This is a genomic window from Stenotrophomonas maltophilia, assembly GCF_039555535.1.
Lineage (GTDB): Bacteria > Pseudomonadota > Gammaproteobacteria > Xanthomonadales > Xanthomonadaceae > Stenotrophomonas > Stenotrophomonas maltophilia_Q.
In genome coordinates, this window is the sequence record NZ_CP154630.1 from 284,622 (window position 1) to 338,886 (window position 54,265).

Annotated in this window: 59 protein-coding genes, 1 tRNA gene and 1 pseudogene (2 of these 61 only partly in view); 31 read left to right on the forward strand and 30 right to left on the reverse strand. The window is 66.9% G+C overall.

The annotated features are described in order from the left end of the window. A protein-coding gene (locus tag AASM09_RS01175) for a helix-turn-helix domain-containing protein (RefSeq protein WP_049431349.1) crosses the window boundary here: on the reverse strand, window positions 1–44 show its beginning. Its footprint begins 1,324 nt before the window's first position; the window shows 44 of its 1,368 coding nt (coding positions 1–44); its start codon is at window positions 42–44; its stop codon lies beyond the left edge, outside the window. Window positions 45–158: 114 nt separating this feature from the next. Here AASM09_RS01175 and AASM09_RS01180 point away from each other — a divergent pair, with 114 nt between their 5' ends. The 5 genes from AASM09_RS01180 to mmsB are packed head-to-tail and all read left to right on the forward strand — an operon-like array spanning window position 159 to window position 5,698. Continuing rightward, window positions 159–1,664: a CoA-acylating methylmalonate-semialdehyde dehydrogenase gene (locus AASM09_RS01180; protein WP_049431353.1), complete on the forward strand. Its 1,506-nt coding sequence runs from the start codon at window positions 159–161 to the stop codon at window positions 1,662–1,664. A 14-nt stretch (window positions 1,665–1,678) separates the two neighbouring features. Beyond that, on the forward strand, window positions 1,679–2,845 hold the full coding sequence (locus tag AASM09_RS01185) for an acyl-CoA dehydrogenase family protein (protein ID WP_049431356.1): 1,167 nt from the start codon (window positions 1,679–1,681) through the stop codon (window positions 2,843–2,845). Further along, window positions 2,842–3,639, forward strand: coding sequence for an enoyl-CoA hydratase (locus AASM09_RS01190; RefSeq protein ID WP_049431358.1), 798 nt, complete (start codon window positions 2,842–2,844; stop codon window positions 3,637–3,639). Before AASM09_RS01185 ends, AASM09_RS01190 begins: the two co-directional genes overlap by 4 nt. Continuing rightward, window positions 3,636–4,811 (forward strand): enoyl-CoA hydratase/isomerase family protein, encoded by a 1,176-nt coding sequence (locus AASM09_RS01195; RefSeq protein WP_049431361.1) that lies wholly within the window; start codon window positions 3,636–3,638, stop codon window positions 4,809–4,811. Before AASM09_RS01190 ends, AASM09_RS01195 begins: the two co-directional genes overlap by 4 nt. After that, window positions 4,808–5,698, forward strand: coding sequence for a 3-hydroxyisobutyrate dehydrogenase (gene mmsB, locus AASM09_RS01200; RefSeq protein ID WP_004136647.1), 891 nt, complete (start codon window positions 4,808–4,810; stop codon window positions 5,696–5,698). Before AASM09_RS01195 ends, mmsB begins: the two co-directional genes overlap by 4 nt. Window positions 5,699–6,038: 340 nt before the next feature. Here the strand turns inward: mmsB and AASM09_RS01205 are convergent, their stop codons facing one another. Together AASM09_RS01205 and AASM09_RS01210 are read right to left on the reverse strand one after the other, a co-directional pair. Continuing rightward, complete coding sequence (locus AASM09_RS01205) at window positions 6,039–6,464, reverse strand: organic hydroperoxide resistance protein (protein ID WP_004153735.1); 426 nt, start codon at window positions 6,462–6,464, stop codon at window positions 6,039–6,041. Window positions 6,465–6,575: 111 nt separating this feature from the next. Further along, window positions 6,576–7,556, reverse strand: coding sequence for a cation diffusion facilitator family transporter (locus AASM09_RS01210; protein ID WP_049431365.1), 981 nt, complete (start codon window positions 7,554–7,556; stop codon window positions 6,576–6,578). On the opposite strand from AASM09_RS01210, the gene AASM09_RS01215 reads away from it, so the two are divergent. Both AASM09_RS01215 and AASM09_RS01220 read left to right on the forward strand, forming a co-directional pair. Further along, entirely contained in the window at window positions 7,555–7,767 is a 213-nt protein-coding gene (locus AASM09_RS01215; RefSeq protein ID WP_049431367.1) for a hypothetical protein, read from the forward strand. The genes AASM09_RS01210 and AASM09_RS01215 overlap by 2 nt on opposite strands. Further along, window positions 7,731–7,898, forward strand: a pseudogene (locus AASM09_RS01220) (sodium-independent anion transporter); the annotation flags it as partial. The gene AASM09_RS01215 and the pseudogene AASM09_RS01220, both read left to right, overlap by 37 nt. Window positions 7,899–7,955: 57 nt before the next feature. Here the strand turns inward: AASM09_RS01220 and AASM09_RS01225 are convergent. The 4 genes from AASM09_RS01225 to AASM09_RS01240 form a co-directional block, all read right to left on the reverse strand. Further along, the gene (locus AASM09_RS01225) at window positions 7,956–8,249 is read right to left on the reverse strand and encodes an addiction module antidote protein (protein ID WP_049431370.1); all 294 of its coding nucleotides are present in this window, start codon (window positions 8,247–8,249) and stop codon (window positions 7,956–7,958) included. Between the two features lie 38 nt (window positions 8,250–8,287). Then, window positions 8,288–8,578 carry a type II toxin-antitoxin system RelE/ParE family toxin gene (locus tag AASM09_RS01230; protein ID WP_049431373.1) on the reverse strand — a complete coding sequence of 97 codons (291 nt, stop codon included), beginning with the start codon at window positions 8,576–8,578 and terminating at the stop codon, window positions 8,288–8,290. Between the two features lie 144 nt (window positions 8,579–8,722). Further along, window positions 8,723–10,504: a peptidoglycan-binding domain-containing protein gene (locus tag AASM09_RS01235; protein WP_049431376.1), complete on the reverse strand. Its 1,782-nt coding sequence runs from the start codon at window positions 10,502–10,504 to the stop codon at window positions 8,723–8,725. A gap of 42 nt (window positions 10,505–10,546) precedes the next feature. Further along, the gene (locus AASM09_RS01240; protein WP_219632166.1) at window positions 10,547–10,966 is read right to left on the reverse strand and encodes a lysozyme inhibitor LprI family protein; all 420 of its coding nucleotides are present in this window, start codon (window positions 10,964–10,966) and stop codon (window positions 10,547–10,549) included. Window positions 10,967–11,186: 220 nt separating this feature from the next. Between AASM09_RS01240 and dusA the strand changes: the two genes are divergently transcribed. From dusA to AASM09_RS01260, 4 genes are all read left to right on the forward strand, one after another. Next, the gene (gene dusA, locus AASM09_RS01245) at window positions 11,187–12,218 is read left to right on the forward strand and encodes a tRNA dihydrouridine(20/20a) synthase DusA (RefSeq protein ID WP_049431382.1); all 1,032 of its coding nucleotides are present in this window, start codon (window positions 11,187–11,189) and stop codon (window positions 12,216–12,218) included. A gap of 213 nt (window positions 12,219–12,431) precedes the next feature. Then, window positions 12,432–12,806 (forward strand): hypothetical protein, encoded by a 375-nt coding sequence (locus AASM09_RS01250; protein WP_049431386.1) that lies wholly within the window; start codon window positions 12,432–12,434, stop codon window positions 12,804–12,806. Window positions 12,807–12,879: 73 nt separating this feature from the next. Then, the gene (locus tag AASM09_RS01255; protein ID WP_004136763.1) at window positions 12,880–13,563 is read left to right on the forward strand and encodes a response regulator transcription factor; all 684 of its coding nucleotides are present in this window, start codon (window positions 12,880–12,882) and stop codon (window positions 13,561–13,563) included. A gap of 25 nt (window positions 13,564–13,588) precedes the next feature. Continuing rightward, complete coding sequence (locus AASM09_RS01260) at window positions 13,589–15,013, forward strand: ATP-binding protein (protein ID WP_032953760.1); 1,425 nt, start codon at window positions 13,589–13,591, stop codon at window positions 15,011–15,013. A 36-nt stretch (window positions 15,014–15,049) separates the two neighbouring features. Here the strand turns inward: AASM09_RS01260 and AASM09_RS01265 are convergent, their stop codons facing one another. Beyond that, window positions 15,050–15,838 carry a zinc-dependent peptidase gene (locus AASM09_RS01265; protein ID WP_180849127.1) on the reverse strand — a complete coding sequence of 263 codons (789 nt, stop codon included), beginning with the start codon at window positions 15,836–15,838 and terminating at the stop codon, window positions 15,050–15,052. Beyond that, a complete protein-coding gene (locus AASM09_RS01270) occupies window positions 15,805–16,080 on the reverse strand; it encodes a hypothetical protein (protein ID WP_049431392.1) in 276 nt (91 codons plus the stop codon). Before AASM09_RS01270 ends, AASM09_RS01265 begins: the two co-directional genes overlap by 34 nt. Window positions 16,081–16,224: 144 nt before the next feature. On the opposite strand from AASM09_RS01270, the gene birA reads away from it, so the two are divergent. From birA to AASM09_RS01290, 4 genes are all read left to right on the forward strand, one after another. Then, window positions 16,225–17,193 carry a bifunctional biotin--[acetyl-CoA-carboxylase] ligase/biotin operon repressor BirA gene (gene birA, locus AASM09_RS01275; protein ID WP_049431395.1) on the forward strand — a complete coding sequence of 323 codons (969 nt, stop codon included), beginning with the start codon at window positions 16,225–16,227 and terminating at the stop codon, window positions 17,191–17,193. Then, window positions 17,190–17,921 (forward strand): type III pantothenate kinase, encoded by a 732-nt coding sequence (locus tag AASM09_RS01280; protein WP_049431400.1) that lies wholly within the window; start codon window positions 17,190–17,192, stop codon window positions 17,919–17,921. Before birA ends, AASM09_RS01280 begins: the two co-directional genes overlap by 4 nt. 9 nt (window positions 17,922–17,930) lie before the next feature. After that, window positions 17,931–18,767 (forward strand): SPOR domain-containing protein, encoded by an 837-nt coding sequence (locus tag AASM09_RS01285; protein WP_049431404.1) that lies wholly within the window; start codon window positions 17,931–17,933, stop codon window positions 18,765–18,767. A 40-nt stretch (window positions 18,768–18,807) separates the two neighbouring features. Further along, window positions 18,808–18,883 (forward strand) — tRNA-Thr (locus AASM09_RS01290). Between the two features lie 85 nt (window positions 18,884–18,968). Here AASM09_RS01290 and AASM09_RS01295 read toward each other — a convergent pair. From AASM09_RS01295 to AASM09_RS01305, 3 genes are all read right to left on the reverse strand, one after another. After that, entirely contained in the window at window positions 18,969–19,406 is a 438-nt protein-coding gene (locus AASM09_RS01295) for an XVIPCD domain-containing protein (protein ID WP_152906600.1), read from the reverse strand. 87 nt (window positions 19,407–19,493) lie between these two features. After that, window positions 19,494–20,093, reverse strand: a complete 600-nt coding sequence (locus tag AASM09_RS01300; RefSeq protein WP_152906601.1) for a hypothetical protein — start codon at window positions 20,091–20,093, stop codon at window positions 19,494–19,496. A gap of 27 nt (window positions 20,094–20,120) precedes the next feature. Then, a complete protein-coding gene (locus AASM09_RS01305; protein ID WP_152906602.1) occupies window positions 20,121–20,720 on the reverse strand; it encodes a hypothetical protein in 600 nt (199 codons plus the stop codon). 233 nt (window positions 20,721–20,953) lie between these two features. On the opposite strand from AASM09_RS01305, the gene AASM09_RS01310 reads away from it, so the two are divergent. Continuing rightward, on the forward strand, window positions 20,954–21,241 hold the full coding sequence (locus AASM09_RS01310; protein WP_049431461.1) for a type II toxin-antitoxin system RelE/ParE family toxin: 288 nt from the start codon (window positions 20,954–20,956) through the stop codon (window positions 21,239–21,241). Between the two features lie 58 nt (window positions 21,242–21,299). Continuing rightward, entirely contained in the window at window positions 21,300–21,602 is a 303-nt protein-coding gene (locus AASM09_RS01315) for an addiction module antidote protein (RefSeq protein ID WP_049431463.1), read from the forward strand. An 80-nt stretch (window positions 21,603–21,682) separates the two neighbouring features. On the opposite strand, the gene AASM09_RS01320 is transcribed toward AASM09_RS01315, so the two are convergent. Next, window positions 21,683–21,991 carry a hypothetical protein gene (locus tag AASM09_RS01320; protein ID WP_238378671.1) on the reverse strand — a complete coding sequence of 103 codons (309 nt, stop codon included), beginning with the start codon at window positions 21,989–21,991 and terminating at the stop codon, window positions 21,683–21,685. Window positions 21,992–22,071: 80 nt separating this feature from the next. Further along, window positions 22,072–22,479, reverse strand: a complete 408-nt coding sequence (locus AASM09_RS01325; RefSeq protein WP_049431464.1) for a hypothetical protein — start codon at window positions 22,477–22,479, stop codon at window positions 22,072–22,074. A gap of 583 nt (window positions 22,480–23,062) precedes the next feature. Between AASM09_RS01325 and AASM09_RS01330 the strand changes: the two genes are divergently transcribed. From AASM09_RS01330 to AASM09_RS01345, 4 genes are all read left to right on the forward strand, one after another. Continuing rightward, window positions 23,063–23,827 carry a DUF3011 domain-containing protein gene (locus tag AASM09_RS01330; RefSeq protein ID WP_049431466.1) on the forward strand — a complete coding sequence of 255 codons (765 nt, stop codon included), beginning with the start codon at window positions 23,063–23,065 and terminating at the stop codon, window positions 23,825–23,827. 134 nt (window positions 23,828–23,961) lie between these two features. Then, window positions 23,962–24,882, forward strand: a complete 921-nt coding sequence (gene rocF, locus AASM09_RS01335) for an arginase (protein ID WP_049431469.1) — start codon at window positions 23,962–23,964, stop codon at window positions 24,880–24,882. 160 nt (window positions 24,883–25,042) lie between these two features. Then, window positions 25,043–25,180 carry an entericidin A/B family lipoprotein gene (locus tag AASM09_RS01340; protein WP_005407710.1) on the forward strand — a complete coding sequence of 46 codons (138 nt, stop codon included), beginning with the start codon at window positions 25,043–25,045 and terminating at the stop codon, window positions 25,178–25,180. A 204-nt stretch (window positions 25,181–25,384) separates the two neighbouring features. Beyond that, window positions 25,385–25,606, forward strand: a complete 222-nt coding sequence (locus AASM09_RS01345) for a CsbD family protein (protein WP_004137109.1) — start codon at window positions 25,385–25,387, stop codon at window positions 25,604–25,606. 73 nt (window positions 25,607–25,679) lie between these two features. Here the strand turns inward: AASM09_RS01345 and AASM09_RS01350 are convergent, their stop codons facing one another. After that, complete coding sequence (locus AASM09_RS01350; protein ID WP_049431474.1) at window positions 25,680–26,480, reverse strand: hypothetical protein; 801 nt, start codon at window positions 26,478–26,480, stop codon at window positions 25,680–25,682. Between the two features lie 108 nt (window positions 26,481–26,588). Here AASM09_RS01350 and AASM09_RS01355 point away from each other — a divergent pair, with 108 nt between their 5' ends. From AASM09_RS01355 to AASM09_RS01370, 4 genes are all read left to right on the forward strand, one after another. Continuing rightward, a complete protein-coding gene (locus AASM09_RS01355; protein WP_049431477.1) occupies window positions 26,589–27,884 on the forward strand; it encodes a tryptophan--tRNA ligase in 1,296 nt (431 codons plus the stop codon). Between the two features lie 134 nt (window positions 27,885–28,018). Next, window positions 28,019–28,315 (forward strand): hypothetical protein, encoded by a 297-nt coding sequence (locus AASM09_RS01360; protein ID WP_049431481.1) that lies wholly within the window; start codon window positions 28,019–28,021, stop codon window positions 28,313–28,315. Between the two features lie 168 nt (window positions 28,316–28,483). Further along, a complete protein-coding gene (locus AASM09_RS01365) occupies window positions 28,484–29,416 on the forward strand; it encodes an MBL fold metallo-hydrolase (protein ID WP_049431484.1) in 933 nt (310 codons plus the stop codon). Between the two features lie 105 nt (window positions 29,417–29,521). Beyond that, window positions 29,522–31,174, forward strand: coding sequence for a M28 family metallopeptidase (locus tag AASM09_RS01370; RefSeq protein ID WP_049431486.1), 1,653 nt, complete (start codon window positions 29,522–29,524; stop codon window positions 31,172–31,174). A 191-nt stretch (window positions 31,175–31,365) separates the two neighbouring features. On the opposite strand, the gene AASM09_RS01375 is transcribed toward AASM09_RS01370, so the two are convergent. After that, complete coding sequence (locus AASM09_RS01375) at window positions 31,366–32,700, reverse strand: MFS transporter (RefSeq protein ID WP_049431487.1); 1,335 nt, start codon at window positions 32,698–32,700, stop codon at window positions 31,366–31,368. A gap of 223 nt (window positions 32,701–32,923) precedes the next feature. Here AASM09_RS01375 and yedA point away from each other — a divergent pair, with 223 nt between their 5' ends. Beyond that, window positions 32,924–33,829, forward strand: coding sequence for a drug/metabolite exporter YedA (gene yedA / locus AASM09_RS01380; RefSeq protein WP_049431490.1), 906 nt, complete (start codon window positions 32,924–32,926; stop codon window positions 33,827–33,829). Next, window positions 33,826–34,719 (forward strand): EamA family transporter RarD, encoded by an 894-nt coding sequence (rarD, locus tag AASM09_RS01385; protein ID WP_049431492.1) that lies wholly within the window; start codon window positions 33,826–33,828, stop codon window positions 34,717–34,719. Before yedA ends, rarD begins: the two co-directional genes overlap by 4 nt. 200 nt (window positions 34,720–34,919) lie before the next feature. Here the strand turns inward: rarD and AASM09_RS01390 are convergent, their stop codons facing one another. The 5 genes from AASM09_RS01390 to AASM09_RS01410 all read right to left on the reverse strand — a co-directional run bounded on the left by AASM09_RS01390 (window position 34,920) and on the right by AASM09_RS01410 (window position 42,704). Next, window positions 34,920–37,745, reverse strand: coding sequence for a TonB-dependent receptor plug domain-containing protein (locus AASM09_RS01390; RefSeq protein WP_049431496.1), 2,826 nt, complete (start codon window positions 37,743–37,745; stop codon window positions 34,920–34,922). Between the two features lie 411 nt (window positions 37,746–38,156). Continuing rightward, window positions 38,157–39,479: an ABC transporter permease gene (locus AASM09_RS01395; RefSeq protein WP_049431500.1), complete on the reverse strand. Its 1,323-nt coding sequence runs from the start codon at window positions 39,477–39,479 to the stop codon at window positions 38,157–38,159. A gap of 13 nt (window positions 39,480–39,492) precedes the next feature. Then, on the reverse strand, window positions 39,493–40,650 hold the full coding sequence (locus tag AASM09_RS01400; protein WP_005407727.1) for an ABC transporter permease: 1,158 nt from the start codon (window positions 40,648–40,650) through the stop codon (window positions 39,493–39,495). A gap of 14 nt (window positions 40,651–40,664) precedes the next feature. Then, window positions 40,665–41,354, reverse strand: a complete 690-nt coding sequence (locus AASM09_RS01405) for an ABC transporter ATP-binding protein (protein WP_004137569.1) — start codon at window positions 41,352–41,354, stop codon at window positions 40,665–40,667. Window positions 41,355–41,456: 102 nt separating this feature from the next. Beyond that, a complete protein-coding gene (locus AASM09_RS01410) occupies window positions 41,457–42,704 on the reverse strand; it encodes an efflux RND transporter periplasmic adaptor subunit (protein ID WP_049431503.1) in 1,248 nt (415 codons plus the stop codon). 202 nt (window positions 42,705–42,906) lie between these two features. Between AASM09_RS01410 and AASM09_RS01415 the strand changes: the two genes are divergently transcribed. The 4 genes from AASM09_RS01415 to AASM09_RS01430 are packed head-to-tail and all read left to right on the forward strand — an operon-like array spanning window position 42,907 to window position 46,411. Continuing rightward, window positions 42,907–43,803 carry an ABC transporter ATP-binding protein gene (locus tag AASM09_RS01415; protein WP_100443745.1) on the forward strand — a complete coding sequence of 299 codons (897 nt, stop codon included), beginning with the start codon at window positions 42,907–42,909 and terminating at the stop codon, window positions 43,801–43,803. Continuing rightward, a complete protein-coding gene (locus AASM09_RS01420) occupies window positions 43,800–44,582 on the forward strand; it encodes an ABC transporter permease (RefSeq protein WP_049431506.1) in 783 nt (260 codons plus the stop codon). Before AASM09_RS01415 ends, AASM09_RS01420 begins: the two co-directional genes overlap by 4 nt. A gap of 6 nt (window positions 44,583–44,588) precedes the next feature. Then, a complete protein-coding gene (locus AASM09_RS01425; protein WP_049431509.1) occupies window positions 44,589–45,812 on the forward strand; it encodes a sensor histidine kinase in 1,224 nt (407 codons plus the stop codon). Continuing rightward, window positions 45,809–46,411, forward strand: a complete 603-nt coding sequence (locus AASM09_RS01430; RefSeq protein WP_025878350.1) for a response regulator transcription factor — start codon at window positions 45,809–45,811, stop codon at window positions 46,409–46,411. The genes AASM09_RS01425 and AASM09_RS01430 overlap by 4 nt, the downstream gene beginning before the upstream one ends. Before the next feature lie 555 nt (window positions 46,412–46,966). Here the strand turns inward: AASM09_RS01430 and AASM09_RS01435 are convergent. The 9 genes from AASM09_RS01435 to AASM09_RS01475 form a co-directional block, all read right to left on the reverse strand. Further along, window positions 46,967–47,503: a cytochrome b gene (locus AASM09_RS01435; RefSeq protein ID WP_049429635.1), complete on the reverse strand. Its 537-nt coding sequence runs from the start codon at window positions 47,501–47,503 to the stop codon at window positions 46,967–46,969. After that, window positions 47,500–48,603, reverse strand: coding sequence for a catalase family peroxidase (locus AASM09_RS01440; RefSeq protein ID WP_049429636.1), 1,104 nt, complete (start codon window positions 48,601–48,603; stop codon window positions 47,500–47,502). Before AASM09_RS01440 ends, AASM09_RS01435 begins: the two co-directional genes overlap by 4 nt. Before the next feature lie 322 nt (window positions 48,604–48,925). Next, the gene (locus AASM09_RS01445) at window positions 48,926–50,293 is read right to left on the reverse strand and encodes a leucyl aminopeptidase family protein (protein WP_049429637.1); all 1,368 of its coding nucleotides are present in this window, start codon (window positions 50,291–50,293) and stop codon (window positions 48,926–48,928) included. A gap of 3 nt (window positions 50,294–50,296) precedes the next feature. Further along, window positions 50,297–51,016 (reverse strand): HAD family hydrolase, encoded by a 720-nt coding sequence (locus AASM09_RS01450; RefSeq protein ID WP_049429638.1) that lies wholly within the window; start codon window positions 51,014–51,016, stop codon window positions 50,297–50,299. 138 nt (window positions 51,017–51,154) lie between these two features. Further along, window positions 51,155–52,264, reverse strand: coding sequence for an AI-2E family transporter (locus AASM09_RS01455; protein WP_049429639.1), 1,110 nt, complete (start codon window positions 52,262–52,264; stop codon window positions 51,155–51,157). A 67-nt stretch (window positions 52,265–52,331) separates the two neighbouring features. Then, entirely contained in the window at window positions 52,332–52,787 is a 456-nt protein-coding gene (locus tag AASM09_RS01460; RefSeq protein ID WP_049429640.1) for a hypothetical protein, read from the reverse strand. Beyond that, window positions 52,784–53,254 (reverse strand): phage holin family protein, encoded by a 471-nt coding sequence (locus AASM09_RS01465; RefSeq protein WP_049429641.1) that lies wholly within the window; start codon window positions 53,252–53,254, stop codon window positions 52,784–52,786. Before AASM09_RS01465 ends, AASM09_RS01460 begins: the two co-directional genes overlap by 4 nt. Before the next feature lie 8 nt (window positions 53,255–53,262). Then, window positions 53,263–53,628: a hypothetical protein gene (locus tag AASM09_RS01470; protein ID WP_004153835.1), complete on the reverse strand. Its 366-nt coding sequence runs from the start codon at window positions 53,626–53,628 to the stop codon at window positions 53,263–53,265. Window positions 53,629–53,728: 100 nt separating this feature from the next. After that, window positions 53,729–54,265: the final stretch of a Do family serine endopeptidase gene (locus AASM09_RS01475; RefSeq protein WP_049429642.1), read on the reverse strand. The gene runs 897 nt beyond the window's last position; the window shows 537 of its 1,434 coding nt (coding positions 898–1,434); its start codon lies off the right edge, out of view; the stop codon is at window positions 53,729–53,731.

The following is a 54,265-nucleotide window of genomic DNA, read 5'->3' on the forward strand; positions in this document are numbered from 1 at the left end:
AGCAGGCGCAGGCCAAGTTGTCGTTGGGTGGCTGAATAATTCACAGAATTAACATGAATCGTCTGGCGTGTTGGCCAGATTAAGCGGATTCAGCCCGGAAATCGAGGTGGGTGCTGTGAATAATGCCAAGCATCTTTCGAGCCCGTGGGATTGTCGTCATGACTGTTGCAGCGCCCCGTATCCGCATGCTGATCGATGGCCAGTTCATCGAATCGGCCACCTCCCACTGGCAGGACGTGATCAATCCGGCCACCCAGGACGTGCTGGCCAAGGTGCCGTTCGCCACCACCGGCGAAGTGGACGCCGCCGTCGCCGCCGCCAAGGAAGCCTTCAAGACCTGGCGCAAGACCCCGATCGGCACCCGCGCGCGCATCTTCCTGAAGTACCAGCAGCTGATCCGCGAGAACATGAGCGAGCTGGCCCACATCCTCACCGCCGAGCAGGGCAAGACCCTGCCGGACGCCGAAGGCGATGTGTTCCGCGGCCTGGAAGTGGTCGAGCATGCCGCTGCCATCGGCAACCTGCAGCTGGGCGAGCTGGCCAACAACGTGGCCAATGGCGTGGATACCTACACGATCATGCAGCCGCTGGGCGTGTGCGCCGGCATCACCCCGTTCAACTTCCCGGCGATGATCCCGCTGTGGATGTTCCCGATGGCGATCGCCACCGGCAACACCTTCATCCTCAAGCCGTCCGAACAGGATCCGATGGTCACCATGCGCCTGGTTGAACTGGCGCTGGAAGCCGGCATTCCGAAGGGCGTGCTGAACGTCGTCCACGGTGGCGAGGAAGTGGTCAACGCGATCTGCGATCACCCGGACATCAAGGCCGTGTCGTTCGTCGGTTCCACCCGCGTCGGCACCCACGTCTACAACCGCGCCTCGCTGGCCGGCAAGCGCGTGCAGTGCATGATGGGCGCCAAGAACCACGCCGTGGTGCTGCCGGACGCCAACAAGGAACAGACCCTCAACGCGATGGTCGGCGCCGCATTCGGTGCCGCTGGCCAGCGTTGCATGGCCGCCTCCACCCTGGTGCTGGTCGGTGAAGCACGCAACTGGGTGCAGGACCTGGTGGCCAAGGCCAAGACCCTGAAGGTCAGCGGCGGCACCGTCGCCGGTACCGATGTCGGCCCGGTCATTTCCTGCAGCGCCCGCGAGCGCGTGGAAGGCCTGATCGCCTCGGGCGTGGAGCAGGGCGCCCAGCTGGTGCTCGATGGCCGCAAGCCGCAGGTCGATGGCTTCGAGAAGGGCAACTTCGTCGGCCCGACCATCTTTGCCGGTGTCACCACCGACATGCGCATCTACCAGGAAGAAATCTTCGGGCCGGTGCTGGTCATCCTCGAAGCAGAGACGCTGGAAGACGCCATCGCGATGGTCAACAGCAACCCGAACGGCAACGGCACCGCGCTGTTCACCCAGTCCGGCGCGGCCGCCCGCAAGTTCCAGGAAGACATCGACGTCGGCCAGGTCGGCATCAACGTGCCCATCCCGGTGCCGGTGCCGCTGTTCTCGTTCACCGGTTCGCGCGCCTCCAAGCTGGGCGACCTGGGCCCGTACGGCAAGCAGGTGGTGCTGTTCTACACCCAGACCAAGACGGTCACCGCGCGCTGGTTCGATGACGAGACGCTCAGCCACGGCGTCAACACCACGATCAGCCTGAAGTAACGGCAGGAGCAGCCATGAGCCACTCGATGACGACGGAACTGGAAGAAGCGCAGCAGGCGTACCGCGAGGCCGCGCGCGACTTCGCACAGGCCGAACTGGCACCGCACGCCGCGCGATGGGATGCGGAGGGCATCTTTCCGCGCGAGGCGATCGCCAAGGCCGGTGAACTGGGCTTCTGCGGTCTGTACATGGACCCGGAAGTGGGCGGCAGCGGCCTGAGCCGACTGGACGCCGCCGTCGTCATCGAGGAGCTCGCCAACGTCGATCCGTCGACCGCGGCCTACATCAGCATCCACAACATGGCCTCGTGGATGGTGTCCAAGTGGGGCCAGCCGGCACTGCGCGATGCGTGGGGCACCGACCTGTCCTCGGGCATCAAGCTGGCCTCGTACTGCCTGACCGAGCCGGGTGCCGGTTCCGATGCGGCCTCGCTGAAGACCACGGCGGTGCGCGATGGTGATCACTTCGTGCTGAACGGCTCCAAGGCCTTCATTTCCGGCGCTGGTGCCACCGAGCTGCTGGTGGTGATGGCGCGTACCGGCGGTGTCGGTGCAGGTGGCGTCAGCGCCATTGCAGTGCCGTCGGACCTGCCGGGCATCAGCTTCGGCCGCAAGGAAGAGAAGATGGGCTGGAACAGCCAGCCCACCCGTGGCATCACCTTCGAAAACGTCCGCGTGCCGGTCAGCCACCTTCTGGGAGAGGAAGGTGGCGGCTTCAAGCTGGCGATGAAGGGGCTGGACGGCGGCCGCATCAACATCGCCGCCTGCTCGCTGGGTGCCGCGCAGGGCGCGCTGGATGCCGCACGCCGCTATATGGGCGAGCGCCGCCAGTTCGGCAAGGCGCTGGCCGAGTTCCAGGCGCTGCAGTTCAAGCTGGCCGACATGGTCACCCAGCTGGTGGCCGCCCGGCAGATGGTGCACACCGCCGCGCGCAAGCTCGATGCCGGTGCCAGCGATGCCAATGTCTGGTGCGCGATGGCCAAGCGCTTCGCCACCGATGCCGGTTTCAACGTCTGCAACGAAGCGCTGCAGATCCATGGTGGCTACGGCTACATCCGCGAATACCCGATCGAGCGCCTGCTGCGTGACTGTCGCGTGCACCAGATCCTGGAAGGCACCAACGAGATCATGCGGGTGATCGTTGCCCGTCACCTGCTCAACACCGAAGAGGAACTGCGATGAAGGATTGGCGTACCCAGGAGCACGTGGGCCTGAAGGTCGAGGCCGACGGCCACACCGCCGTGGTCACCCTGCACAACCCGCCGGCGCACACCTGGACCGTGCACAGCCTGTCAGCGCTGCGCGACCTGGTCGGCGCGCTCAACGCAGACCGCGACATCTACGCGCTGGTGATCACCGGCGACGGTGAGAAATTCTTCTCCGCCGGTGCCGACCTCAACCAGTTCGCCTCCGGTGACAAGGCCGCTGCACGTGAAGCCGCGCGCCGTTTCGGTGAAGCCTTCGAAGCGCTGTCCGGTTTCCGTGGTGTGTCGATCGCCGCGATCAACGGCTACGCCATGGGCGGTGGCCTGGAATGCGCGCTGGCCTGCGACCTGCGCATCATCGAAGACCACGCCCAGGTCGCGCTGCCGGAGGCCACCGTCGGCCTGTTGCCGTGCGCCGGTGGCACCCAGAACCTGCCGCGCCTGGTGGGCGAGGGATGGGCCAAGCGCATGATCCTGCTGGGCGAGCGCATCAACGCCGAGACCGCACTGCGCATTGGCTTGGCCGAAGAAAAGGTTGGCAAGGGCGAATCCAAGGCACTGGCGCTGGAATGGGCGAAGAAGGCCGGCAAGCAGAGCCCGACCAGCATCGCCGCCTGCAAGACCCTGGTGCAGTCCACCCGCACCGGCACCCACGCCTCGGCGCTGGTGGCCGAGCGCGAAGCCTTCGTCGACCTGTTCGACACCGCCGACCAGGTCGAGGGCGTGACTGCCTTCCTGGAAAAGCGCACCGCGCAGTGGAAGAACGCATGAGCACCGACACCGCTGCCGACGACGCACCGGTGCTGTTCGAAGAGCGCGTGGCCGGCAACGGCACCCGCATCGGCATCGCCACGCTCAACGCGCCGCGTACGCTCAATGGTTTCTCGCTGCCGATGGCGCACCTGCTGCTGAAGCAGTTGAACGCCTGGGCCGACGACGGCGGCATCGCCATGGTGGTGCTGCAGGGTGCTGGCGAAAAGGCGTTCTGCGCCGGCGGCGACCTGCACAGCCTGTACCAGAGCATGGTCGCCTTCCGCGAGGCCGGCCGCAGCGACATCCGCGAGAACGACTACGCGGCCGAGTTCTTCGACGTCGAATACCGCGTCGATTACCTCATCCACACCTACGCCAAGCCGATCCTGTGCTGGGGCCACGGCATCGTGATGGGCGGCGGCATCGGCCTGATGTCCGGCGCCAGCCATCGCGTGGTCAGCGAGCGCTCCAAGCTGGCCTTCCCGGAAATCACCGTCGGCCTGTTCCCCGATGTCGGTGGCAGCTGGCTGCTGCCGCGCGTGCCCGGCAAGGGCGGCCTGTTCCTGGCCCTGACCGGCGCCCTGCTCAACCCGGGTGATGCCATCTATGCCGGCCTGGCCGATGTGCACGTGGCTGAAGAACGCCGCAGCGCGGTGTTCGATGCGCTGCTGCAGGTGGCCTGGTCGGGCGATGCCGCACACAACCACGAACGCCTCAGCCATCTGCTGCAGTCCCACGCCAGCGATGCCGCCACCGGTCCGCTGCTGGCCAATGCCGCGCAGGTCGACGGGCTGTGCGAGGGCGATGACCTTGCCGCCATCATCGATCGCATCAGTGGCCTGCAGACCGACGATGCCTGGCTGCAGGCGGCACAGAAGACCCTCGCTGCTGGCGCGCCGGGCTCGGCGCGGCTGGCCTTTGAACTGCAGCGCCGCAGCGCCGGCCAGGATCTGGCCAGTGTCTATCGTCTGGAGTACATCACCGCGCTGCATTGCGCCGCCCACGGCGATTTCGCCGAAGGCATCCGCGCGCTGCTGATCGACAAGGACCGCAACCCGCAGTGGAACCCGGCCAGCCTGGCCGAGGCCGACACCGCGTGGGCCGATACGTTCTTCGCTTCGCCCTGGGCCGATGCCGCGCATCCGCTGGCCGACCTGGGCACCCCCGTCGCTGAAAGGAGCCTGGCATGAGCCGCATTGCATTCATTGGGTTGGGCAACATGGGTGGCCCGATGGCCGCCAATCTGGTCAAGAACGGCCACACCGTGCGCGTGTTCGATCTGGTCCCGGCCGCAGTGCAGGCCGCCGTCGACGCCGGTGCCAGCGCGGCCGCGTCGGCACGCGAAACCCTGGCCGATGCCGAAGTGGTGATCTCGATGCTGCCGGCCAGCCGCCACGTCGAAGGCGTGTACCTGGGCGACGACGGCATTCTCGCCGCGATTCCCGCCGGTGCACTGGTCATCGACTGCAGCACCATCGCCCCGGCCAGCGCACGCAAGGTTTCTGAAGCCGCCGCCGCGCGCGGCCTGCAGATGATCGACGCGCCGGTGTCCGGCGGTACCGCCGGTGCCCAGGCCGGCACATTGACCTTCATCGTCGGTGGTGAAGAGGACGCGCTGGAACGCGCGCGCCCGGTGCTGCAGGCGATGGGCAAGAACATCTTCCACGTGGGCGCCAGCGGCGCCGGTCAGGTCGCCAAGCTGTGCAACAACATGGCACTGGGCGTGATCATGGCGGTGACCGGTGAAGCCATTGCGCTCGGCGTGGCGCACGGGCTGGACCCGAAGGTGCTGTCGCAGATGATGGCGGTCAGCACGGGCCGCAGCTGGGCCACCGAAGTGTGCAACCCGTGGCCGGGCGTGCTGGAGAATGCGCCGGCCTCGCGCGGCTACAGCGGCGGTTTCGGCAGTGACCTGATGCTGAAGGACATGGGTCTGGCGGTGGAAGCGGCGATGAGTGTCGGCGCCTCGATTCCGCTGGGCGAAGTGGCCCGCAACCTGTACTCGATGAACCACCAGGCCGGCCGCGGCAAGCTGGATTTCTCCAGCGTCGTGCAGCTCATCACGAGCGAGAAGTAACCGGTCTGCGGCGCGCCTTTCCTCCGTATGGATGGCGCCCCCCGGATTCTGTAGAGCCGAGCCCATGCTCGGCTGCTTTTCCGCCGGATGTCTCAGCGTCGGACGGATCAGCAGAGCATGGGCTCGGCGCTACGCAAGCGAATGCGTCCCCGGTCGCGTGCCGGGGCCCATCCGAGGTGGGATGGGCGGACGCCCGGTTTCGACCGGCATCCGCCCATTTTTTTTTGGGGTCGGATCCCTTTCGCAACGCGAAAAGGCTCTGACCCCTGAGATCCTGTGCTGGGGTCAGAGCCCTTTGCCGTTGGCAAAGGGATCCGACCCCGGCCGACCCCGCGTTGCATCAGGCAACGATCAACGTCACGTCGATGTTGCCGCGGGTGGCATTGGAGTACGGGCAGACGATGTGCGCCTTCTGCACCAGTTCTTCCACCTGCTCGCGCGGCACGCCCGGCACGTTGATGGTCAGCTCGGCTTCGATGCCGAAGCCGGTCGGGATCTGGCCGATGCCGACCTTGCCGGTGACGGTGGTGTCGGCCGGCAGCGCGACCTTGGCCTGGCCGGCCACGAACTTCAGCGCGCCCAGGAAGCAGGCCGAGTAGCCCGCGGCGAACAGCTGCTCCGGGTTGGTGCCCGGGCCGCCGGCGCCGCCCAGCTCGCGCGGGGTCGACAGCTGGATGTCCAGCACGTTGTCGGAGGACACGGAACGGCCTTCACGGCCGCCGGTGGAGGTGGCCTGGGCGGTGTACAGAACCTTTTCGATGGACATCGGGATGCTCCTGGTCGGTGGGTGGGTGTTGCGTTGGAGCCTACTTTGCCCGGTTTCCGCGTACGTTGGGTTGCAATGCGTACGAAAAACTTGATTGATCGTCCTGCGGGCCTAGATCGTCCATTCGCGGTCGGTGGTGAACATGATGGTCAGCCAGCGGTCCGGCGAAGCCTCGCCCAGTGCATCGCCGATCTCATCACGCAGCTGGTCCCATTCCACCAGCGGCCGCGGCGGGTCGTCCTCGCGCACCACGAAGAACAACTCGATCTGCTCGCCACGCCCCACCTGCGCCACGTAGCTGCGGTGCTCGACGAAGCCATGCCTGGCGACGATGCCGCGCGCCACCGCATCCACGTGGGCCTGCAGTTCCGGCGGCGTCACCAGCAGGATGCCGGCCAGCGCCCGGCGTACGGTGCCGAGCGGGGCGATCATCACCAGCACGCAGACGAAGGCGAGGATGGCCGGGTCGATGTACGGCCCGACCCAGGCCCACGAGGTGCCCTGCACCAGCACGCCGCCGAGGAAGGCCAGCAGGTAGCAGGCCGACATGCTGGCCGCGATCACCCAGTTCTTTGCATCCAGCGCGATGAACTCCGAGCCGATGCGGCGGTTGGCGCGCAGGATGAACCACGCCAGTGCGCCTTCGCCCACGATCGACAGCCCGGCAAAGGCGATGGCCGGGCCCAGCGCAATGTGGCGGCCCCCGGACATCAGTGCATCCACCGCATTGACCAGGGCATACAGTGCCGCACCGATCATCAGCGTGCCGCTGACCCCCAGCACGATCGGTTCCAGGTGCCAGAAGCCCATGGTGAAGCGCTGGTTGAGCCGCGATTGCAGGGCGTCGGTCTGTGTGGACAGCGCGATCAGCCGTGCCACCAGCAGCGACAGCCAGGTCATCACCACGTCGATCAGGCCGTAGATGCCGTCGAAGATGATCAATGACGAATTGGCGAGCAGGCCGAACACCACCGCCGCCGCGGCCAGCAGCAGCGAAGCGGCGATCGACAGGCGCAGCACGCCCTGTTCGGTGGCGGGGTCGAAGAACTGCGGGCGATCGGTAGGCATGACCCGATTGTAGAGCGGCGCCATGCTCCGCTGCCTTCTGCTGCCCGGCATCGTCGTCGTCCTGCCGCTGATTCCCGAGGCTATCGCCCTCTCGCTCATCGCCGGCGTCAACCCGCGTTCTCCATTGCCTTCATCGCCGGCATCCTGGGAAACGCTGCGCATCCTGTTGCCGGTGTCGGCCACGCTGGCCGTGGTCGGCCCGCTCGAATCGATGATGACCACCTGTGGGACCTGACTGCCGTGGCCGCCTTGGAACGCGCGCAGGAAAAGCTGGCCGCGCATGGTGCGGAGGTGACGATGGTGGGCCTCAATGCGGCCTGCCAGACATTGATCGAGCAGGTGGAAGCGCGCGGCGGCGGGCACTGAAGCGGTCACCTGGCCCGGGTAGCGCCGGGCCACGCCCGGCGAATGAAGCGGTCGCGGTCAGGCCTTGCCGGCCTGCACGATCAGGTGCACCCCAAGCGCTGACAGCACACGTTGCACGGTATCGAAGCGTGGGTGTGCTCCGGGGCGCAGCGCCTTGTACAGGCTCTCGCGTCCAAGACCGGACACCTCGGCAACGCCGCCCATGCCGCGGGCGCGCGCCACTGTTCCGAGCGCCTCCTGGAAGTGGCCCGCATCACCTGCTGCCAACGCCTCGCTCAGATAGGTGGCGATTGCGACGTCATCAGCCAGATAGTCGGCGGGGTCGAAGGGAATCGTCTTCAGCTTGCTCATGGGGAGAGTCCTGGGAACGGCATGGAATCAAATGGTGGCTACAGCAGCTCCGCGAGCCTGACCGCTTTTTCGATATCGCGACGCTGGCTCGACTTGTCGCCACCGTGCAGGAGCACGACGATGGATCTCCCGCGACGCGTGAAATACACGCGATATCCCGGCCCATGGTTGATTCGCAGTTCGCTCACGCCATGACCCACTGATCGAACATCTCCCTCGAGACCGCGGGCGACGCGCTGCAGGCGCTCCACGATCACGCCGCGGGCCCTGCTGTCGTTGAGTCCGCGCAGCCATCGCGTGAATGTTTCTGTTGCCTGGAGAATCGCCATTCATCCACAGTATCCATAAGGATACATGGTTCAATTGGCATCCGCGACGATCATCGACGCACCGTGCTCGACCCCACTGGTCTGCCTCAGGCGGACCAGTGGGAGCGCGCGAATGACGACAGCAGGCCCGTGGGCCTGCATCCCTCACGCCATCATGGCCCGCGGCCCGTGCTGCTGGGTCTGCTGGTCGATCTTCTGCTGCTCGCGCTGCTGATCGCTCACCTGCAACGCCCGCTCGCTGTTCTCCTGCACGCTCTGGCGCATCGCGTCAGCGGTTGATACCGGCGCGGTATTGCGGTTCAACGCGCTTTCGTCGTGCAGTGCATTGGCCTGCACCGCGCGCGCCATCGAGCCATCCTGGTTCAGCTCAACGCGATCAACCCGGTTCAGGCCGGCGCGCGCAGCTTCCACGGTAAGCGCAGCGGCCAGCTTCTCGCTGTGCTCGCCGGAGGGCAGGCCACGCGCTTCCTCGGCGAACTTCACCTGCACCAGGGTTTCGGTGTACAGCCAGTTCTGTGGGCTGCGCGGGTCGGACATCGGGTACACCGTCTCGCGCGCTGGCTCGGCCGCTGCCTGCTGTTCCGGGGTGTTGCCCTGTCCCTGCGCACGCTGCCGCACTTCATTGGCCAGCGCCTGGCGGGTTTCCGCATCGGCGATGCCAGTCGCAGGCAGGCCATGCTGCTGCTGGAAGGTGTTGATCGCGTGGCGGCTGCCGCCGCCCAGATAGCCGTCGCTGCCGATGGCCTGGCCCTTGGCATCGGTCAGCCCCAGCGCGGCCAGGTTGCCCTGCAGTTCGCGCGCGTCGCGGTCGATCGCGGCCAGCGTGGCCGGGCCGGCCTTGCCGTCCACCGGGTCCAGATTGTGTGCGCGCTGGAAGTCTTCCACCGCCTTGCGGGTAGTGGCATCGAAGCGCCGGTCCGGATTCAGCGTCTGCTGGCCGTCAGCACTGGCATGGCCCAGCGTGACCAGGTTGCTTTCCAGCTTCAGCACGTCACGGCCGCTGGACCCTTCCTTCAACGTCTGCGAACCGGCCTGCTGGCGCGGTGCGCCGATCTGGCCCAGCGCCACCTGGATATCGGCGTCGTTGTGCTCACCGGCAGGCGAGTAGTCGCGGCTGCTGACCTTGGCATGGGCGCGGTCCATTGCGTCCTTGTTGTTGGCATACGCGTCCTCATAGCGCACGGCGATGTCGCCGGCCTTGGGCGCATCGAAGTACTGGTAGGTTTCGCGGATCTGCCCGGCCTTGGCGCGCAGCGCCTCGTAGTCACCGCCTTCTTCCAGCACCTTCTGCAGCTTGGGCAGCTGGCTGGGCAACTGGTTGGCGGTCTTGGCGATCAGGCTGATCGCTTCGAAGCGGTTTTCCTCGGCGATGCCGCTGCCGTGCGCGTCCACCATCGTCATGCCGATCCGGGTGGCGTTGCGCACCTGCGGGTAGTCGATGTTGGCGTGGATCCACTGCTTGCCCTCGGCCGAACCGGCCCAGGCGTTGATGCTGTCGCGTGTGCTGGTATCGATGAACTGGATCGAGCTGCGCCCGCTCAGGCCATTGCCGTGGCTGAGCAGGTCGCGGCGCAGGTCGGCGTGGTCCTGGGTGAAGGGCAGGTTGTGCGCCTTGGCATAGCTGCTGGCCTGATCGATCACGGCGTCGACATAGGTCGTCTCACCCGCCTTCAGTGCGTGGCCGTCGATGGCGCCCAGTGCCCATTCGCCACGCTGGCCGAAGTCGACCTGGATCGCGCCCAGGCTGTAACCGCTGTTCTGCGCGACTTTGTTCACCGTGCCCCAGTGCGGTTCGGTCACGCCCTGGGTGATGCCGGCGATGGCCAGATGGTAGGAGGCGGGGCCACCTTCGGTGCCACGGCCGACGGCGAAATACACGGCGCCGGAGGTGGCATCGAGATCGTGGGTATCGATGTTGGTTGGCATGTCTTACATCCTTGTGCAGTCAGAGGGTCTGCCCCTCATGGGTCAGTCCAGCAGCTGGAGATACTTCTGCAGCTGGTCGGCGCGCGCGCTCAGGCGCATCACATCGTTCAGCTCGCCCTGCAGGTTGCCGGGCTGCGAATCGTCGTAGAGCGCGGCATCCAGTTCACCATCGCGGCTGCGCGACTGCAGCCACGCGCGCTGGGCATTCACCAGCTTGGTCTTCTTCGCGCCACTCAGCTTTGCCTGCAACTGGCGGTAGGCCTGGTTCAGGCGCTGGTCCTGGCGCGCGCTTTCCGAGGTCAGGCAGGCGGCCTGCTCGACCGCACCCTGCGCCTTGTCACGGCAGGTGGTGAAGGTCGGGCTCAGCCCGGTGGCCGCCGGTGCTGCGGTTGCCGTTCCGATGGCCAGGGTGGCGACGGCCAGCGCGGTGGCCAGGGTCCTGCTCAAACGCTTGTGCTGCATCATCTGCTCCACACGTCCAATCCATTGCGAGCGCTGGACTATAACGGCGTCAATATTTCGTCGTCGTCAACGAATCGCGACAACTGTGACCGGTTGCCCGTCATTGCGGGTGGGCGCCGCCCGGCGTGCGGACGGCCCTCGGGCCGGGGCGCCGAAGCGGTATCCCGGCGCCACCCGCCGCCATTCAGCCACCCGGTGTAAACTATTGATCTCACTGGCAATGCCAGTTTCCACGATCAACACCCCGATGACGTCCGCCACCGCCCGTTACGCCGATTCCCTGCGCCTGTCCGTTGCCCCGATGATGGACTGGACCGATCGCCATTGCCGCGTGTTCCATCGCGTGCTGGCGCCGGGCGCACGCCTGTACACGGAAATGGTGCACGCCAACGCGGTCATCCACGGCGATCGCGAGCGCCTGCTCGGCTTCGATGCCAGCGAACAGCCGCTGGCGCTGCAGCTGGGCGGCAGCGATCCGGCCTTGCTGGCGCAGGCTGCGCGCATCGCCGCCGAGTGGGGTTACGACGAGGTCAACCTCAACTGCGGCTGCCCATCCGACCGCGTGCAGGCCGGGCGTTTTGGCGCCTGCCTGATGCGTGAGCCGGTGCTGGTGGCCGAGTGCGTGGCGGCCATGGTCGATGCGGTCGACATCCCGGTGACGGTGAAGTGCCGCCTGGGCGTGGACGAGGACAACGACTACGACGTGTTCGCCGCCTTCGTCGACCGCCAGGTCGCCGCCGGTGCCAGCATGGTGGTGGTGCATGCGCGCAATGCCTGGCTCAAGGGCCTGTCGCCGAAGGAGAACCGCGAGGTTCCGCCGCTGAAGTACGACTGGGCCTACCGCCTCAAGCAGGAGCGCCCGGCACTGCCGGTGGTGATCAACGGCGGCCTGGCCAGCATCGAGGCGGTGCAGGCGCAGGCCGCGCACGTCGACGGCGTGATGCTGGGCCGCGCGGCTTACCACGACCCTTACCTGCTGCATCAGCTGGAGGCGCTGCACACCGGCGCCCCGCTGCAGGCCCGTGGCGATCTGCTGCGCGCGCTGCGCCCCTATGTGGAAGCACGGTTGGGCGAAGGCCTGGCGCTGAAGCACATCACCCGCCACCTGCTCGGCCTGTTCCACGGCCAACCCGGTGGCCGCGCGTTCCGCCAGGTGCTGAGCGAGGGCGCACACCGCCTTGGCGCCGATTGGACCCTGGTCGAGCAGGCGCTGGCCGTCACCGAACGCGACGCGGATCGTGCCGCGGCGTGAGCGCGGTCACACTCCTGGCTTGACAAGGGGCGCCGATTCGTCCCGAATGTTCACTTAGCTGAACAACGCAGGGGCGGGGCCGGAAAAGTTCAGACCGGATTCACTGCCCCAAACCAAGAATTTGCAAAGGAATTGTAAAGCGCCGGGTCCCGAACCCGGCTCCCGGATTTACGACTTTTGAACGAATCGCCGAGCTCGGCTAGGATCGCATCGATGTCTTCCGCTCCCTTCCATCGCCGCATTGCCTTCGCCACCTGCGTGGTGCTGTCGGCTGTGCCGCTGTCTTCGGCGCTGGCGCAGCAGCCGCCGCGCGGCGACCAGGGGCGGGCGGAGATGATGGAGCGGGGCGAGCGTGGCAACCGTGGCGACGAGCGTTCGCTGTCCGATGCCGTGCGCCGCGTGCAGCGCACCACCGGCGGCCACATCCTCGGCGCCGAGCGCGTGCCGTTCGATGGTCGTGACATCAACCGGGTGAAGTACATGGACGACCGGGGCCGTGTCCGCTACATGGACGACCCCGCCCCGTCGCGTTCACAGCCGCGCACGCCGCGGTCGGATATGTCATCACTACGCGGCGATAACCCCTGAACAGGGATAGTTGTCGCTATCAACCCGTACCCCACAGGCCTCCGGGCCACACCCAGGACACTAGGGAGAGTTCATGCGTATCCTTCTGGTCGAAGACGAAGCCCCGCTGCGTGAGACCCTGGCAGCCCGGCTCAAGCGCGAAGGCTTTGCCGTCGATGCTGCGCAGGACGGCGAGGAAGGCCTCTACATGGGGCGCGAAGTTCCGTTCGATGTCGGCATCATCGACCTCGGCCTGCCCAAGATGTCGGGCATGGAGCTGATCAAGGCCCTGCGTGACGAAGGCAAGAAGTTTCCGGTGCTGATCCTGACCGCGCGTTCGAGCTGGCAGGACAAGGTCGAGGGCCTGAAGCAGGGCGCCGACGATTACCTGGTCAAGCCGTTCCACGTCGAAGAGCTGCTGGCCCGCGTCAACGCGCTGCTGCGCCGCGCAGCCGGCTGGAGCAAGCCAACCCTGGAATGCGGCCCGGTCGCCCTGGACCTGGCAGCGCAGACGGTCAGCGTGGCCGGCAGCAATGTCGACCTCACCAGCTACGAGTACAAGGTGCTGGAGTACCTGATGATGCATGCCGGTGAACTGGTCTCCAAGGCCGACCTCACCGAACACATCTACCAGCAGGACTTCGACCGCGACTCGAACGTGCTGGAAGTGTTCATCGGCCGCCTGCGCAAGAAGCTGGACCCGGATGGCGAACTGAAGCCGATCGAGACCGTGCGCGGTCGCGGCTACCGTTTCGCGATCCCGCGCAACGAGGGCTGAGCCGGCTCCGCCTGGCGAGACCATGATGTCCGGCCGTCTGTGGTTCTTCCGACGCTGGCGGCCGCGCTCCCTGCAGGCGCGCCAGATGCTTGCCGCGTCCGTGGGCCTGGTCGCGTTCCTGGCGCTGGCCGGTTACGCGCTTGACGCCGCCTTTGCCGATACGGCCAAGGCGAACCTGCGCGAGCGCCTGAAGAACTACGCCACCGCCTACGCGGCCGGCATCGACTTCACCCGCGACCGCTCGCTGTACATCCGCGAGCAGCCGCCGGACTCGCGCTTCGACGTTCCCGGCAGCGGCCTGTACCTGCAGGTGGTGATGCCGCACGGCAAGGGCAATTCGATGTCCGCCGAAGGCCCGATGCTGCCCACCGTCGGCGGCGGCCTGCTGGCGCCGCGCCAGGAAGTGTTCGAAGGCCCGCTGCCGATGATCCAGATCGACGGCAGCCAAGGCTCGGTGTACCGCTATGGCCTGGGCCTGGTGTGGGACGCCGACGCCGACCCGGCCACCGAATTCCCGTACACCATCTACGTGATGGAAGACTCGCGCGCACTGGGCGCGCAGCTGCGGGTGTTCCGTGGCCGTGTCTGGTTCTACCTGGGCGGCATCGGCCTGATCCTGCTGCTGCTGCAGACCGTCATCCTGCAGTGGAGCCTGCGCCCGCTGCGGCGGGTGATCACCGAGCTGACCAAGGTGCAGCGCGGCGAGACCGAGCGCATGAGCGAGCGCCACCCGCGCGAGCTGGAGCCGCTGACCGACAGCATCAACGCCTTCATTGAAAGCGAGCGCGAGAACCTCGAGCGCCAGCGCAACACCCTGGCCGACCTGGCGCACAGCCTGAAGACCCCCATTGCGGTGCTGCGCACGCAGATGGACAGCGGTGCCGGCGATGGCGCGCTGCGCGAGGAACTGGACGTGCAGCTGCAGCGCATGAACAACCTGGTTTCGTACCAGCTGGCACGTGCTGCGTCATCGGGCCACAAGCTGTTCTCCGCACCGCTGCCGATCGAGTCCAACGCCGAGGAAATCGTGCGTGGCCTGGAAAAGGTCTACGCCTCCAAGGGCGTGCTGTGCGAGTTCGACATCGACCCTGCCGCGCGCTTCCACGGCGAACCGGGTGACCTGCAGGAACTGCTTGGCAACCTGCTGGAGAACGCCTTCAAGTGGGCCAACCGCCGCGTGTTGCTGACCGCGCAACCGCTGCCCGCCCCGAACGCGCGCCGCGCCGGCCTGCTGCTGGCCGTGGACGACGATGGCCCGGGCATTGCCCCGGACGACATCGGCAAGGTGCTGCAGCGTGGCGTGCGTGGCGACGAGCGCGTGCAGGGCCACGGCATCGGCCTGTCGATCGTGCAGGACCTGATCAAGGATTACCGCGGCGAACTGGCCGTAGGCCGTTCCAGCGAACTGGGTGGGGCCCGTTTCGAAGTGCGTCTGCCGCCGGGGCCGTGATCCACGTCGCCGGGCCATGCCCGGCGGACCCGTGAATCACCCCACCATCTTCGGCGGCTCGCCATACAACCGCCGCAGCTGCTCCGCCACCTCCGGCAACGCCTGCTGCAGCACATCCGGCGCCGAGAAGTGGTACTCGCTGGCCACCGCGAAGAACTCCTCCGGTGCCTCGGCCGCGTACGGGTCGATCAGCGTTTCCTCACCCGCGTCCACCTGCGCACAGAACGCATCGTAGGCGCGCTGGAAAATGCCCGCCCATTCGCGCTGCCATTCGCGCGGCAGCGGTGGCGTGCCGTCCATCGCGCCATCCAGCGCATCCAGCTTGTGCACCATCTCGTGCACCGCCACGCAGTAGCCCTCGTGCGGCGCGGCCAGCTCGGCCTGCACGTCGGCCCAGGACAGGATCAACGGGCCGCTGTCCCACGACTCGCCGATCAGCTCGTCATCCCATTCGTGCAGCACGCCGGCCGCATCCATGTGGCTGCGGTGCACGCGGAACGCATCGGGGTAGACCACCAGCTGCGACCAGCCTTCCAGCCCCACTTCGCCGAATTCCAGCAGCGGCAGGCAGCACAGTGCGGCCAGCAGCACGCCATCGCCGGCGTGCAGCTGCAGATCGCCGATCGGGGTAATGGTCTTCTCGTGCAGGAAGCGGGTGGCCAGCACGCGCAGGCGTGCGCGGCGTTCGTCGTCCAGGCCGTGCAGCCAGGCCGCGCGGCGGCAGGCCTCATCCCACAGTGCATCGTCGATCGGCCGCGGCGCAGGCCGCAGCCACTGCAGCAACGACTTGATCAGCGGAACATTCCCGGCAGGTAGCTGTGCCACTTCGGCGCACGGATACGCTGCAGCACGTCGTCGTCGCTGCCACCGCCGCCAGTGCTGGTGTTGGCTGCCGGGCGAACGGATGCGGGCTTTGCCGCCGCCGAGGCCGTTGGGGTCGGTGCACGCTGCGAGGCGGGATCACCGTTGGAAGACACGCAGGCCCCGCGGCTGTCGTCCAGCGCTGCCGTCGCAGACGCCGCGAAGGGCATCGTCAGCAGGATCAGGCAATGGGCATAACGGCGCATTGACGACATCCACGTTAAGGGAAGGTGAGTTCCCGATTCTAGCCCGAACCCGGCGCCCCGTTGGAAGCCCTCGCGGAACCCAGCGTGGCGGGCGTCGTTGGCGGCTTTCCCGCATAATTCCTTCCTGACTTCGTGGAAGCTGCCGTGGACGACCGCCAATTGCTGGCCAAACTCGCTGCCGGTCGCCTCTCCGGCGACGCCCTGGCCCGTGAGCTGGGCCAGACCCGGGCGGCCATTTGGAAGCGTATTCAAGGACTTAGAGCCGCCGGTGTAGACATCGAGGGCCGTGCTGGCGAGGGCTATGGCCTGACCCGGCCGGTCGATCTGCTGGACCCGGCCACGATCCGCGCCGGCCTCCCCGCCGACGCGCAGGCCCTGCTGCATGACCTGCAGGTGGCCTGGACAGTGGACTCGACCAACGCCGAATTGCTGCGTTGCAGCGCGCCCCAGCGCGGGGTGAGCGTTCTGCTGGCCGAACGCCAGACCGGCGGCCGGGGTCGCCGCGGCCGCACCTGGGCCTCGCCACTGGCAGCGCACGTCTATCTGTCGGTGCTGCGCCTGTACTCCGGTGGCCTTGGCCGCCTGGCCGGGCTGAGCCTGGTGGCCGGCATCGCCGTGGCCGAAGCGCTGCACGACCTGGGCTACACCCAGGCACAGCTGAAGTGGCCGAATGACCTGATCGTTGATGGCCGTCGCAAGCTGGTCGGCCTGCTGGCCGAGGGCGGTGGCGAATACGCCGGCCCGGCGCGGGCAGTGATCGGCATCGGCATCAACACGCACATGCCGCCGTCGTTTGCCGAGCAGATCACCCAGCCATGGGTGGATCTGGACACGTTGGCTGGCAAGCCGGTGGATCGCAACGTCGTGGTTGCCGCCGTACTCGCGCGCCTGTTGCCGGCACTGGAAGAATTCGACCGCGAAGGACTGGCGCCCTTCCTGCCGCGCTACGCCGCCTTCGACATGCTGGCCGGCCGCGAAGTACGGGTGGAGCTGGATGGGCAGTGGCAGCACGGCACCGCACTCGGCCTGGCCGATGACGGCGCACTGCGCGTGCGCATCGATGGCCAGGAGCGCCTGCTGCACGCCGGCGAAGTCAGCGTGAGGGCGGCATGAGCGATTGGTTGTTCGACCTCGGCAACTCGCGCTTCAAGTTCGCGCCGTTGCAGGGTGACCGTGCCGGCGACGTGCAGGCCTGGGCGCATGGCGCCGAAGGCATGGCCGGGCAGCCGCCGCACAGCCTGCCCAGTGGCAGCACCGCGTTCGTCGCCAGCGTGGCCGCGCCGTCGCTGACCAGCGCCATGCTGGACCAGCTGCAGTGCCGCTTCGCGCACGTGCACGTGGTGCGTACCAGCGCCGAATGCGCCGGCGTGCGCATTGCCTATGCCAAGCCGGAAAAGTTCGGTGTCGATCGCTTCCTGGCCCTGCTGGCTGCGGCCAAGGCGCAGCGCCCGGTGCTGGTGGTGGGCGTGGGCACCGCACTGACGATTGATCTGCTCGACGCCGACGCCCAGCACCACGGTGGCCGCATTTCCGCATCGCCCACCACCATGCGCGAAGCACTGCATGCCCGCGCGGTGCAGCTGCCGGCCACGGGCGGTGATTACAGCGAATTCGCCAACGACACCGCCGACGCGCTGGCCTCCGGCTGCGATGGTGCGGCCGTGGCGCTGATCGAACGCAGCGCACAGCAGGCGGACGCGCTGCTGGGCGTGGCACCGTCGCTGCTGGTGCACGGCGGCGGCGCACCGGCGCTGATGCCGCTGCTGCCCGGCGCCGACTACCACCCGTCGCTGGTGCTGGATGGCCTCGCCCGCTGGGCGGTGCACCAGCCCGCAGGCTAGTATCCGCGCATGCTGACCCGTGCCCTGATCGTCGTACTGGCCATCCTCAATCTTGGCGTCGCCTGCTGGTGGCTGCTGCGCGATGCGCCGCAGAAGCCTGCGCCGCCGCCGCAAGCGCCCGGCGTGGCCGAGCTGCGCTGGGTGCCCGGTGGCGTGGATGCCACCGCCGCTGCCGAAGCCACGGCCGCCGCGCCGACCGCGCCGCTGATAGAACGGGAACCGGCCGAGAAGACCGCTGTGGCAGCGACGCCTGCGCCGGCCGTGCCGGCCAAGCCTGAGGCCACGTCGGTTGCCGCAGCTGCCAAGCCGGTGACGCCGCCCGCGCCGACCCCGACCCCGACCCTGGCGCCGGAAAAGCCCGCGCCCCCGCCTGCCGCCGCCGAGCCGCCGCGCTGTGTCGCACTGGGGCCGTTTGCTGACCGCGCCGCCGCCACCAGCGCGCAGGGCAACGCCGGCAACGTCATCAGTCAGGTACGCCTGCGCGAACAGCCTGCCGCCAGCGGCAGCGCCCGCTACCGGGTGATGCTGCCGGCCGGCGCCAACCGCGAAGAGGCCCAGGCCACGGTCAAGCGCATCGTCGCCGCCGGCCTGAGCGACTACTACATCATCAGCCAGGGCGAGGACATCAACGCCGTGGCGCTGGGCCAGTACCGCAACCGCGAAGGCGCCGAGCGGCGCATGGCTGCCGTGCAGGCTGCCGGCTTCCAGCCGCGCCTGGTGGCCAGCGGCGACGCCGGCCAGTGGTGGCTGGAGGGGCAGCTGGCGGCGGGCACGCAGCCGGCCCAGGCCCAGCAGCGCAGCGGCGCGGCACAGAGCCGGTCGCTGGAATGCGCAAGGTTGCGCTAGAATTCCCGGACCGCGGCGCTGCCGCCGGTGATGCACCCATGCCGCTTTAGCTCAGTTGGTAGAGCAACTGTCTTGTAAACAGTAGGTCATCCGTTCGATTCGGATAAGCGGCACCATCCCCTATGAGTCGGCGTCTCTTTGCGCTGCTCCAGGCACTCGCCCGGCGGTTCGAAGGACGGAAGATCCGCTGTCTCGACAGCCCTACCTTGAGAATGATGGTCCATCCTGCGCATGAACCTGCTGCGCTGGTGGCTGTTCAAGATTTGCGGCCAACGCTTCAGCGCGATGAAGGGACTCTGCTTCGGGCGAGCGAAGCGCGTCCATCGTATTCATGGCTCCGCGGCGTTGGGCAGGATCGTCCATCGCTCCCTCGACGATGAATACTTTCTCGCCACGTGCAAGGGACTCTGTCGGGTTGTTCAGTACAACGTGGTCAACTCTTGAAAACCCTTGCTCCTTCGCGAGCACCAACAGACTCGCGGACATGCGCTGGCTCGACTCATCCCACTGCTTCCCGCTCTCGGCGTCCAGGCGTTCCACACCCGCTCTTATCTGCATGTAGAGAGAGCGGTCAGCGTTGCCGAGTTCAGCTACAGAGGAAGCTGTTCGCTGCACTGAGAGTGAGTCGTCGGCGACCACGGCGACTCTCTCGCCAGCCGAAGTGCGCTCGGCGTCAAATTCTGGCTCGGGCCTACGTCGACGCTGCGTGGGTGCTATGTGCTGATCCTAGTGCGCGCCATAGTAAAGCTCGTATGTCGCATGAGGACCCACAGAAGGAGCCTCCGTTTTGAACACCTCAGCGATCTGTCCAAGCGCCTGGTTTCGATTGATCCGCCCGGCCTGGAGTTCAACGGCAATGACTCCATACTGTTGCGGTCGATTACCCGTACCCGACACGCCAATGTCCGGTTCACCGGCCGCAATGAGTTCACGCTGGACCTGGACATTACTGAGCGTCGCAGCGGCTTCTCCGCGTAGCAGGGTGTTTACATAGGATTGCTTGGACGTCCGATCTGGTTGCTCGGTGAAGAGATGATGCCCAACTTCATGAGAAAGAGAACGTGCGATTCTGGGGCCCTGCCCGATGGCGTTCTCGTCAATGACGATCTTCACACCGGGAACAAGATAGGTGCCGCCACCGGCTGGCCCCCATTCGACACCCAGGTTGTCGTGATCAGCCTGTGCAAGACCCGCTCGAAGTGTTGGGGATTTGGTCAGAAGCGGTGCCAGCGAGGGATCAACCAAAGGCGAAGCCGGACGACGTGTTGCCCCTGGTCGGCCACTCTCCTGCGGCTGTGACAGTGCAGATTCTTCAGTACGCTCCATGGTGCGGCTCTTTCGCAATGACAGGGATCAGCGCTGACTGATCGATACGTAGGTCAGCGTCTTGTGGTCAAGGGAGAGCCCGAGTACAACCTTGGCACTGTTCACCTGAGCAGACCAGTAAGGGCGGGAATCAGGCGCATCCGGGTGGGGTGGATACATGGCGGATTCCTCCCAGATGATTTCCTCGAGCGCGATGCTCGGTGGTGCGACCTCAAAGATCAATGTCGCGTGCGTAGGATCGTCGGCAGGACTTCTCAGCGTGATGTTCTGGATACCAAGTCCGCCCAGCATGCCGCGTTCTGCGGTCCGCTCGTCCCTCAAGCCTTGTCGAGTTGGCTCTCCCAGGTGCGTGTGGAGCTGTTCATTCAATGCGTCGACATCATCAAAACGCAACTTGGTCAAACGCTCGATATCGTTCTTGAACCGCTCCATACCAGTTTCACTCCCTGATTCGACGGGCCGTTTTTGATTCAGATGATCTGATGGGGGCGGCGGCGCGGCGCTCGTACATGCTGCCAGCACAAGCGCCGGAACAGCGATCGCGAGGCGACGACGCACTGCTATCCAGAGGTGGCGCCGAAGTCCACGTTCTGATGAAGAAGCGCATTTCTCGACCCATGCATTCATGAAAGCATCTCGCGCGCCAATGTCACACTCTTGAATCTAGCACAGCATTTTGTGAGCGCGGATCGGGTACGAGTGAACAATGAGCTGCTGAAAGCGCACCCGATTCCACTTTCCAATCTGAAAAGACGGGGCGTCGGCTGCGAGGGAGGGAGTGCCAGACGGGAGGCCGAGCACAGCTCCATGCGTGCATTCCCGATAGTTGAAAGACTGTAGCCAGTAGGCTACAGTCCTCCATGAAGATCCAGCGTACCCGTCAGTTCGCGACATGGATTGACGCTCTCAAGGACGTAACCGCACGCGCTCGCATCCTGGCCCGTATCGGTCGGCTCGCTGAAGGCCATCCCGGTGATCACCGCTATCTGGCGGATGGCGTTTCTGAATTGCGTATCGATGCAGGACCGGGTTACCGCGTTTACTACACCCAGCGCGGCAGGCAGTTGGTGATTCTCCTGGTTGGAGGCGACAAGGGTTCGCAGCGGCGCGATATCGAGAAGGCCAGGGAGATTGCGCGTGCCCTGTGAGCGTGGAACTGGCTGTCGACGAAACGACTCAATACCGAAGTACCGGAGCTGTCCCATCATGGCCATCAAGAGAAAAGTCGAACTCAAATCATTTGATGTGGCCGAGCATCTTCGGACGCCGGAGGAAATGGCGGCTTATCTCGACGCCTGCATCGAAGAAAGCGACGGCGATTCTGCCTTCATCGCCAAGGCGCTCGGCGATATCGCCCGCGCTCAGGGGATGAGCAAGGTTGCGCGTGCGGCGGGTTTGTCGCGCGAGAGTCTGTACCGCGCACTGTCGGGCGAGCGCAGCCCCGATTTCGCCACCATCCTGAAGGTAACCCGGGCCCTGGGTGTGCGATTGCATGCCAGCGCTGTGTAAAGCATCAGGGCATTTCGCTCAAGCTCGGCGATCTCAGAAAGTCTGGCGCGGACAGGTTCAATCAAACCGGATGATGCGGATCAACCCTCTTGTCGACGATCCGTCTCCGAAGGCGGCCACCGTGCCACAGCGGAATACCTCTTTCGCACCGTCATGGTTGACGAATGAGATCGTGCAGTGTGCCCGCGTGCCCGCGTGCCCGGCGCGATGCGGGTGATGGCGCGATCATTCAGCACGAAGCTGTACCACATGAGTTCAGGGCTTATCGAAAGCGCGATGGGGCGCGCGGTGGCGGCGATCATCTCGGCAGCAGCGCCGCCGCGCGAATCCACTTCGTCCAGCCGCAGCTCAACGAGAACAGGTTTCAGGTTTGGATAGGGTGTGCTCATGCCAGCAGCGGTTCCGCCTGATTCGATAGCCGGGGTGGCGATGCGTTGAACCTGTGCGTTGGGAATCCCACTGTTCTGCATTATTGAGCCCCCTGCACCTGCAACGCCACATACTCCGCCAGTCCCCGGCAGGCCAGCATCAGCCCTTCGCGCACGCCGTCGCCGATATCGTCCTTCTCTTCCCCATCCACGCGCACGCGCTCATTGGCGTGGTACAGCTCCAGCAGCGACACCAGGCCCACGGCGGCGCGATCCCTGCGTGCGGCGGCCACGGCGTGGCCGGGCGTGCTGGATGGCCCCTGCCACGGCTGTCCGTCGGCGGCATCTCCGGCCTGGATGCGGCGCAGGCAGACGGGCAGGTTGATCGGCGCGGGCGCATCGTTGGCGGCGGCAAAGGCGGCTTCCAACGGCTGCGCCAGTTCGAGCGGCAGATGCAGGGCGGCGTCGCCCAGCGTGGCGGTCAGATAGGGGTAGAGCGTCTTGGACATGCGGGCATCCTCGTCAGGCACAGAGGCGCCGCCACGATAGGGTGGCGGGCGATGCGTGGCTTCCAAGACCGGAGATCGATGAGCCGGCGGGCACAGGGCCCCCACGCACCGCCCGCCGTAGACCGGCGAACGGATTGCCAGCCGGCGCCGCTCCTGGGAGGACGACGCCGGCTGGCAAGCGTATACAGCTTCAATCAAACGGGCTTGGAAGACCCGGCCACCTCTGCAGGTGGCGATTCATCATGCGCACGCCAAACCCCCGTCTGCCAGTCGATTGTTTCGATGGCATCGGGTGATCTGAAAGGAAAAATGAATTATCGCGATTGGCCTGTTCCCGCCGCTGCGATGCCGAAACCGACATATCGCGCAGTGCCATCATCCGCTGGAGATCGGTAGGTCTCAGCGCGGTTGCGAGGCCTGGCAAGGCCTACCAAGTGAAGCTGGCTTAACAGCCCAGGTAGAGCGCCACGGCCACCATAGCAAACACAACCCCCAGAACGCGCACCCGGATATTGATTCTCCTCACACACCGCTCCCGACTTCTCACCGCATACTTCGGGCACATACCTTTCAGGACCCGCCCATGCGTCGCCACGCCCTGCCGCTCACCGTCGCACTGTTGTCCACCGCGTTCGCAGTCCCGGCCATGGCCGCCGTGCCGTTCTTCAACGCCAGCTGCCCGGGCGGCATCGATGTGCACGCCGATGAGGGCGGGCCGGTCTACGTGCAGGGCCGCGAGACGGCGTTGAAGCGCTTCAACGACCGCTATTTCGAAGCACGCGATGCCAACAGCGGCATCACCCTGTCGATCAGCCGCAACGATGACGGCTCGCCGCAGGTCAGCTACACCGGCCGGGGCGGCGCCAATGGCATCTGCCAGGTCAGTAGCAGTGGTGCGCCCGCGCCCGCCGCAAACAGCGCGCGCCCTCGCGATGGCGCTGCCGGGGACGCCGCGCTACCGCGCGAAGTCACCTGCGAATCCACCGGCCAGCAGCAGGTATCGTGCGATCTGAATACCCGTGGCAACGTGGAAATCGTGCGCCAGCTCAGCCACACCCGCTGCGAACAAGGCCAGAACTGGGGCCTGTCGCGGCATTCGGTGTGGGTGAATGGTGGCTGCCGTGCGGTCTTCCGCAATGTGTCCAAGGCGGCCAACAGCGCGGCGCCGGGCGATACCGCGCTGGGTTCCTGCAATATGAGCAAGGGCGCGCAGGGCACGCTGGTCACCCAGATGCCGGTGGGCAGCGATTACCAGGAACTGATCATCGATTATCCGGATGGCCGCTTCCTGTGCATGATGCGCAACAACGGCCAGGTGCAGAGCGTGACGCCACTGCGCCGACGCTGACGGCAGTACGAGCAGCGCTGCTGAAGGGGAGCATCACGGAGGGCAGTGCGGTCGCCTGCCCTGCTGCACCGCCGCGAGTGGTGTCACACAGCTCTGGCTAGACTGTGCTTCTTTTTCCCCCGCAGGAGGCACCCATGGCCCATCCCATTTCCGTATCGTTGATTGGCGTACCCACCGACGTGGGTGCCGGCCATCGCGGTGCTCGGCTGGGGCCGGAAGCGCTGCGCGTGGCGGGCCTGCCGGAGGCGCTGGAAGCGCGTGGCGTGGACGTGCGCGACCTGGGCAACCTGGATGGCCCGCGCAACCCGTGGACCGCGCCGGTGGAAGGCTATCGCCACCTGGATGAAGTGGTGGCGTGGAACCACGCGCTGATGGAAGCCAGCTACGCCGAACTGCAGGCCGGCCGCATGCCCATCATGCTCGGTGGCGACCACTGCCTGGGCATCGGTTCGATCACTGCCGTGGCGCGCTGGTGCCGCGAGCAGGGCAAGACCCTGCGCGTGCTGTGGCTGGATGCGCATTCGGACTTCAACACCAGCGACGTGACCCCGTCGGGCAACATCCACGGCATGCCGGTGGCCTGCCTGTGTGGTCTCGGCCCGGATGCGCTGACCCGCCTGGGTGGCAGCGCGCCGGCGATCACCCCGGCGCAGATGCACCAGATCGGCATCCGCTCGGTGGACCCGGAAGAAAAGCGCCTGATCAAGACCCACAAGGTGGATGTCTATGACATGCGCTACATCGACGAGAACGGCATGAAGCGAGCGGTGGAAGCGGCGCTGGCCGGCATCGACGAAAACACCCACCTGCATGTCAGCTTCGATGTGGACTTCCTCGACCCGAGCATCGCCCCGGGCGTGGGCACCACGGTGCCGGGTGGGGTGAACTACCGCGAGGCGCAGCTGGTGATGGAGATGATCGCCGACACCGGGCGCATGGGTTCGCTGGACATCGTCGAGCTCAACCCCTTGCTGGACAAGCAGAACGCCACCGCCGAACTGGCCGTGGACCTGGTCGAAAGCCTGTTCGGCAAGTCCACCCTGATGCGTGACTGAGCTCTCCGCCTGAACGGATCTGTGATCCGTTCACACCCGCTCCACGCCCCTGCCGCCAGATTGCACTTCACGCGGCGGCAGTGGCATTGGCTCCTTCCGCCGAGCGACCGAACCCCATCCGCGAATAAAGCGGTATAGCGGCGAACCCAAGGAGAAGCCCATGAAGCGCGTAGTTGCCCTGATGCTGTTGTCGATGTTCTCGGTGGCCCTGCTGGCCGGTTGCAACACCGTTGCCGGTGCCGGCAAGGACGTGCAGAAGGCTGGCGAAAAGGTTGAGGATGCCGCCAAGGGCCGTTGAGCCTGAAGTGGAACGGAAAGAAAAAAGGCCGGGGATCTCCCCGGCCTTTTCTGTTGCGCGTTTTCTCCAGCGCACGTGTCGAAGCGTAGTGAACCATTCAAGCAGGTGAGCATCCATTTCATTGCCGGTTGACCAGCACTCAACAGCCGCTGCGCGATGCTGGAGCCACGGTAAGAACGCCGTTGCAGCCAAGGATTCCCAGCAATGAACAAAGACATCATTTCCGGCAAGTGGTCGCAGCTGAAGGGCAAGGCCCAGGCCAAGTGGGGCGATCTGACCAACGACGATTTCGATGTGGCCGAGGGCAATGCCGAGTACCTGGCCGGTCGCCTGCAGGAACGTTATGGCTGGGCCAAGGACCGCGCCGAGAAGGAAGTGCGTGAGTTCCAGGACAGCGTGAGCAAGGACTACCCGGACTACAAGTAAGCGCGACGGTTTCCCCCACAACACAACGCCCGCACCGAGAGGTTGCGGGCGTTGTGTTGTCTGGGCGCGAGGATCAGCGTGCCGGCGGGTCGGGCACGTAGCGGTTCGGGAAGGCCTGCGGTTCGCGCGGCAGGCGCGAGGGTGCATCGACCAGGATGCCGCGCGCACGCAGGTTGCGGGCGCTGTCGTAGCGCAGCTGCAGCACCTGGGCCGGACTGCGGCTGGCGCGCTCGAAGTCGGTATCGCGTACCGAGGACTGTTCGCGTGCGCCGTGGCCGGTCCCCAACGCAGGGGCCTGCGACTTGCTGGCATAGCCCTCGATGCGGCTGGCACTGGCATCGGCGGCAGCCTCAGCCTGCGCGGCCGGCGCCGGCAGCGGCACGCCACGGCGCAGGATCGGCTCCGGACGCCAGCGGCGCGCCTCCTCGAACACCGCAACGCCGACCACGCCGATGTTGTCCGGGCGGCCGGTGCGGCTGGCATAACTGCCGCTGGGGCTGCTGAACACGAACTGCGCCACTTCGTCCTGGCTCTTGCGCCAGCCGGTGATGTCGGCGCGCTGGCCGGGGTTGAGCACGTAGCCGGTCTGCGAAGGATCGGCATCCTCGCCGGAGATGGCGTTGATGCCGTCTACCGACAGCACCACCAGCACCCGGCGCGGGCTGTCGTTGTACAGGCGCACGGCGTAGCGGTGGCCGCGCTCGCCGGCCACCCAGCGCTGGCCTTCGGCGGGGTAGCTGCGCAATTCGGTGCCACGGTCGCGGTCGACCAGGGCCATGCGCACCGGGCCACCTTCATACATTGGCGGCGGGGGCGGGGCCGGACGGAAACCGGCCAGGGGCAGGATCAGCAGCAGGGGCAGCAGGCGTTTCATCGGGCGTCTCCAGCGGGGTTGGGTGAATGAACGCGCCGCAGGCCCTGACGGGGTTGACCGTTGGCACGGTAAACTGGCCCCGTTCATCGAAGGTTTCCCCACGCAGTCATGACGACCCGAGTCCTTACCGGCATCACCCCCTCCGGCACGCCCCACCTGGGCAACTACGTTGGCGCCATCCGTCCGGCCATCGCGGCCAGCCGCGCCCCGGGGATCGAGAGTTTCTTCTTCCTGGCCGACCTGCACAGCCTGATCAAATCCCAGGACCCGCAGCGCACCCAGCGCGCGACCCTGGAGATCGCGGCCAGCTGGCTGGCCTGCGGCCTGGACCCGGAACACGTGTGGTTCTACCGCCAGAGCGACATCCGCGAGACCACCGAGCTGATGTGGTTCCTGACCGCCATCGCCAGCAAGGGCATCCTCAACCGCGCGCACGCCTACAAGGCGGCGGTGGACAAGAACCGCGAGGAAGGCGTGGATGAAGATGCAGGCGTCAGCGCCGGCCTGTTCATGTACCCGGTGCTGATGGCCGCCGACATCCTGATCTTCAAGGCCAACCAGGTGCCGGTGGGCCGCGACCAGATCCAGCACATCGAGATGGCGCGCGACTTCGCCCAGCGCTTCAATCACGTGTACGGCAAGGAGTATTTCCCGCTGCCGGACGTGGTGATCGACGAGCAGGTGGCGACGCTGGCCGGCCTGGATGGCCGCAAGATGAGCAAGAGCTACCACAACACCATTCCGCTGTTCGTGCCGCGCGAGGAGCTGAAGAAGCTGGTGTTCTCGATCCTGACCGACTCGCGTGCACCGGGCGAGCCGAAGGACACCGAAGGCTCGGCCCTGTTCCAGATGTACCAGGCCTTCGCCACCCCGGAACAGACCGCCGAGTTCGCCAAGGCCTTTGCCGCCGGCATCAGCTGGGGTGATGCCAAGCAGCAGTTGTTCGAACGCATCGACAGCGAACTGTCGCCGCTGCGCGAGCGCTACAACGCGCTGATGGCCGAGCCGGAAAAGATCGAAGCGCTGCTCAAGCGCCGTGGCCAGCAGCTGCGCGAGCAGCTGGCGGCACCGCTGCTGGACGAGCTGCGCCATGCGGTGGGCCTGCGCGACCTGTCCACCGCGGGCGACATCGCCAGCGAGGACGCCCGCGTGGCCCGCGTGGCACCGCCGCTGTTCAAGCAGTACCGCGAACAGAATGGCCGCTTCTACTTCAAGCTGACCGCCGGCGACGGCACGCTGCTGATCCAGAGCGAAGGCTTCGATTCGCCACGTGACGCCGGCCAGCTGATCGCGGTGATCAAGCAGGCCGAGCAGGGCGACCAGCTGCAGAGCGAGCTGTTCAAGCTGGAGGCCGAGGTGGATGCGGTGCTGGCCGCGCTGGCGGCGCTGCGCGAAGCGGCCTGACCTGCTCGCCCTTGTAGAGCCGAGCCCACGCTCGGCTTGGCGGAAAAGCAGCCGAGCATCGGCTCGGCTCTACAGGGCATTGCACCCATGGCATGATGCCCACGCGCCTCCGGCGCGATGACATGGAGTCTGCGATGGCCTGGTTGTCGCTGCTGCTGTTCCTGCCCTGGTTCCTGCTGCTGGGCAGCCTGTACTGGCTGTTCCCGCGCCAGCCGCGTACTGCGCGCCGGCGCCTGTTCGATGGCACCACCCTGCTGCTGGCATTCGCGCTGAGCATCGTCTCGATGCTGTGGGGGCACCGCATCGGCGTGGTGCAGCCCGGCGCCGGCCCGATCTGGCCGCAGGTGCTGGCGGTGCTCTACGCCTACGGCGCATTCCTGGCGGTGCTGGTGCTGGCTCTGTTGCTGCGGCCGCGCTGGCTGGACCGGTAACCCTGCCTCTGTGGAGTCGAGCCATGCTCGACTTCGCGTGCCCTCTGTAGAGCCGAGCCCATGCTCGGCTCTACAGAATGGCGCCCCTCCGACCAAAGCCGCATCGAACCCGGGCCGCCCGCGCGCCTACCATGGGCGTCTGTTCCCGATCCTGCCAGGTGCGTGCCGATGACCGCCGACCCCAGCATCCACACCATCGATACCGGCTTCCAGCGCGCGGACTTCGATGCGGCCTACCTGATTGTTGAAAACGGCCGCGCGGCCTTCGTCGATTGCGGCACCGGCCTGTCGGTACCTGCGATGTTGCAGGCGCTGGCCAACGCCGGCCTGGGCGTGGAAGCGGTGGACTGGCTGCTGCTGACCCACGTGCACCTGGACCATGCTGGCGGCGCCGGTCTGCTGATGCAGCAGCTGCCCAACGCGAAGGCGGTGCTGCACCCGCGTGGTGCACCGCACATGATCGACCCGACCCGGCTGATTGCCGGCGCCACGGCGGTGTACGGCGCCGAAGAGATCGCGCGCAGCTATGGTCGTATCGAGGCCATTCCCGAACACCGTGTGGTGGTGGCCGAAGACGGGCACCGCATCGATCTGGCCGGCCGCGAGCTGGTGCTCCTGCATACACCCGGTCACGCACTGCATCACTACTGCGTATGGGATGCGCGCAGCCGCAGCTGGTTCACCGGCGATACGTTCGGTATTTCCTATCGCGAGCTGGACAGCGCGCAGGGTGCTTTCATCTTCCCCACCTCGTCGCCGGTGCAGTTCGACCCGGAGGCGATGAAGACCTCGATCCAGCGCATGCTCGATTACGCACCGCAGGCGATGTACCTGACCCACTACGGCCGCGTGGAGCAGGTGCAGAAGCTGGCCGACGACCTGTTCGAGCAGATCGATGCAATGGCCACCATCGGCCGCCAGTGCGATGGCCGCCCGGACCGCCACCGCTGCCTGCTGGCCGCGCTGCAGGCGCTGTACCTGGAACGTGCACAGCTGCATGGCTGTGCGCTGGACGATGCGGCGGTGATCGCTGTTCTGGCGATGGACATCGAACTCAACGCGCAGGGCCTGGCCTGCTGGCTGGACCGCATCAGCAGGTAGACCCACGCCATGCGTGGATGACTTGAGCCCAGGCTGCGCCGCGATGTCACGACCACGTTACACTCTGGTGACTTCCGAGCCTGCCGTGGTACTGCCGTGAATCCGATGCGCGTGTTGCTGCTGTCGTCCTGCCTTTTCGTCGGTGGCCTGGCCCATGCGGCCAATGACCTGCCGGGTGGTGGCATCGATCCGCAGGCACTGTCGCGCCACGTGCGTGTACTGGCGTCGGACGGATTCGAGGGCCGCGCGCCGGCCACCGAGGGCGAGGAGCGCACCGTGCAGTACCTGATCGAGCAGTTCCGCAGCTACGGCCTGCAGCCGGGTGGCGTGGACGGCAGCTGGGTGCAGCCGGTGCCGCTGGTGCGTGCCCAGCTGGATGGCGCTGCCAAGGCCAGCCTGTCGCTGAAGCAGGGCAAGCGCGCGCTGGCTAACGGTGTGGACGTGACCCTGCAGAGCCTGCAGCCGCGCAAGCGCGTGCAGATCAAGGATGCGCCGCTGGTGTTCGTCGGCTATGGCATCGACGCACCGGAACGCCACTGGAACGATTACAAGGACGTGGACCTGCACGGCAAGATCGCCGTGGTGCTGATCAACGACGCCGATTTCGAGGCTGATGCACCGGGCGCGTTCGACGGCAAGGCGGTGACCTACTACGGCCGTTGGACCTACAAGTTCGAGGAAGCCGCACGCCGTGGCGCCGAGGGCGTGCTGATCGTGCACGAGACTGCACCAGCCGCCTATGGCTGGGCCACGGTGAAGAGCTCGGGCACTTCGCCGCTGTTCGACATCGAGCGCAGCCAGGCCGACGCAATGGCCCAGCACACGCCGCTGCGCGGCTGGATGCAGCGCGAACTGGCCGAGGCGATCTTCGCCGACGCCGGCCTCGATTTCGATGCCGAGAAGCGCAAGGCGATGCGCGCCGACTTTCGCCCGGTGGCGCTGGACAACGCCAAGCTGAGCGTGGACTTCGCGTTGAAGCGCGAACAGGTGGTGACCCGCAACGTGGTGGCCAAGCTGCCCGGTGGCGCGCATGGCGACGAGGCGGTGATCTTCTCCGCACACTGGGATGCCTTCGGCATCGGGCAGCCCGACGCCAAGGGTGACCGCATCCGGCGTGGCGCGATCGACAATGCCACCGGCGTGGCCACGGTGCTGGAACTGGGCCGCGTGTTCGCCGCCGGCCCGCAGCCCCAGCGCACGCTGTACTTCGTGGCGCTGACCGCTGAAGAGAAGGGTCTGCTGGGTGCCAGTTATTACGCCGCGCACCCGCTGGCGCCGCTGGACAAGACGGCGGCGGTGCTGAACATCGAGATGTTCAGCCCGGATGGCCCGACCCGTGACATCGCGTCGTGGGGCAAGGGCCGGGTGTCGCTGGAAGGCGACCTGGAACGCGTGGCCAAGGCCCGTGGCCGCAGCTACAGCCCGGACCCGAACCTGGAAGCCGGCTTCTTCTACCGCGCCGACCACTTCGCCTTCGCCCGCCTGGGCGTGCCGGCGATCACCATCGGCCCGGGCCTGGACAAGCTGGACGGTGGGGTTGAAGCCGGCCGCGCGCTGCGCGAGAAGTACTTCGCCGACTGCTACCACCAGGCCTGCGATGCCTGGACCCCGAGCTGGGACCCCAGCGGCCATGCCGCCGACACCCTGCTGGTCTACGACCTGGGCGCCGAGCTGGCCAACAGCCGCCGCTGGCCGACGTGGGAAAAGGAATCAGAGTTCCGCGGCGCGCGTGACAAGAGCGAATCCGCCCGCCGTTGATGGGCCGGCGGACGACGGTGTGCGTGTGTAGAGTCGACTGTCAGTCGACTATCGCGCGCAGCGCGGGGTTTTTCGCCATCTGATCGAAGAGCAGTCGACTGACAGTCGACTCTACCGTGCAGGCTCCATCCGAGCGGTGTTCCACAGCGGCCACCGGCATTGCACCGGTGGCCGCGATCACCACAGCGCCCTTACTTGCGGGTGCCGTCGAGCCAGTTCGGGCCCTTGTTGGTCAGGAAGAAGATGTAGACCACCAGCGAGACCGCGATCGTCGCGGTGACGTAGATGGCGAACCAGTCGACATGGCCGGTCTTCAGTGCGCCCTGGTACAGCAGCGGGGCGGTGCCGCCGAACAGCGAGTTGGCCAGCGCATAGCCCAGGCCCACGCCCAGTGCACGCACGTGGGTGGGGAACAACTCGGCCTTCACCACCGCGTTGATCGAGGTGTAGCCGGTGAGGATGACGAAGGCCAGTGCCAGGGTCAGGAACGCCAGCGTGGCGTCGTGCTGGTGCGGCAGCTGGGTGATCAGGTACCAGCTGTACACCACGCCGCCGACACCGAAGAACACCAGCAGGGTCTTGCGGCCGATGATGTCCGACAGCCAGCCCCCGACCGGCTGCAGCACCATCAGGAACGCCAGCACGCCCAGGTTGATCAGGGTACCGGTCATCGGGTCGTTGCCCGCGAAGGCGCTCTGGATCATCTTCGGGCCGTTCACCGAGTAGGTGTAGAAGGCCACGGTGCCACCGGCGGTGATCAGGAAGCACAGCAGCAGCGGCCGCCACTGGTGCACGAACAGCTCGTACATCGAGCCGGACTTCTGGGCCTTGCCCTCGCGTGCGGCTTCGATCGACGACTCCGACAGCGATTCGTCCATGCCGCGGCGCAGCCAGAACACCACCACCGCGGCGATGCCACCGATGCCGAAGGCGATGCGCCAGCCCCACTCGGAGATTTCCGGCTTGCCCCAGAAGGTCAGCATCAGCAGCAGGGTCAGCTGGGCCAGCACATGGCCACCGACCAGGGTGACGTAGTGGAACGAGGACAGGAAGCCGCGACGGCCCGGAATGGCGGCCTCGGACATGTAGGTGGCGCTGGCGCCGTATTCGCCGCCGGTGGCGAAGCCCTGCAGCAGGCGCGCGAACAGCAGGATGACCGCTGCCCAGATGCCGATGCTGGCCGCCGTGGGCGTAATGGCGATCAGGAACGAGCACAGCGCCATCAACGTGACCGAGACGGTCAGGGCCAGGCGGCGGCCGTGGCGGTCGGCGAAGCGGCCGAAGAACCAGGCACCGATGGGGCGCATCAGGAACGTGGCGGCGAAGATCGCCCACACGTACATCGTGGAATTCTTGTCGTCCGGCGAGAAGAACTGTGATTCGAAGTACACGGCGAATACCGAGTACACGTAGACGTCATACCACTCCACCAGGTTGCCGGCGGAGCCTTTGAGGGTATTGGAGATCGACCGCCGCAGGGCGGCGCGGTCGTTCGCGGGTACGGCGGGTTGGGACGTGGTGCTCATCTGGGTGGGAATCCTCGATGCGGCGCGTCCGTGCGCAGGGAAAACGGCGCCCGGCCTTGGGGCGGCGCGGCCGGGCAGCCCTCTTGGTACTGCATCAGCCGTCAACACGGGGTAGCAGACCAGAGCAGGGTGCATGGATGGATGACAGCGTGCCACCGTACGGGGTGCCGGACCATACTCAAAACGTCCTAGAATCCGCCTTCCCCCGGCTCCCTGGTGTGTCATGTCGGCTCCCCCCTCTTCGTCTGCGGCTGCCCCCCGGGGTGGCCTTGTCGCGCTGGCATTGCTGCTGGTCTACGTGGTCTGGGGCTCGACCTACCTGGGCATCGCCAAGGCCCTGCACGGCGGCGCACTGCCGCTGACGATGGTCTCCGGCAGCCGGTTCATCATTGCTGGCGGCCTGATGTTCCTTGCCCTGCGCCTGTTCTGGAAGCTGCCGAACCCGACGCTGCGGCAATGGCGCAATCTGGTGGTGATGGGCGTGACCATGCTGGTGCTGGGCAACGGCATGGTGGTGCTGGCCGAGCGTGAGGTGTCCTCGGGCCTGGCCGCGACCGCGGTGGCCTCGGTGCCGCTGTGGATGGCGCTGTTCTCGGCGCTGCGCGGGCAACATGCCAGCCGCGGTGAGTGGCTGGGCATCGCCATCGGCTTCCTCGGCGTGGTCTGGCTCAATGCCGGCAGCAGCCTGACGGCCTCGCCGACCGGGCTGGTGCTGCTGCTGATCGCGCCGGTCGGCTGGGCCTTCGGTTCGGTGTGGGCACGCGGCCTGGACCTGCCGGGCCCGTTCATGACCGCCGCCGGGCAGATGATCTGCGGCGGCGTGCTGCTGGTGCTGATCGGCCTGGCGGTCGGCGAGCGCCCGACCACGCTGCCCGATACCGGCGGCCTGCTGGCGATGGCGTACCTGTGCGTGTTCGGTTCCATCGTCGCCTTCACCGCCTACGTGTGGCTGCTGCAGAACGTGCGCCCGGCGCTGGCCGGCAGCTATGCCTACGTCAATCCGGTGATCGCGGTGCTGCTGGGCGCGCTGCTCAATGGCGAGCGATTCGGCTGGCGCGACCTGCTGGCGATGGTGGTGATTCTTCTGGGTGTGGTGGTGCTGACGATGGCAAGGACGAGAAGGAAATGAGCATGGATGAGAAAGAACAACGCCGGGGTCTGCTGGTCACTGCGTCCACCTTCGTGATCTGGGGCCTGGTGCCGGTGTACTGGCACCTGCTCAACGAGGTGCCTTCGTTCCAGATCATCGCCCACCGCATCATCTGGAGCACCGTGCTGGTGCTGGGCTGGCTGTTGATCAGCGCGCGCCTGGACTGGTGGCAGAAGATTGCCGCACAGCCGCGCGCGCTGCCGATCCTGCTGGTGTCCAGCTTGACCATCGCCTTCAACTGGGGCCTGTACATCTGGGCGGTCAACGCCGGCCATGTGATCGAGACCAGCCTGGGCTACTTCATCAACCCGCTGGTGAACGTGCTGCTGGGCGTGATGGTACTGAAGGAGCGCCTGCGCCGCCTGCAGTGGGTGGCCGTGGCGATGGCAGCGGTGGGCGTGGCCTGGCTGACCATCGATGCGGGCACGCCACCGTGGATCGCGCTGGGCCTGGCCTGTTCGTTCGGCCTGTATGGCCTGCTGCGCAAGCTGGTCTCGGTCGATCCGGTGGCCGGCCTGGGCGTGGAGAGCATGTACCTGTTCCTGCCGGCGCTGGCGTTTGCGATCTGGGCCGAGAACGGCCATGGCGGCGCGTTCTTCCACGGCTGGGGCTGGCGCAACGACCTGCTGCTGATCTTCGGTGGCGCGGTCACCGCAGTACCGCTGATCGGCTTCGCCTACGGCGTGAAGCGCATTCCGCTGTCACTGGTCGGCATCCTGCAGTACATCGCGCCGAGCCTGCAGCTGCTGCTGGGCGTGTTTTTCTTCCATGAGGCGTTCGATACCGCCAAGGCGATCGGCTTCGCAGCGATCTGGGCCGGCCTGGTGCTGTTCGTCGGCGACAACATCCGCACGATGCGCAAGCGGTAACGGCGCCGGGGTCGGATCCCTCCGCAACGCGGAGGGCGCTGACCCCCTGTTCCTCGCCGCCTGGGGTCATAGCCCTTCGCCGGGCGAAGGGATCCGACCCCGCTTCGGCGCGAAAAAGAACGGCGCCCCGAAGGGCGCCGTTCTGCTTCCATCCACCGCCAGGAGAGAGAGATGGCGGTGGCGGGAACGCGGTTGCAGGCTTAGAAGCGCTGCTGGTACTTCATGTACATGAAACGACCGATGTCGAAGCCACCGTAGTAGGTGAAGCTGCTGTTCGGCTGGCTGTACATGATCGGACCCTGGTGGTCGAAGACGTTGTTCACGCCCAGCGACACGGTGCCGTCCCACGGCAGGGCATAACGCACCTGCAGGTCGTGGAAGGTGTTGGAACCCACCTTGTTGGTCGGCGAGGCATCGGTGTAGGCCGAGCTGAAGCCCGGCATGTTGCACTCGTCCATGTAGGAGCACTTCTCCTTCATGCTGGAGTAGTAGCGCGCGGTCCAGCCGATGCCCAGGTTGCCGTACTGCCAGTCCAGGTTGAAGGTCGAACGCACGCGGAAGTTGCCGCCCCAGCTGGTCAGCTGCTCCACCGGCGTGGTGGCGGCGTTGTCATTGCGCTGCTCCAGGTAGTCGGTGTAGGTGGTGTTCCAGGTAACGGCGAACTTGCCGAACGCGGTTTCCGGCAGGCGGTAGCGCGCGCTGATGTCATAGCCGGCGGTTTCGCGGTAGCCGGCGTTGACCAGCGAACGGTCCAGCGCGTTGACCTGACCGTTGCTGCCACGGGTGAAGCGGCCGCAGGCGGCGTCCGAGCCCTGCACGTAGCACTGTTCCAGGATGTTGGTGGCCGACTCGCCAACGATGGCGTTGTCGATGCGGATCTTCCACCAGTCCAGGCTGACGTCCAGGCCCTGCACGAAGTCGGGGCTGTAGACCAGGCCCACAGTCCAGGTCTTGGCGGTTTCCGGCTTCAGGTTCGGGTTGGAACCGGAGTTGAAATCGGTGGTGGCCTGCTGGCCCGGCTTGCTGGCCACGGTGCCGTCGCTGTTGAGCTGGCGGAAGTTGGCCGGCACCTTCAGGGCCTTGCAACGGGCAGCCACGGCGGCGCTGCTTGCAGCGGTGCCGAACGAGGTATCGCACGGATCGGTGAACGAATCACGGGTGCTGACAGTGCCGCCGTACAGGTCGTCCACGGTCGGTGCACGGAAGCCGGTGCCATAGGTGGCGCGCACCAGCAGGCTGTCGATCGGCTTCCACTTCACGCCGAACTTGCTGTTGGTGGTCGAACCGAAGTTGTTGTAGTCCGAATAGCGACCCGCGACATCCAGCGACAGTTCGCGGGCGAACGCCATGTCGGCCAGCAGCGGCACCTGCATTTCCAGGTAGACCTCGTTGAGCGAGTAGTCGCCCTGGGTCGGCTTGCCGGTGGTGCCGGCGATCTGGCCGTTCTGCACCATCAGGTCCGGGGTGTAGCGTGCTTCTTCGGTGCGGTGCTCGAAGCCCATCGCAGCCATGATGTCGCCGGCCGGCAGCGAGAACAGCGAACCGGAGATGTTGGCGCTGGCCACCTTGGTGGTGGTCTGGCTCTTGTCCACGTAGCGGGCGAACAGGTAGTCCTGCACGTCCTGGTTGCTCAGCGAGCCCGGGCCGGTGTAGCCCATCGGCGCGGCCGGGTTCCACGGCACGCAGCCGGCGATCACCGCGTCGCGGGTACCGCAGTAGGCCACGCCGTTCTCGATGAAGGACGGGCCGACGGCCAGGTTGACGTTCGGCTGGTACATGCTGCCGGTACCAACGCGCTCGCCTTCATTGCGGTTGTAGGTGTAGCTGACGTTCCAGTCCCAGTAGCGCGAGCCGGTTTCGAAGCTGCCTTCCAGGCCCAGACTGCCGCGCTTGGTTTCCAGGGTGTTCTCGGTGCCACGCAGCATTTCTTCGGTGCGGTGCGAGAACAGCACGTCCTGCTGCCACAGGTTGAACGCGCTGTCCTTGGACAGAGCGGCGCGGCTGCCGTTGCGCGCCTGTGTGGCGGTGACCGAGTACGGGTAGCCGGCCAGGTGCTTGGTGGATTCGCGCTTGCTGTACATGGCATCGGCAACGATGCGCAGGTCATCGGTGATCGAGAAGCCGCCGTTGGCGAACACCGAAGTGCGCTCCAGGCCGGTCAGCAGGCTCATGTTGGTCTTGGTGTTGGCACCATCGGCCGGGTTCGGCGCATGGAAGTTGCTGGCGCTGGTCGGGTCGCCGCCCGGGCCGACGGTCAGCGACTTGCCGCCGACGGTGACGCTGCCCCACGGCGTGGTGCCGTTCAGGCCATCGTTCGGGTGGCGCGGGCCGTTGACGTAGCGGCTGAACTCGCGCGCGCCGCCCATCACTTCGTCTTCCTTGGTGCGCTCGGCACCGACGCTGAACCAGCCGCGGTCGAAGGTCTTGCCGAAGGTGGCACTGTAGGAGCGCTTCTGACCGTCGCCTTCGCCGTACTGGCCGACGTAGACGCTGGCTTCGGCACCATCGAAGTTCTTGCGGGTGATGATGTTGACCACACCGGCGATGGCGTCCGAGCCGTACAGTGCCGAAGCACCGTCAGTCAGCACTTCCACGCGCTCGACGATGGCCGACGGGATCGAGGCCAGGTCGGAGTAGCCACCTGCGCTGACGCCCATGCGGCGGCCGTCGATCAGCACCAGGCTGCGTTCCGGGCCGAGGTTGCGCAGGCTGACGTACGTGCCGCCGAAGTCGCGCGAAGAACTCAGCGACGACGAGCGGCTCAGGCTCGGAGCACCGGCGGCGGTGACGTCCTGCAGGATGTCGGCGACGTTGATGTAGCCCTTCTTCTCGATCTCGGCGCGGCTGAGCGCGACGACCGGCTGTGCGGTCTCGACACTGGCCTGGCGGATGCGCGAGCCGGTGATTTCGATGCGATCGAGGTTGGTCGGGGTATCGCCGGCGCTCTGTGCGAAGGCGGGGGTGGTGCAGCTGGCGGCGAGCGCGATGACGATCGCGTTGCGCAGCGGATTGGTTTTCAGGGACATCCGTGACATCTCGTGTTTCAGGAAAAACAAGCGCCCGTTCTATGGGCGCGTGGGGTGCTGCAAACCAACGTGGGGGCCGGGATTCTAGAGTGTTTCCATTCGTAACTGTTTGTCGCCATGCCGCTGAATGTGCGCGAAGATGAATCGCAACCAACAATCCACAGATGCGATGTGCGCGGCGTCACGCACGTTGCGTGCGCGATGGGCAGAGGCATCGATAGCGGCAGATTTGTGGATATCTGTAGCCGCGCGTGTGCGCACGCTTCCATCCACGCATGGCGTGGATCTACTGGATCCAGATTGGGGTCAGATCCCTTCGCGCAGTGAAGGGATCTGACCCCACCAATGAAAAAGGGACGAAGCTCCCGCTTCGTCCCCCTGCAACGTGCGCGTTGTATCGCTGCGAAATGCTCAGGTTTCGCGCAACGCCGTGGTGATCGGCAAACGTGCCGCGCGCAGCGCCGGGAACAGGCCACCGACCAGGCCGATGCCCAGTGCCCATTTCAGGCCGGTCCACAGCAGTTCCGGCGAAACATGGAACTTGAACACCACCGCGCTGAAGTTGCTGCCGATGGTGGACACGCTGTAGCCATTGAACAGCAGCCACGCCACCGCGCACCCCAGCAGGCCGCCCAGCAGCGCCAGCAGCATCGTCTCCAGCATCACCGCAGTGACAACCGGCAGGCCACGGAAGCCGATCGCGCGCATGGTGGCGATCTCGCGCGCACGCGTGGCAACAGCCGCATACATGGTGTTGAGTGCGCCGAACACCGCACCCACCGCCATGATCGTGCCGATCACCTTGCCGAGGATGTCGATCAGCTTGGTCAGCCCGCCGCCCTGCTTGCTGTAGTAGACACGGGTGGTTTCCACGTCCAGCTTCAGGCGCGGGTCGGCGGCGACCGCCGCCTTGAACTGCTCGAAGCCGGCCTTGCCATCGGTACGCACGCTGATCGACTGCCAGGCGCTGCGCTGGTAGGTGGTGGCCAGCGTATCGGCGTCGGTCCACAGTTCCGAATCATGCGCATCGCCGGTGGCGAACACGCCGACCACGGTCCAGGTCTGGTTGCCCAGCGTCAGCGTCCTGCCCACGTCCATGTCGCGGAACTGGCCCTTGGCACCCTGGCCGACCACGATCTCGCGCAGGCCGGTGGCGAACTTGCGGCCTTCGATGATCTTGACCTTGTCATGTACTGCCCAGGCCTGCGGACCAACGCCGCGGAACTGCGCGTTGACGTCGGTGCCGTCGGACTTCGATACCAGGTTGACCACCTGCGACAGCTCCGGCGACAGCAGCGGCCGGCCTTCGCCATCGCGGCTGATGCCGGGCAGGGTGGACAGCGTGGGAACCTGTTCGCGGGTGATGACCGAATTGGTCTCGGCCTGCGAGCCACCGCGCAGCACGATGGCGGTGGTGTCATCGCCGGTATTGTTGAGCGTGGCCTGGAAACCTTCGCCCATCGCCAGCATCGCCACCAGCACGCCGACCACGCCGGCGATGCCGACCACGATCACCGAGGACGCACCCCAGCGCTGCGGCAGGCTGGCCACGCCGATGCGGGTGGCCGCCAGTGCCAGCCGTCCGCCACGGGTCAGCAGCAGCCACAGCGCCACCAGCACGGCCACGGCCAGCACGCCAACCCACGGCAGGCTGATCCACAGCACCAGGCCGATCGCCAGCAGCAGCACCGTCACACCGTTGCCCAGCCACTTCTTGAGTTTGCTCTTGAACATGTCGGTGTCCTCCTCAGCGGCCGGCCAGTGCGTCGACGATCTTCAGGCGCTTGGCACGCAGCGCCGGCAACAGGCCGACGATGATGCCGATCACCACGATCAGGCCCAGCCCCATCAGCCAGGTCGGCGTCGGTACGTGCGGCGGCAACATGCCCATGCTCTTCGGCCCGATCGCTGGGAGGATCAGCGCGGCCAGGCCCATGCCGATCAGGCCACCCAGGCCGATCAGCAGCACCGACTCCACCATCACCAGGGTCAGCACGGTGCTGTCCTTGAAGCCCAGCGTCTTCAGCGTGGCCAGCTCCGGCACGCGCTCGCGCACCGCCTGCGCCATGGTGTTGCCGGTCAGCAGCAGCAAGGTGAAGAACACCGCGCCCATGATCGAAGTGACGATCATGCCGATGTCGGCGAACTGCTTGACGAAGGCCTGCTGGAACGCTGATTCGGTCTGGGTCTTGGTCTCGTGGTCGGAGTTGGCCGAGATCGCATCGATCGCCTGCGCCACCCGCGAGGAATGGTCCGGATTGTCCAGCGTCACCGTGTACCAGCTCACCTGGTTCTTGATGTAGTCGTTGGATTCATCGAAGTACTTCCAGTTCATCATCAACTGGCGTTCTTCGTTGGCGGCCAGCGCGCGGTCCTTGGAACGGTAGATGCCCTTCAGTTCCAGCGGCCAGTCGTTGCTGCCACCACGCGGGAAGATCGTGGCCTGCAGCGGGATGGTGTCGCCGATCTTCCAGCCGAACTGCTTGGCCAGCGATTCGCCGACGATGGCGCCGGTGCGGGTCTGTTTCCAGTCTTCCAGCTGCGCCGGATCGATCTGCAGCTCGCGGTAGACATCGAAGTAGTTGGGCGACACCGAGAAGTTCGGGAAGAAATTCTTCGGGTCCTGGTAGATGCCACCAAACCACATGCCATAGGCCACGTCACGCACCCCGGCTACCTGGCGGATCTGGGTTTCCAGCCGGATCGGCAACGACTGGGTGATCGATAGCCGCGAGGCCACCACCAGGCGGTTGGCGCCTTCCACGCTGCCGCCGGACGAGAACGCCACGCGCACCGAGTCGAGCATGCCGAACAACAGGAACGCGGCCACCACCGACAGCAGGGTCAACAAGGTGCGCGTGCGGCTGCGGAACAGCTGCGCCCACACCAACGAGAAGTATTTCATCGCGGTGGCCTCCGTCAGTGGGCCAGCGGCGCGTCGGCCAGCTCGCCCTTGTCCAGGTGCACCGTGTGCGTGGCGTACTCGGCGGCCTTCGGGTCATGGGTGACCATGATGATGGTCTTGCCGTGCTCACGGTTGAGCTGCTGCAGCAGGCCGAGAATCTCCTCGGCCGATTGGCGGTCGAGGTCGCCGGTCGGTTCGTCGCAGATCAGGAAGGTCGGGTCGGAGACGATCGCGCGGGCGATCGCCACGCGCTGCTGCTGGCCGCCGGACAGTTCATTCGGGCGGTGGCTGCGGCGGTCGGCCAGGCCGACCAGGGTCAGGGCGATCTCCGCATTGCGGCGGCGCTGCGCCGCATTGAGGTGGGTCAGCAGCAGCGGCAGCTCCACGTTCTTCTGCGCGGTCAGCATCGGCATCAGGTTGTAGAACTGGAACACGAAGCCGACGTGGTGGCTGCGCCAGGTCGACAGCTGGCCGCCGCTCATCTGGTCGATGCGCTCGCCTTCGATGCTGATTTCGCCGCCACTGGGGTTGTCCAGGCCGCCGATCAGGTTGAGCAGGGTGGTCTTGCCGGAACCAGACGGACCCATCAGCGCCACGAAGTCGCCGCTGGCGATGTCCAGGTCGATGCCGTGCAGCACCTGAACTTTCTCGGGGCCACGCTGGTAGGTCTTGGTGATGTTGCGCAGTGAAACCAGGGTCGACATGGGGGGTTCTCCACGGAAGGCGGGAAACGGGGACGCGCGCCGGCGGTGGCCGGGGGCGTGCGTCGAGCGGTGCTGCCGGCGGCGCCCACGGGCGCCAGGCCGTTACTGCGCTTGTTTCTGTTGCACCTTGGCGCCATCGCGCAGGGTGTCTGGCGGGTTCACCACCACCGATTCACCTGCGCTCACGCCCTTGAGGATCTGGCGGTCCTTGCCCATCGCCTGGCCTGCTTCGACCGTGCGCTGCTGCACGCGGCTCTCGTCACCCAGCACGAAGGCCACCGACGTGCCGTCGCGCTGGACCACCGCGCCGCCCGGCACGCGCACGCCCTGCGGCTTGGTCGCCGCCTGCGGCTGCGCCTGTTCGAGGAAGCTGACCCGCACGCCCATCTCCGGCACGATGCGCGGGTCTTTCACCTTCAGCGCCACGCGCACCTTCACCGTGGCCTTGCCGCGGTCGGCGGTGGGGATGATGGCGATCACCTCGCCCGGGATCTTCCACTCCGGGTAGGCATTGAGCGTGGCTTCCACCGGCATCTTCGGCTGCACGCGGCCGATGAAGGCCTCGCCGACCTCGACTTCGATCTCCAGCGAATCCATGTCGACGATGGTGCCGATGCCGGTACGGGTGAAGCCACCGCCGGCCGACAGCGGCGAGACGATCTCGCCCGGCTGCGCCGCCTTGGCGGTGACCACGCCGGAGAACGGCGCGCGCACTACGTTGTTGTCCACGCCCAGGTCGGCGATGGCCAGCTGGTCGTGTGCCACCTTGACGTTGCGCTGCGCAGTGTCCAGCTGTGCGCGCAGGCTGTCGCGCTGGGCCACGGCCTGGTCGTACTGCGAGCGCGACACCAGCTGCTGGCCGACCAGCGCCTGCAGGCGGCTGGCCTCGGCGGCGGCCTGCTTCTGCTGTGCTTCCAGCCCGGCCACCTGGCTGCGTGCGGCCTGCAGCTGCGAGGCATACAGGCTGCGCTGCGCATCGGCATCGATCGGGTCCAGGGTGGCCATCACCTGGCCGGCTTCGACCCGCATGCCTTCCTCGATCATCACCTCGCGCACCTTGCCGGTGATCTTGGCCGATACCGTGGCCATGCGCCGGGCGACCACGTAGCCACTGGCGTCAAGCACCGAACTGCTGGCGCTGCCCTGCTGGATGGCTACCGCGGGTGCGGTTTCCACCTCAACGGCCGGGGTGCGGCCGAACAGCGCGAAGGCGCCGGCGGCCAGCAGCACGGCAATCACGACAATCGTGATCCACAGCCAGCGCCGACCGCCGCCATTGCCACCGGAGGGCGGCTGTGGCGACTTGCGGTCGATACGGAGTTCCTTCAACAGCTCGGCAGAAGCGTTCATTCGTTCCATCACAGACGTTCGGGCGGGTGTGGCCGGAAGAGCGGACGGCGGCGGTTCCGGCGGTGGAGCGTGCGGCACAGCATGAAGGCAGGCACAGCGATGACGGCAGTGACAGCTGTCATCCGATGACACTGACGGCGGCAACTGCGAAATGTGACCACGGCGGCACAGGATGGCAACGTCCCCGCTACCGGTACCGCCCATGGATCCGATCGCCCCGTCGCTGGCCCGCCTGCAGCAGGTGCAGGTGCGCTATCGCGACCATACCGCCCTGCATGGCATCGACCTGCAGGTCCGCGCTGGCCAGGTGCTGGCATTGCTGGGCCGCAACGGTGCCGGCAAGAGTACCGCGATCAGCGTGCTGTTGGGCCTGCGCCGCGCCGACGCCGGCCAGGTCGAGCTGCTCGGTGGCGACCCGCAGCAGCGTGCCAGCCGCCTCGGCCTGGGCGTGATGCTGCAGAGCACGAACCTGCCGCCGATGCTGCAGGTGGACGAGCTGGTGGCCCAGGCCAGTGCCTGCTACCCCGACCCGATGCCGTTGCAGGAGGTACTGCAGCGCGCCGGACTGCAGGCGCTGGCGGGCCGCCGCTACGGCCAGCTGTCCGGTGGCCAGCAGCGCGCCGTGCAGTTCGCCAACGCACTGTGTGGGCGCCCGCGCGTACTGTTCCTGGACGAGCCCACCACCGGGCTGGACATCCAGGCGCGGCAGACCATGTGGCAGGCCATCCGGCAGCTGGTGGCCGAAGGCTGCGGCGTGCTGCTGACCACCCACTACCTGGAGGAGGCCGAGGCATTGGCGCAGCAGGTGGTGGTGCTGGAACAGGGCCGGGTGTTGGCCGACGCGCCGCTGGCCGAACTGCGCCTGGCCGAGCGGCCGCGTCGCATCCGCTGCCGCAGCGTGCTGTCCGCTGAAGAGGTGCAGTACTGGCCGGGCGTGCAGCAGGTGCAGCGCGACGGCGAGCATCTGCAGCTGCTGGCGAGCCCGGCCGAGCCGGTGGTGGCTCGCCTGCTGGCCGCCGATGCGCAGCTGCGTGAACTGGAAGTACAGGGCGCGGCGCTGGCCGATGCCTTCCTCGACCTGACCCGGGAGGCCGCATGAATACCCTGAATCCGACTGCCGCCGCTGCGCGTCCGGTATCGACCTGGCGGCGCGCGCTGCGCCCGTACCGTGCCGAACTGCAGGCCGAGCTGCGCCGCGCCTGGCGTACACCCGCCTTCGCCGTACCCTCGCTGCTGTTCCCGGTGCTGTTCTACCTGTTGTTCGGCGTGTTGTTGGGCCGCGGCCATGCACCGCTGTACCTGCTGGCCACCTACTGCGTGTTCGGTGCGATGGCGCCGGCCCTGTTCGGCTTCGGCGTGCAGCTGGCGCTGGACCGTGAAGGCGGCCTGCTGACCCTCAAGCGCGCGCTGCCGATGCCGGCGGCGGCACCGTTGCTGGCGCGACTTGCGATGGCCGTGATGTTCGCGCTGCTGGTGGCCGCTCTGTTGATCGGCGTGGCGCGCGCGATGGGTGGCGTGCAGCTTCAGGCGGTGCAGATGCTGCAGCTGATGGCGGTGGCGGGGCTGGCCGCGCTGCCGCTGGGGGCGATCGGCCTGCTGATCGGAAGCCATGTCAGCGCCAGTGCGGCGCCGGCGATGGTCAACCTGGTCTACCTGCCGCTGGCGCTGCTGTCCGGCCTGTGGCTGCCGCTGTCGGCGCTGCCGAAGGTGTTTTCGACGATGGCCCCGCTGTGGCCGACCTGGCACCTGGCCCAGCTGGCGTTGCCGGTGGTGGGGCTGCCGTCGGTGGGCAGCGTCTCCGGCCATCTGCTGGTGCTGCTGGCGGTCACCCTTGTGGCGTTGCTGCTGGCGCGTCGCCGCCTGCGCCGGATCGGCTGAACTGGCATGATCGGCAGCGATCGTCCCCGCCTGGATCACCCCGTGTCGTCGAGCTGGCTTGCTTCCCTGCTGCGCCCCGCACCGGACTCGGCAGTGGCCGACAACCTGCGCCGCGGCAAACCGGCCTGGGCCGATGCCATCCACCTGCTGTGGACGGTGTGGGTGTTCATGACGCCGCTGTTCTCCGGGGGCTACACACTGCGCTGGCTGTGGTTCACCCTGGCCAGCTATCCGCTGTTCCTGGTGCTGTATGCGCGCCTGCTGCTGTCGCCGCGGCACCATGCGCCCCGCTATGCACTGGCGATGACCGCGCTGGCGATCGTGCTGGTGCCCTGGTACCCATCGGGCATCAGCTACTTCATTTTCGGCTGCGTGATGTTGCGGGTCTGCGGGCGCAGCAGCTGGTGGCGCTATCTGTTGCTGCTGGCCGTGCTCAACGCGGTGTTCTACCTGGTGGCCTACCTTGCGCACTACCCGTGGCAGAGCCTGGTCTGGGTGCCGGCGGTGTCGTTCATCATCGGCATGGTGGTGAACGTGGAGACGGTGAACAAGGAAAAGGATGCCGCATTGCAGCTTTCGCAGGAGGAAGTGCGGCGGCTGGCCACCACCGCCGAGCGCGAGCGCATCGGCCGCGATCTGCACGATCTGCTGGGCCATACCCTGTCGCTGATCACCTTGAAGCTGGAGCTGGCGCGCAAGCTGCACGACCGTGGCGATGCACGTGCGCGGCAGGAGATCGGCGAGGCCGAGGACATCGCGCGTGAGGCACTGGCGCAGGTGCGCAGTGCGGTCACCGGCATCCGTGCCAGCGACCTGGCGGGCGAACTGGCCTCGGCACGCCTGCTGCTGGAATGCCAGCAGGTGCACCTGCACTATGCGTCGCCACCGGCAATGCCGGTGGACGTCGAACGTGGCCTGGCGCTGGTACTGCGCGAAGCGGCCACCAACATCGCCCGGCATGCGCAGGCAACGCAGGCGCGGGTGGATTTCATGCTGGAAGGAAGGATGTTGGCGATGCAGATCCGCGACGATGGCCGCGGCGGTGTGCAGGCCGAAGGCAATGGCCTGTGCGGGATGCGTGAGCGGGTGGCGGCGCTGGGCGGGCAGTTGCAGGTGCAGTCTGCGAAGGGCGAGGGCACGGTGCTGACCGTGCGCGTGCCTGTGGGCGCGGCCACCACACCGCTGCCGCCGGGCGCGCCGCCGACGCTGGCAGCGGGCGGTGCCGCATGATCCGCATCCTGCTGGCTGAAGACCAGGCGATGGTGCGGGGTGCGTTGTCCGCGCTGCTGGGCCTGGAGCCGGACATCGAGGTGCTGGGCAGTGCTGCCGACGGCGAGGCCGCCTGGCGCATGCTGCAGCAGCTGCAGCCGGACATCCTGGTGACCGACATCGAGATGCCGGGCCTGTCGGGGCTGGAGCTGGCGCAGCGCATCGCCCGCCATGAGTTGCCGATCAAGGTGGTGATCGTGACCACCTTCGCCCGCGCCGGTTTCCTGCGCCGCGCGCTGGAAGCGGGCGTGCTGGGCTACCTGTTGAAGGATGCGCCGGCGGAGAACCTGGCTGAGGCCCTGCGCAAGGTAAAGCAGGGCATCCGCGCGATCGATCCGCAGCTGGCGCTGGATGCGTGGTCGCAGGCCGATCCGCTGACCGACCGCGAGCGCCGCGTCCTGCGGCTGGCAGGTGAGGGCCGTACCGCCAGTGAGATTGCCGAACAGCTGGGGCTGTCGCACGGCACGGTACGCAATTACCTGTCCGAGTGCATCGGCAAGCTTGGCGTGGCCAACCGGATCGAGGCGTACCGGCTGGCGCGGCAGAAGGGGTGGTTGTAGCGGCGCCTTGCGTTTCCCGGTGATGTCATTTCCGCGACCGCGGAGGGGTGTCACTTTCTTTGCTCGTGCAAAGAAAGTAACCAAAGAAACACGCCGCCAGATCGCGAGCCGGCGCTGCGCGCCGGTGCCCTGCGCTTCTCGGTGAATCAGGGGACGGCGCCGAACTCGCTGCGCTCAGACACCCGCGCCTCTTCGCCCCTGATTCCCCTGCGATGCTCGGCTCGCTAAAAGGCGGACCCAACGTCAAAAGCCGATGTTGCACCCCGTAGGTCCACGCCATGCGTGGATGCTGTTGCCATTGATCTTGACCTTCAAGTCCGCCTTGAGCGAGCCGAGCACCGCAGGTCCGGCGAGGGCGAAGAGGCGCGGGTGTCTGAGCGCAGCGAGTTCCCGCGCCGTCCCTCGACGGATCGAGGAGCGCAGGGCACCGGCGTGCGAAGCACGTCGGCTCGCGGCCGGCGGAGCGTTTCTTTGGTTACTTTCTTTGCGCGCAAAGAAAGTGACACCCCTCCGCAGTCGCGGAAACGATCCGCCGGGAACTCCCGGCGAGCCCCTTCAATCCTTCCCGCGCGCCATCGCCTGGAACACCCCATCGCGCCGCACCCACAGGTGGAACAGCGCTGCACCCACGTGCATCAGCACCGTGGCGAACAACACATATGCCAGCAGGCTGTGCGTATTGCGCAACGCGGCGTACAGCGCCGGGGTGTGCGGCACGATCGGCGGCAGGTGCAGGCCTCCCCACAGCACGATCGGGTAACCGCCCGCCGACAGCATCGCCCAGCCGATCAAGGGCATCGCCAGCATCAGCGAATACAGCATCCAGTGCGAGGCCTTGGCCGCCATCACCTGCCACACCGGCAGGTCGGCCGGCAGTGGCGGCGGGCGATGGCGCAGCCGGTTGTACAGGCGAAGCAGCACCAGCAACAGGATCGCGATGCCCAGCGGGCGGTGCAGGTCGATCAGCACGGGACGCAGATGCAGCGAGGCGACCATGGTCACGCCGATGAACAGCATGGCGATGATCATCAGCGCCATGGTCCAGTGCAGCACCCGCGCCAGCAGGTTGAAGTGGCCGTTGTGGGTGTTCATCGCGCGGCCTCCTTCGGTTGCTCGACATTGCCGCTGGCGCGCTCGCGTTCGCGACGGTTGAAGGATTGCGAATAAACGGCCGAACGCGCAGCCAGGATCGGATCGTCACTGCCGCGCACGCCGCTGGGCAGGATCAGCGGATCGAAGTTGATCTGGCCGCAGGCGCCTTCCTCCTGCGACTGCATGCGGTCCAGGCTGAGTACGCCGGCCACCACCTCATCGCGCGACGCGGGCCACGGCACCGATGGATCATCGATGGCATCGCCGGGCGCGGCGATGGTCACGACCAGGTTCCAGCGCACCGGGCCGCTGGCCAGGCGCTGTTGCAGTTCCTGGCTGAGGAAATCGACGCTGGCCTGCTTGCGCGTTTCCGCATCCATCTCCACCACTGCCGCCTGCGGCTGCCAGCGCCAGCGCACCGCACGCTTCTGGCCCTGTGCATTGGTGAACCAGAAGCTGTTGACGCTGTTGAAGGTGGTGTCGGCCCAGCTGCTGGTCCACGGTGCGGTCTTGGCCCACTGCTGGAACGCCTGCGCACTGGGGTATTTCGCCAGCACTGCCGCCATCTTCTGTGGGTCCGGCTTGCCGGTGGCCGTGTCGGGAATGGAGGCACGCGTCTGCGCGTAGAACGCCTCGGCGTTGGGCACGGCGAAGAACGGGAAGCTGTTCATCGCCATGCGCCATTCCTGGCCATCATCACTGACCATCTGCACCGCGATGCTGCGGACGCGTGCGGTGTTGTCGGCGCCGTAGGGATCGCCGCCGCCGATCGACAGCCGCCCCATCACCGGCACGCGGCGCTGCGAGAACACCCGTGCACTGGACAGGGTGGGAGCCTGCGCGCTTGGTTCGAACCAGCCGCTCACGCACACGCCTTTGCTGTGCGCACGGCGGAACCCGGGATGAGCCGGGCCGGTGGCTTCGATGGTGTCGGTGAAGCGCTGCGCGGTCAGGCGGCCGCCAATCCATCCGGCCAGCCAGGCGAAGGCCAACGCGACCGCACCCAGGATGAGCGCGATCAGTGCGATCCAGAGCAGGGGTGAATGCTTGCGTGGTGCGCCCGGCGTCTGGCCGGCGCGGGTGTAGCGGAAGAGCGACATGGTCGGAGTCCTGCCTTCACGGAGCGTGTGGGTGGTCGACCCACACATCCTCGCAGAACCCGGCCGCGGCCGAAATTCAATTTTTCGTCAAACTTCCAGCCCTGCCAACGCCCCGGTAGAGTCGACTGTCAGTCGACTCGCGCGCGCAGCGCGGGGTTTTCACGGCCGGTTCCAATTGAAGAGCAGTCGGTTTGAAGAGCAGCCGGATCCAAGAGCAGTCGGATCCAAGAGCAGTCGACTAACAGTCGACTCTACCGTGCCCATGCCTGCCCCGGCGGTCGGGTCGGGTACGGCGTGCCGACCAAGGTCGGCACCCACCCGATCAGCTGTAACGCGCCTTCAGCATCGCCCATGCCGAGCGCAGCGCCAGCGCTTCGCCACCGGCGGGACGGCCCGGGCGTTCGCCGTCGTTCCAGGCATACACGTCCAGGTGCGCCCAGCGCTGGCCGTCTTCCAGGAAGCGTTCCAGGTACAGCGCGGCGGTGACCGAGCCGGCCATGCGCGAACCGGCGTTGGCCAGATCGGCGATGCCGCTGCTCAGGTAGCGCAGGTAGGGGCGCCACAGTGGCATGCGCCAGACCGGGTCGCGGGTTGCATCACCGGCCTGCAGCCACTGCTGGGCCACCGTGTCGTCGTTGCTGAACAGTGCCGGCAGGTCCGGGCCCAGTGCGATGCGCGCGGCACCGGTGAGGGTGGCGAAGTCCAGCACCAGGTCCGGCTTCTGCTCGCCGGCGAAGGTCAGCGCGTCGCACAGGATCACGCGGCCCTCGGCGTCGGTGTTGTCAATCTCCACGCTCAGGCCCTTGCGGGTAGCGATCACTTCGCCTGGACGGAACGCATCCGGACCGATCGCGTTTTCCACCGCCGGCACCAGCAGGATCAGGCGCACCGGCAGCCCGCGCGCCATCACCAGGCCGGCCAGGGCCAGCGCGTGTGCGGCGCCGCCCATGTCCTTCTTCATGTTGCGCATGCCGTCGGCGGGCTTGATGTCCAGGCCGCCGGTATCGAAGCACACGCCCTTGCCGACCAGCACCAGCGCCGGATCGGTGTCCTTGCCCCAGCGCAGCACGACCAGGCGTGGCGCACGGTGCGAAGCGCGACCCACGGCGTGGATGGCCGGGAAGTTCTGCTTCAGCAGCTCATCGCCGGTGATCGCCTCGACCTGCGCGCCATGTGCATCGGCCAGGGCGCGTGCGGCGTCTTCCAGCTGCTGCGGGCCCATGTCTTCGGTCGGGGTGTTGACCCAGTCGCGCACGCGCAGGCTGGCGGCGATCAGGTCGGCCACTTCGCCGGACGGTGCAGCCACCAGCTGCGCCGGTGCGCGGTTGCGCTTGCGGTAGCGGTCGAAGCGGTAGCTGCCCAGGCCCCAGCCCAGCTGCAGCAGCGCCAGTTCGGCGGCCGGCAGTTCATTGGCCAGCTGCCAGACGCTGCCTTCGGGCAGCGCGTGCGGCGCATGCGCATAGCTGTAGGCATCGCCACGATCACCCACGCCCATCACGGCACCGGCCAGGCCATCGGTGCCCGGCAGCAGCGCCACGCTGTGGGCGCCGGCGTTGAAGCCCTGCGATGCCAGCCATGCCTGGGTGGCAGCCGGCTGGCCGTCCTTCCACGCGGCGAACTGCTCGCGGTCCAGCACGTACAACGGCAGCGCCGCGGCGGTGTCGGCGGTGAAACCAGTGATCTCGCTCATGCGTCAGATACTCCGGGGTGCGGCGGCGTCGAGGTTGGCGTCCAACCAGTCGGCCAGGCCGGTAAGGGTGTCGAACTGCAGGTCCGGCTGCAGTTGCGGATGGGTCCAGGTGGCAGCCTCGCGGTTGATCCAGCAGCCGCGCAGGCCGGCGGCAATCGCTCCGGCCACGTCCATCTCGGCGTGGTCGCCGACGTGCAGTACCTGGGCCGGCGCCACACCCAGACGGGTGCAGGCGGCGTGGAAGATGCTGGCCTCGGGCTTGGCCGCGCCGTGTTCGCGCGAACCCAGCTGGAAGACGAAATGATGGGCCAGGCCGATCCGTTCCAGGTCGGCATTGCCGTTGCTCAACGCCGCTACCGGCACCCGCGCGGCGATACGCGCCAGCGCGTCGATTGCATCCGGGTAGCACTCGACCTGGTTGCGCGCGGCGTAGAACACCTCATACGCCGGTTCCAGCAGATCGAGGCTGGCGCCACTGGTGTGCAGCGCTTCGTGCAGGGTCAGCCGGCGCAGTGCGCTCAGGTCGTGGTGGAGGTGCGGATGGGCGTGGTACAGCCGCTCGCGCAGTTTGCGCATCGCCGCCACCGGATACATCGCAGCGGTGGCCGGGCTGTGTTCGCGCATCCACGCGTGCAGGACCTGTTCGATGCGGGCGCCGATCGGAGCGAACGGCCACAGCGTGTCGTCAAGGTCGAGGGTGATGGCTTGGACGGGGAAATTCACCCCGCCATTCTACCTGCCCGCGCGGCCTTTCATGCGGCGCGGCGGGCGGGGCAGCCGGGTTCGGGGCGGCGCAGGTTGCCTGCCAGTTATGCCCTTGCTCCTGTTCCTGTGGCCTGCGTTACCTGTCTTCAGGCCGGCTCATTCCAGCAGCCTTGCCCAGCCCTGCATGCCGTCCAGCCGCGCCAGCACCAGCTTGATGCAGACCAGCAGCGGCACCGCCAGCAGCAGCCCGATCATGCCCCAGGCCCAGCCGAACACCATCAGTGCCAGGATCAGCACCAGCGGCGACAGCTTCATGCGACGGCCCAGCACGATCGGGGTCACCATCTGCCCTTCCAGGGTGTGCAGGGCCAGGTAGGCGGCGGCCGGCAGCAGTGCCTGCAGCGGGTCGCGGAACTCGACGAAGCCCATCAGCAGCATCAGCGCCACGCCGATCAGCGGGCCCACGTAGGGGGCGAAATTCAGCAGTGCGGCCACCGTGCCCCACAGCAACGCCTCCTGCAGGCCGATGCCGAACAGCATCAGCACGCCAGCGAACACCAACCCGACCAGCGTATTGATAACGCTGATGGTCAGCACATAGCGCGAGACCTCGCGCTCGATCGAACGCAGGATGTCACTGGTGAATCGCTGCTGCTGGCGGTTCGGGAACAGGGCGATGGCCGCGCGCTGCAGGCTCTGCCCATAGATCATGAAGAACAGCGTGAGCAGCACCACCGCCAGCACCGAGGCGGCCAGACGTGGCGCGCGGGTCAGCATGCGGTAGGGGTCGTCCATCTGGGTGCGGATCACCTGCACCTTGTGGTTGCTGTCACCGCCGGCCACGCGGGCGAAGTTCTCCGCCGCCTGGTTGGCCTGCTGCACCGGCTTGGTCAGGTCCTGCACCTGGCGCGCCACCTTGCGCAGCTGCTGCGGCGCTTCCTGTGCCCAGTCCATGGCCGGACCGATCAGCTGCACCGCCAGCGAACCGGTCACGCCCAGGCCGGCGCCGAGGATCAGCAGTGCGCCCAGCGCACGCGGAATCCACAGTTTCTGCAGCAGGCGCAGGATCGGATTGCCGACCAGCGCGAAGAACACCGCCAGCAGCACCGGCAGGATGATGTCCTGCGCGGCCCACAGCGTGTAGCCCACCGCCAGGGTCGCCAGCACCACCAGCGACATCGGCCCGCGCGGACGCGACGGCGCGGGCAGCGGTGCGTCGGGCTGCTCGGGACCGGCCGGTGACGGGGACAGGGGGGACTCGCTCATCGACGCATCAACCGGAAAGGGGAGCGCATTATCCGCCGGCCGCGATCGGCGCGGCGGATTACACGCATCAACGTTCGGACAGCTCGGTGGCCGCTTCGGCCGGCCGCGGTTCGCGCAGTTCCGGTTCGGGCACGGGCCGCGCTGCCGGCGCAGGTCGCTCGGCGGTCGCCGACGTTGCCGCCTGTGCCTGTTCGCTGGCCTCGTCGGCTTCCTCGGCCGCGTCGTCGGCAGTGGCCGCGGCCTGCGCCGCCATCGCCGTGGCAAATGCCGCCTGTGCGCTGGCAAACAGGTTCGAGACCGAACCGACCATCTGCAGCCAGCGGGCACCATTGACCTTGCCCGGCACTTCCAGCTTGCCGGCGATGAAGCCACCGGCCAGGCCGACCACCACGATGCGCAGCGGCGACCACCCCTGTCGCCAGACCTGGCTGAGCGTGGACCAGTGGTCCTGGGTCTCGCCCAGGCGCACGGTCACCACCTGTTCGCAGCGTTTCACCCGCCGCTGCAGCGCACCGAACTTCATGGCTTGCCCTCGGGCAGCTGCACGCCGGCATCGGGGTCGTCTTCGCTGGGCTCGTCGAACAGGCCCAGGCGTGACAGCTGGCGCCGGGTGGCATGCATGCCGGTGTGGTGGAAGAAGTACGACACCCGCCAGATCGCATAGCCGGTGATGGCCAGGCTCAGCAGCGAGGTAATCAGCAGGGCCTGCAGCCAACTCAGGCCCCAGCTCTCCAGCAGTGCGATGAGGGTGGCGGCCATCAGCAGCCACGCCGAGGCACCAAATACGATCGCCACGCCGGCCCAGGCCAGCGCACGACCGAACGCACTGCGGGCCAGCGCGAAGTCGGCCGAAGCCAACCGGCGCAGCGAGCGCACGGTGTGCTTGGCCGAATCGGCAGCGGCACGACCGGCCGCGCCGACCTGGCGGATGCTCTCATCCAGCGGCGGGGTGGCCGCCGGATCAGGCGCTTGCGTGTTGTTTTCGCTCACGCTGCGGCTTACTTGTCGCTGCTGCCGCGGGCCAGCTTGGCGATGATCCAGCCGGCTGCGAAGGCGACGCCGAACGAGGCCAGCGGACGTTCGCGGATCAGTTCGGCGGCGCTGTCGATCAGGTCCTTGCCCTTGTCCATCAGCGCATCGACCTGTTCCTTGGCGGCGGCACCGCCGAACTCGGCGGCGGCCAGGCCGGACAGTGCGCTGTCGGACAATTCAGCCTTGACGTTGGCCTTGCCGATGCGAAGCTCGTCGGTCGCTGCACCGGTTGCACCCTTGATCGCACCGCCGGCGGCCGTAGCGGCCTGCTTCAGGTGGGAACCGGCTTCACCCAGGTGTTCCTTCAGGTTCTCGGTATTGGTGGGGCTCATCGAATCACTCCTGTTGCGATGGGGGAACGGGGTCGGCGGTGCCGACCTGGACTGACAGCAATAGCATTGCCGGGGTATAGGGGGTGTTACGGCAGGGCGATCAGCGCATCACGAGCTGGCCCTGCTGCTGGCCATTGTTGCGCAGCACGCGCAGCACCAGCGTCGGCGGGCGCTGCTGGAAGTTGGCACGCCAGCTGGCCAGGTCGGCGAATTCACCCACGGTGGCATCGGTGATGATGTCGCCCTGCTGCAGGCCGTTGCTGGCGGCGCGGCTGCCCCGCTTGACCTCGCTGACCAGCACGCCGCTGGCGCCTGACTGGCGCAGCGACTCGGGCAGGTCGACAAAGGTGGCCCCACCCAGGCGCGGGTCCAGGCTGTCGCCGGTGACCGCGCGTGCCTGTTCCTTCAGTGTCGCCTTGATCTGCAGCGGCTTGCCTTCGCGGCGTACGTCCAGCGTCAACGGGCTGCCGACCGCCGCCAGGCCTTCCACGTTGTGCAGGGCTTCGGCGCTGTCCACGCGCTGGCCATTGGCCGACACCACCACGTCGCCCGGCTTCAGGCCGGCCGCGGCGGCGGCCGAACCGGCCAGCACGCGGGTGATCAGCGCACCGCGGGTTTCGCCCAGGCCCAGGCCCTG

Bases quoted from the DNA above. Each gene is read 5' to 3' on its own strand.
- AASM09_RS01180 (WP_049431353.1), top strand. From the start codon at position 159: ATGACTGTTGCAGCGCCCCGTATCCGCATGCTGATCGATGGCCAGTTC.
- AASM09_RS01185 (WP_049431356.1), top strand. From the start codon at position 1,679: ATGAGCCACTCGATGACGACGGAACTGGAAGAAGCGCAGCAGGCGTAC.
- AASM09_RS01190 (WP_049431358.1), top strand. From the start codon at position 2,842: ATGAAGGATTGGCGTACCCAGGAGCACGTGGGCCTGAAGGTCGAGGCC.
- AASM09_RS01195 (WP_049431361.1), top strand. From the start codon at position 3,636: ATGAGCACCGACACCGCTGCCGACGACGCACCGGTGCTGTTCGAAGAG.
- mmsB (WP_004136647.1), top strand. From the start codon at position 4,808: ATGAGCCGCATTGCATTCATTGGGTTGGGCAACATGGGTGGCCCGATG.
- AASM09_RS01205 (WP_004153735.1), bottom strand. From the start codon at position 6,464: ATGTCCATCGAAAAGGTTCTGTACACCGCCCAGGCCACCTCCACCGGC.
- AASM09_RS01215 (WP_049431367.1), top strand. From the start codon at position 7,555: ATGCTCCGCTGCCTTCTGCTGCCCGGCATCGTCGTCGTCCTGCCGCTG.
- AASM09_RS01210 (WP_049431365.1), bottom strand. From the start codon at position 7,556: ATGGCGCCGCTCTACAATCGGGTCATGCCTACCGATCGCCCGCAGTTC.
- AASM09_RS01225 (WP_049431370.1), bottom strand. From the start codon at position 8,249: ATGAGCAAGCTGAAGACGATTCCCTTCGACCCCGCCGACTATCTGGCT.
- AASM09_RS01230 (WP_049431373.1), bottom strand. From the start codon at position 8,578: ATGGCGATTCTCCAGGCAACAGAAACATTCACGCGATGGCTGCGCGGA.
- AASM09_RS01235 (WP_049431376.1), bottom strand. From the start codon at position 10,504: ATGCCAACCAACATCGATACCCACGATCTCGATGCCACCTCCGGCGCC.
- AASM09_RS01240 (WP_219632166.1), bottom strand. From the start codon at position 10,966: ATGCAGCACAAGCGTTTGAGCAGGACCCTGGCCACCGCGCTGGCCGTC.
- dusA (WP_049431382.1), top strand. From the start codon at position 11,187: ATGCCAGTTTCCACGATCAACACCCCGATGACGTCCGCCACCGCCCGT.
- AASM09_RS01250 (WP_049431386.1), top strand. From the start codon at position 12,432: ATGTCTTCCGCTCCCTTCCATCGCCGCATTGCCTTCGCCACCTGCGTG.
- AASM09_RS01255 (WP_004136763.1), top strand. From the start codon at position 12,880: ATGCGTATCCTTCTGGTCGAAGACGAAGCCCCGCTGCGTGAGACCCTG.
- AASM09_RS01260 (WP_032953760.1), top strand. From the start codon at position 13,589: ATGTCCGGCCGTCTGTGGTTCTTCCGACGCTGGCGGCCGCGCTCCCTG.
- AASM09_RS01270 (WP_049431392.1), bottom strand. From the start codon at position 16,080: ATGCGCCGTTATGCCCATTGCCTGATCCTGCTGACGATGCCCTTCGCG.
- AASM09_RS01280 (WP_049431400.1), top strand. From the start codon at position 17,190: ATGAGCGATTGGTTGTTCGACCTCGGCAACTCGCGCTTCAAGTTCGCG.
- AASM09_RS01285 (WP_049431404.1), top strand. From the start codon at position 17,931: ATGCTGACCCGTGCCCTGATCGTCGTACTGGCCATCCTCAATCTTGGC.
- AASM09_RS01300 (WP_152906601.1), bottom strand. From the start codon at position 20,093: ATGGAGCGTACTGAAGAATCTGCACTGTCACAGCCGCAGGAGAGTGGC.
- AASM09_RS01305 (WP_152906602.1), bottom strand. From the start codon at position 20,720: ATGAATGCATGGGTCGAGAAATGCGCTTCTTCATCAGAACGTGGACTT.
- AASM09_RS01310 (WP_049431461.1), top strand. From the start codon at position 20,954: ATGAAGATCCAGCGTACCCGTCAGTTCGCGACATGGATTGACGCTCTC.
- AASM09_RS01315 (WP_049431463.1), top strand. From the start codon at position 21,300: ATGGCCATCAAGAGAAAAGTCGAACTCAAATCATTTGATGTGGCCGAG.
- AASM09_RS01320 (WP_238378671.1), bottom strand. From the start codon at position 21,991: ATGAGCACACCCTATCCAAACCTGAAACCTGTTCTCGTTGAGCTGCGG.
- AASM09_RS01325 (WP_049431464.1), bottom strand. From the start codon at position 22,479: ATGTCCAAGACGCTCTACCCCTATCTGACCGCCACGCTGGGCGACGCC.
- AASM09_RS01330 (WP_049431466.1), top strand. From the start codon at position 23,063: ATGCGTCGCCACGCCCTGCCGCTCACCGTCGCACTGTTGTCCACCGCG.
- rocF (WP_049431469.1), top strand. From the start codon at position 23,962: ATGGCCCATCCCATTTCCGTATCGTTGATTGGCGTACCCACCGACGTG.
- AASM09_RS01340 (WP_005407710.1), top strand. From the start codon at position 25,043: ATGAAGCGCGTAGTTGCCCTGATGCTGTTGTCGATGTTCTCGGTGGCC.
- AASM09_RS01345 (WP_004137109.1), top strand. From the start codon at position 25,385: ATGAACAAAGACATCATTTCCGGCAAGTGGTCGCAGCTGAAGGGCAAG.
- AASM09_RS01350 (WP_049431474.1), bottom strand. From the start codon at position 26,480: ATGAAACGCCTGCTGCCCCTGCTGCTGATCCTGCCCCTGGCCGGTTTC.
- AASM09_RS01355 (WP_049431477.1), top strand. From the start codon at position 26,589: ATGACGACCCGAGTCCTTACCGGCATCACCCCCTCCGGCACGCCCCAC.
- AASM09_RS01360 (WP_049431481.1), top strand. From the start codon at position 28,019: ATGGCCTGGTTGTCGCTGCTGCTGTTCCTGCCCTGGTTCCTGCTGCTG.
- AASM09_RS01365 (WP_049431484.1), top strand. From the start codon at position 28,484: ATGACCGCCGACCCCAGCATCCACACCATCGATACCGGCTTCCAGCGC.
- AASM09_RS01370 (WP_049431486.1), top strand. From the start codon at position 29,522: ATGCGCGTGTTGCTGCTGTCGTCCTGCCTTTTCGTCGGTGGCCTGGCC.
- AASM09_RS01375 (WP_049431487.1), bottom strand. From the start codon at position 32,700: ATGAGCACCACGTCCCAACCCGCCGTACCCGCGAACGACCGCGCCGCC.
- yedA (WP_049431490.1), top strand. From the start codon at position 32,924: ATGTCGGCTCCCCCCTCTTCGTCTGCGGCTGCCCCCCGGGGTGGCCTT.
- rarD (WP_049431492.1), top strand. From the start codon at position 33,826: ATGAGCATGGATGAGAAAGAACAACGCCGGGGTCTGCTGGTCACTGCG.
- AASM09_RS01390 (WP_049431496.1), bottom strand. From the start codon at position 37,745: ATGTCCCTGAAAACCAATCCGCTGCGCAACGCGATCGTCATCGCGCTC.
- AASM09_RS01395 (WP_049431500.1), bottom strand. From the start codon at position 39,479: ATGTTCAAGAGCAAACTCAAGAAGTGGCTGGGCAACGGTGTGACGGTG.
- AASM09_RS01400 (WP_005407727.1), bottom strand. From the start codon at position 40,650: ATGAAATACTTCTCGTTGGTGTGGGCGCAGCTGTTCCGCAGCCGCACG.
- AASM09_RS01405 (WP_004137569.1), bottom strand. From the start codon at position 41,354: ATGTCGACCCTGGTTTCACTGCGCAACATCACCAAGACCTACCAGCGT.
- AASM09_RS01410 (WP_049431503.1), bottom strand. From the start codon at position 42,704: ATGAACGCTTCTGCCGAGCTGTTGAAGGAACTCCGTATCGACCGCAAG.
- AASM09_RS01415 (WP_100443745.1), top strand. From the start codon at position 42,907: ATGGATCCGATCGCCCCGTCGCTGGCCCGCCTGCAGCAGGTGCAGGTG.
- AASM09_RS01420 (WP_049431506.1), top strand. From the start codon at position 43,800: ATGAATACCCTGAATCCGACTGCCGCCGCTGCGCGTCCGGTATCGACC.
- AASM09_RS01425 (WP_049431509.1), top strand. From the start codon at position 44,589: ATGATCGGCAGCGATCGTCCCCGCCTGGATCACCCCGTGTCGTCGAGC.
- AASM09_RS01430 (WP_025878350.1), top strand. From the start codon at position 45,809: ATGATCCGCATCCTGCTGGCTGAAGACCAGGCGATGGTGCGGGGTGCG.
- AASM09_RS01435 (WP_049429635.1), bottom strand. From the start codon at position 47,503: ATGAACACCCACAACGGCCACTTCAACCTGCTGGCGCGGGTGCTGCAC.
- AASM09_RS01440 (WP_049429636.1), bottom strand. From the start codon at position 48,603: ATGTCGCTCTTCCGCTACACCCGCGCCGGCCAGACGCCGGGCGCACCA.
- AASM09_RS01445 (WP_049429637.1), bottom strand. From the start codon at position 50,293: ATGAGCGAGATCACTGGTTTCACCGCCGACACCGCCGCGGCGCTGCCG.
- AASM09_RS01455 (WP_049429639.1), bottom strand. From the start codon at position 52,264: ATGAGCGAGTCCCCCCTGTCCCCGTCACCGGCCGGTCCCGAGCAGCCC.
- AASM09_RS01460 (WP_049429640.1), bottom strand. From the start codon at position 52,787: ATGAAGTTCGGTGCGCTGCAGCGGCGGGTGAAACGCTGCGAACAGGTG.
- AASM09_RS01470 (WP_004153835.1), bottom strand. From the start codon at position 53,628: ATGAGCCCCACCAATACCGAGAACCTGAAGGAACACCTGGGTGAAGCC.